The sequence below is a fragment of the Aliivibrio sifiae genome, from assembly GCF_002954705.1.
GTDB classification, from domain to species: domain Bacteria; phylum Pseudomonadota; class Gammaproteobacteria; order Enterobacterales; family Vibrionaceae; genus Aliivibrio; species Aliivibrio sifiae_A.
In genome coordinates this window covers 958,939-1,016,609 of the sequence record NZ_MSCO01000001.1, presented here as the reverse complement: position 1 = coordinate 1,016,609, position 57,671 = coordinate 958,939, and the positions used below count along the sequence as shown (strand labels likewise).

The following is a 57,671-nucleotide window of genomic DNA, read 5'->3' as shown; positions in this document are numbered from 1 at the left end:
CAAAAGGCGAAGGTATTATTCCTGCATTAGAATCGTCTCACGCTCTGGCTTATGCTCTTCAGCTAGCACACGCTGAGCCAGAAAAAGAGCAGCTATTGGTTGTTAACCTATCAGGCCGCGGTGATAAAGATATTTTCACCGTTCATGACATTCTAAAAGAAAAGGGAGAAATCTAATGGATCGCTATCAAGACCTATTTGCTAAATTAGCAAACAAAAACCAAGGTGCCTTTGTTCCTTTTGTAACCATTGGCGATCCAAACCCAGAGCTTTCTTATCAGATCATGGACACGTTAGTTGAATCAGGAGCAGATGCACTTGAATTAGGCATTCCATTTTCAGATCCTCTAGCGGATGGCCCGACAATTCAAGGCGCAAACATTCGTGCATTAGACAGTAAAACAACACCAACAGTTTGTTTTGAATTAATCGCTAAAATCCGTGCTAAATACCCTGAAACACCAATTGGTCTATTAGTTTACGCTAACCTAGTGTTCGCTAATGGCATCGACACTTTTTATACTAAATGCCAACAGGCCGGTGTAGATTCAGTGTTAATTGCTGATGTACCAACCAATGAATCAGCAGAATTCAGAGCAAGTGCAATTAAGCATAATGTTCACCCTATCTTCATTGCTCCACCATCGGCATCAGATGAAACATTAGAAACGGTGGCGAAACTAGGTGGCGGCTACACTTACCTTCTTTCTCGTGCTGGTGTTACTGGCGCAGAAACTAAAGCAGGTATGCCTGTTGCTCAACTATTAGAACGCTTAAACCAATTTGATGCACCACCTGCTATCTTAGGTTTTGGAATTTCAGAGCCAGCACAAGTTGAAGAAGCGATTAAAGCCGGCGCAGCAGGGGCTATTTCTGGCTCTGCGACCGTAAAGCTCATTGAACAACATCAAAATAATCCAGCCGCTTTACTTAAGGCTCTTTCATCGTTTACTTCTCAGATGAAATCTGCAACACAAAAATAACATTTAACATATTACCCCACTCCAAAAGAGCTCATCACGAGCTCTTTTTTTATCCCTCCCTTTCTCTGTTCGCTTTATTACGTTAAATGTTAATTAGAGTTTATTTATCGCATAAGTAATAACAAAGCATTATGACGCACAAAAAAGAAACAAACTTCCTACACAAAACCACATAAGTTGAGATCTATTTAATAAAAACGTTGATAGATGTAAATATTACGTGTAAAAAGACCACCAATATATTTAACTAATAAATGCATACTTAACAAGATATAAAAACTACAACTTATTATAAAAACAATGCAGAGGTAATTAAATTGTTACAAGCAAAAGGACTTCTCAACAATATCGGTATTCAAGTCGTTATTGCTATGATCGTAGGTACGATGGTTGGTGCAACAATGGGGCAATCTGCCGCGATGTTCGCACCTTTGGGCACCATATTTATTAACCTAATCAAAATGCTAGTAATCCCACTGGTTGCTGTTGCTCTAATCTCTGGTGCTGCAGGGCTAGGTAATAGCAGTAACGCAGGTAAAGTTGGGTTAACTACTTTAGGTTACTTTGGTATCACTTCAGCACTTGCTGTTGCACTTGCACTATTTATGGGGGAGGTTTTTGAGCCGGGTAAAGGCATTGACCTCTCTGGTGTTGAAGGAATGTTTTCATCTGCTTATGCCGCAAAAGGCGAACTTCCAACCTTTTGGGCTACCATTACAGGAATGATCCCAACCAACGTTTTCCAATCACTAAATGAAGCAAACATCCTTCAAATTCTCGTTTTCTGCTTATTTTTTGGTATTGGTCTTTCTAAGCTAGAGAAGAAGCGTCGTGAACCAATGCTCAATGCGGTTAATAGCATTGTTGATATTATGGTTTGGATGATCAATAAAGTAATGATCATCGCTCCTATCGGTGTATTTGGCCTAATGGCTGAAGCGGTAGGCACGTTTGGTTTTGGCGCACTGATGGTTGTATTCAAACTGTTCGTTGTTTACGTTGCTGCTATTCTTGTATTTGGTTTTATCGCTTACCCGTTAATGGTAGGCCTATTAACTAAAACCTCAGCCAAAAAATTCCTTATTGCAATGAAGAAACCACAAGCCGTTGCTCTATCTACTGCCTCTTCAATGGCAACGCTACCAGTTACAATGGAAACCATTGAAAAAGAGTTAGGTGTTCGTAACTCTACAGCTTCGTTTGTATTGCCTCTGGGTGCAACAATCAACATGTCTGGTAATGCAATTTACTATGGTTTAGTTGCTATCTTCTTTGCTCAACTGTTCAACATCGATCTATCTATTGGTGCTTATGTTGCAATTATCGTAACCTCTACCCTAGGTGCCGTTGGCCAAGCAGGTGTTCCTGGTCCATCTTTCTTAGTTGTTGCAGTTCTACTTGCTGCAGGTATTCCGATTGAAGGTCTACCACTGCTATTCGCATTAGACCGAATCTTTGACATGACCCGTACCGCTCTTAACATCACAGGCGATGCTGCGTGTGCTGTGATTGTCGATGCTATAGTTGAAGAAAGCTCTATTAAAGAAAAACCAGATTCAGAACAAAAACACGCTTAAAATTAAGCTTATCTAAAACTAAAAAGCCTGCTTTCTTATCTATTAAGAACAGGCTTTTTTATTTAATAACCTCCAACCAATTATCTCTTACAAAAAGAAATGAATAGGTAAAATGTAACAAGCAATTTTTAGCGATTCCCTCCCCTACAAATATTAGTTACACTCGCTGCATAATTAATTATTTGGCTCAATATATAAACATGAAACAGATTTTAGATTTTATCCCACTGATTATCTTTTTTACATTGTACAAAATGTACGATATCTATACAGCAACGGGCGCTCTTATCGTAGCGACAGCCATTCAACTTGTTGTGACTTATTTACTTTATAAAAAAGTAGAAAAAATGCAGCTAATCACCTTCCTTATGGTTACTGTATTTGGTGGGATGACCATATTTTTACACGATGATAATTTCATTAAATGGAAAGTAACCATTGTTTACTGTGTCTTTGCTGCTGGTTTAATGGTTTCTCAGATCATTGGAAAGCCTGTAATCAAAGGTATGCTAGGCAAAGAAGTGACGCTTACTGACTCCCAGTGGAACAAGATCAACTACGCTTGGATCTTATTTTTCACCGTATGTGCAATTGCCAACTTATACGTAGCATTTGAAATGCCTCTTGATGTATGGGTTAACTTTAAAGTATTTGGCTTACTTGGTTTAACTTTCTTATACACTCTATTTACTGGTATGTACGTTTATAAACACATGCCAAAAGAGAAAAAAGAAGAGCAGGAATAGTCAAAAGCTCAGACAAAAAGACATAAGCCGTGCTGTTTTATCGCACGGCTTTTTTATATCTGTTTTTTTGTGATAAACTCGGCATAATTTCATTTTTAGTTGTATTGGAAATCAATTTGACAACTCCATCACCTCTTGGACAAGCGCCTAAAGGCCAACTCCTCTTACGTACTCTTTCTATGCCAGCAGACACCAACGCCAATGGTGATATCTTTGGCGGATGGATCATGTCACAACTGGATTTAGCTGGTGGTATTCTAGCCAAAGAAATTTCTGGTGGTCGTATTGTGACCATTTCAGTATCTAGTATTACCTTTAAAAAACCGGTTAAGGTTGGCGACGTCGTATGTTGTTATGGCGAATGTGTCAAAATTGGTCGCACTTCAATGACAATAAACCTTGAGGTATGGATCAAGCCTGTAAAAGAACACGGTATCGGCGATCGCTTCATGGTATGTGATGCCACTTTTAATTATGTTGCGATTGATGCGAAAGGAAAACCTCGACCAATACCTAAAACTGCGTAGTTATTACAATTTTTCTTATTAATTATTAAAAAGCTCTGGTTTATCGCTAGGGCTTTTTTTATGATGGCTATATCAATGATGATAAAGAATAAAAGGATTCAACTATGTGGTACGTAATTTTTTCTCAAGATGTTGAAAATAGCTTAGAACGTCGTTTAAGTGTTCGAGAAAAGCATCTAGAGCGCCTTACTCAACTACAAAATGAAGGTCGTTTATTGGTAGCAGGACCAATGCCTGCAATTGACTCTGAAAACCCAGGAGATGCTGGATTTACAGGCTCAACAGTTATTGCAGAATTTGATTCTTTGGATGCTGCAAAAAAATGGGCTAACAATGACCCATATATTGATGCAGGGGTTTACGCTAATGTAATCGTAAAACCATTCAAAAAAGTACTTCCTGCTTAATATTAATGATATGAATTTATAGTAAATATAAGCTCAAAAACCATAAAGAACTATAATGAAAAAACTTATTATTACTGCGTTAAGCGTACTTGCTCTTTCAGGGTGTGCTTCTAACGAACAACAACAAGAAATAGAGATGCTTGCCGATTATCGTGCGAGTATCCTTGCAAGTTCACTCCCTCTTGAAATGGGACAACTTACCTTAATCCAAGTGAAAGAAAAACAAGGTGTGGTTGAGATGGTATTTTTAGATAGTGGTAACGGTGAAGTTAGCACAAACCAACTCATTGAAAAAAGCATCACTACTTATTGTGGAAGCAAAGAAATCCGCCCAGTGTTAAAGAAAGGTGTCGCTTATCGCTACCTTATTCGTAACGCTCGAGGGCAAAAGCAGAATGATATTTTTGTTAATGAGCAGTCTTGCATAGATCGTGAACCAGCCGAAGAAGAGTAATACAAATACAAAATGGCCTAACATTTATTCAAATGTTGGCCATTTAAGTTGCGACTTTAATTTCTTTACTACCACCGCTCCCTTTGTACATATCAATAACATTACCTATATATTTTCCATAAATAACAAGATCTAACACCTATTGTTAAAATATTTAATGACAAGCTTAACAATAAAAGTTACCGTTAATGAAAATGATTATCACTAACAAGACTTCATGACTATAACACACAAAGATTACTCTAAAATTGCCTTTCCATTCATTATATCAACCGTCACTCAACCTTTATTAGGTGCTGTTGATACGGCTGTTATTGGGCAAATGGGCATTGCTGAGTTAATTGGAGGTGTAGCCATAGGTACGGTTATCATGAACACCATCTATTGGCTATTCGGATTTTTTCGTGTCAGTACGACAGGACAAAGCGCAATAGCTTTAGGAAAAGGATGCCAGTCGAGTTTAATCAATAGCTTAATGAGACCGTTCATTCTTTCGGCATCTATCGGCCTTATCTTTATGATTTTCCAATCATTCATTTGGCAAGGGGCTCTTTGGGTAATATCACCAGACCCTATTGTTGCAGAACAAGCTCATTTGTACTTTAGTATTCTGATTTATGGCGCCCCTTTTGTGTTAATGAACTATTCAATTATCGGATGGTTAATGGGGCAGGCAAAAGCAAAAGAGACTCTTTATACGCAGGTTTTCGGCAACATATTAAATATCGTTCTTGATGTGATCTTTGTTTTCTACTTTGACCTTGGGGTCGCTGGCGTCGCTTACGCTAGTTTAATTGCTCAAATCACAACCTTTATTATTGGAATAACCATCGTACTAAAAACAAGCAAAATCCCGGTATCTGCATTTTTACAATCCACAAAGATCAGTAAACAAGATTTATCCGTCATTATTTCATCTAATTCTGATTTATTAATACGTACTATATGCATATTAGTCTTCTTTAATATGATCGCTCGTATAGGCTCACAACTTGGTACTGACGTACTCGCAGCCAACGCAATTTTAATGCAGGTTACTTTTATTATTAGCTATATGTTTGACGGTATCGCTAATGCCTCAAGTGTATTCGCTGGTAAATCCATCGGACAAAAAGATAAAACAATGTTCAACCAAGTAGTAAAACTCAACGCACAATGGACTACTGGGCTTATAATTACTCTTACACTGGTGGTCATCTTATTCAAAAATAGCCTTATTTTACTCTTTACCGATCAAGTTGAACTCATCACTATTTATGACAATATGACACCGTGGTTAATCGTTTTTCCACTCGTTGCAGGATTTGGCTTAACTATCTATGGCATTTTTACTGGAACAGGAACAACCCGCCCAGTGAGAGACTCTAGTCTAGCCACGCTATTATTATTTTTGATTACACAAACATTCACCGTCAACTGGTGGGGAAATCATGGTCTATGGCTAGCATTTACCATTTTCTACCTTGGCCGAATCATGTTTTTATACCCATTTATTTATCAAATAAAACAAAAAATGCTTTAATTTAAAAATACGATACAGAGTCTAATCACTAAATTCCGCCAGATTGAACTGTCTGGCCTACTTTTGGTTGATTTAATGTTAAATCAATCAATTGTTACTCTTCGACACTTTTCATTATTATTTCAAAATGATACCATTGTTATGTTATAACATATCATTAAATGAGTTAGTGTGAATTTACCTATAGTTTCAGTTAATCAATTAAGTGTATCAACCTCTTCAAGAGTATTATTTAACGATATTACTTTCGACGTCTCTCGTGGTGAATTATTAGCAATCATGGGGCCTTCTGGTATAGGTAAATCGATGTTATCCCGCGCTATTGCCGGTTTTACTTCAGATACTGTTCAAGTTAGAGGTCATATTTCTCTTTCTGGTTATGACGTTTCTAATATTCCTTTACTAAACAGGCCTGCAGCCCAACGCCCTGCTTTTATCTTTCAAGACGCTCTTCAAGCCCTTAATCCTTTAGTCTCTGTTGAAGGGCAGCTATGTCTTGCATTAACAAGTTCTCAAACGAAGTTAAATAAAGTCACACAAAAAACGATTATAGAACTTCTTAATAGACTTGAATTTTCAGATCCTGAATCAATTCTCCCTCTCTACCCAGGTCAATTATCCGGAGGTCAACGTCAACGAATATGTATCGCAATTGGCCTTCTAAGCAATGCTGAAGTTTTAATCGCAGATGAGCCAACGAGCGCCCTAGATCCCATAACAGAACAAGAGATCCTAACGTTAATTCGAGAGAATATTAAAGAAAAACAGCTTGCAGGGATATTAATTACTCATAATCTTCAAAGTGCTCTTGCTTGTGACAAATTACTTGTCATCGATGAAGGAAAAATGGTTGCGTATGGTCCACCTAAAGAGGCTTTAAACGCCAGTTCTCATTCTTTTTGTTGCTCATTAAAAGCGCTCATCACATGAATAAAATAATCACATCGATTCAATTCGACAGCGTCTCTGTTCATCACTACTCTTTGCCTCGTTGGTTAGGAGGTAAGCCCTTTAAAGCTCTTAATAATATAAACTTATGTATTAAAGATAAAAACCTAGCCATTGTTGGTCCTTCAGGAGCAGGGAAATCAACCTTAATTGAATTATTATTTGGACTGCGTAAAACAACGAGCGGCCATATCACACTCTTTGGGAATTCTTTGCCAATAAGCTCACGTAAAGCTCAAATCAGTGTATCTAAGCGAATGCAATTGATACCACAAGAACCACATACAAGCTTAAATCCTTACTACACTATTTATCAAATCTTGCATGAGCCTCTTTTAAACCTTAAGGATGAAAGTGATCATACAGCAAGGATTAAAGAAACCCTCAAAGAAGTCGGCTTATCAAAGAAACTGCTGTCATTAACCGCACAACAGCTTTCTACAGGTCAAGCACAACGAGTTGCTATTGCTCGGGCATTAGTCGTTAAGCCATCAATTCTTATTGCTGATGAGCCAACTAGCAGCCTCGATCCTGTTAGTCGTCAAAAGATACTTGATTTATTAATGTCATTAAAATCACGCTTAAATATGCGCCTTATTTTAATTACACATGACCTGCAAGCAGCACAAACGTTATGTGATGACATTTTAGTCCTAGATCATGGAGAAGTAGCTGAATTTGGTCCATCTAACCAAATAATGACGGCGCCTAACCACCCCACCACTCAAGCCTTGATTAATGCTCAATCTCTAATCATACCGAATCAACCAACACAACTACTGGAATAAAACATCATTATGCGTCTCTATACAATAAAGCTAGCTTGCATGCTTGCATGCTTGCATTGACTCTACCTTTGACTGGCTGTTTTGATGCTAAAGTCGATGCTGATAAAGAAAATACAACATCAGAAATTAACATTGCCATGATGCAACCACAAAGGACTGGTCTATCCCCTTTATCTGATGATGCGTTCAAGTTATCTCGATGGAGTACAGCAGAAACTCTAGTAAACTTAAATGCGCAATCTAACGCCGAACCAATGCTAGCAACAGCATGGGAACAAGTTGATCCTCTTACTTGGCGTTTTACTGTTCGACAAGGTGTTACTTTTCATGATGGTTCAACATTAGATGCATTTGCAGTCACTAACTCTTTACAAAAAGCATTAGAAGCTGCGCCTAAACCTCGTATTCTTGATGGTATTGATTTAAAAATAAAAGCACTAAACGATTCTACTGTCGAGATTGGTACTACTTTTAACGACCCACTTTTACCAAACCGTCTATCTAGTCCTCAATTAGCGATTCTAGCTTCAGGTGCTTATAAAGAAAATGGACAAGTCATTCCTACTGGGATGGGAACTGGCCCATTTGAACTAGTAAACATTAATGGCAGTACAAGTGCTAAACTCCATCGATTTGATGGTTATTGGGGTGAGAAAGCGCAAATAGATACTGTTAATGTTGAATATGTTCCAAACGGCTTCTCTCGTGCTGCCGCTCTGCGAACAGGTACCGCAGATATTGTTGAAGCCGTTCCTGTATCACAAATAGCCACAATTGATTCTGAATTACTTTATGAAGTAGCGATGCCAAGAACAAATACACTCTACTTAAATAACAAATCAAAAGTTTTCAGCCAAATCGCACTACGTAAAACCGCAGCAGCAGCTATCAATAAACAACAAATAGTTGAAATGGTTTATGAAAACCATGCAGATATCGCTCAAGGCTTATTTGGACCAGCACTGACTTGGGCCGCACCACTTCGACCAGAAGCACCGTTTTTAGATAAAAACCTAAAAGCTAACGGAGAAACCATTGTCATTGGTACTTTCACTGACCGTGCCGAGCTTCCAGAAGTCGCAGCACTTTTAAAGCAGCAATTTGAAGCGGTCGGTTTTAACGTTAAGCTTGATATCCGTGAGTATGCTCAGATTGAAAATGATGCTTTAGCGGGTAAATTTGATGCCTTTATTCTTTCTCGAGCAACAGTACTTGATTCGGGTGACCCTGTGGCTTACATGATGAGTGATTTTGGGTGTAAAGGTTCATATAACTTAGGTCATTACTGCTCAAAAGACGTTGATAGCGCGCTTTATCATGCCGATTTACAATCTTTAGGGGCGAAACGACAGCAAGCCATTATTGATGCTGAACAAAAAATACTAAACGACTTTGCTGCTATTCCTTTATTACATGAACGTGTAATCCAAGGCGAAAGCAAGAGAGTGATGAATGTAATCCGAGATCCTAGTGAACGTCGTTTAATTAACCAACAAACGCAGGTTAATTAAAGTAAATGTTTTCTGTTTCAACAATACGTCCAGCATTATCTATATTAACCCCATGGTTATCCCGACTAATCTCACTTACTGCGGTAGTGATTTTAGTTGGTTTAATACCTGAAATTGCGGGTATAGATCCAAGTCAATCTATCTTAAGAGCACGCTCTGGACAACAGCAGCTGTTAACGGCTGAATCTTTACAAGCTGTACGAACGGATCTCCAACTTCATCGGAGTGCATTTGAACGGTTAATTGATTGGTTTTCCGGATTAATAAAAGGGGATTTAGGGGTCTCTTGGATAGACGGTTCTTCCGTAACTTCTGCTATTCATCAGGCACTATCTACCTCTCTATTTTTAATGTCTACTGCATTAGTGTTGACGTTTATACTTTGCAGTATGGCTTTAATGAGGCTGTTAAGCCATTGGAAAAAAGGAACACTAAAAAGCAACCACCACTCTTTAAGCATTGTTTTTATATCATTGCCTGAATATGTTATTGCTTCTTTACTGATTCTATTTTTTTCTATTTGGCTTGGTTGGTTCCCGCCTTATGGTTGGCAAAGTTGGCAAAACATTTGGTTACCAAGTTTAGCTCTTGCTTTACCTGCAAGTGGGTTATTCAGCCGCTTATTACACGACAGCCTACTCCGTGTGTTTAATGAACCCTGGATAACAACTTGGTTAAGTGCGAATGTACACACAAACCAAATAACCCGTTTTGCTCTTAAAAAAGCACTCAGTAGTCTAATCCCTCAAATTTCAATGATTATCATAGGGATCACCGGCGGAGCGGTTGCAGTAGAACAAATTTTTTCGATTCCGGGAATTGGACGGCTAATTCTTAGTGCAGCAAAGGCACAAGATCTACCCATTCTTCAGGGCGGCTTATTAGTACTACTGTTTTTATCTATTATGATCAGTAGTTTTGGGCTTCTATTACAGCAGTTAATATTAGGCCATAGCGTTAAAAGTGGGAAATTAATTAGTAGTCATTCATCATTCCAATTGACTAAAAGTGCACCAAAGCGAATGATCGCATTTAGTATTTTATCATTTTTATTACTGATTGCGGTTTGGGCACTATTTAGAGACTCTTACTCAAGTCAATTTTCTCGTTTAGCCTCCCCTAACATACACATCCCATTGGGAGCAGATGGTATAGGTCGCGATTTATTAGCTCGAATAGGCGCGGGCATGATATCAACGTTTCAAGCTGGAATTTTAGCTACATTTCTCAGCTTATTAACTGGCATTTTAATGGGGTTTAATACGCGATGGACTCAAGGACTTATTGAAGTCACTAAAGGGGTGCCGTATATCGTGGCTGGTTTATTAGTCGCAGGTATTTCAGGTATGAATGCGAACAGTGCACTCATCGCTATTGTTTTAGTGTCATGGGCACCACTGGCTGCACATTGCTCAAGCTTAATTTCTGAAGCTAAAGCCCAACCATATACTCATTTAGCGCCTACTTGGGGCACAAATAAGTTCAAGATTTTCCGCTTCTACTTATTACCTTATGTCCTGCCTCCGTTATTAAGGCATACTCTATTAAAGTTGCCCGTAATTACATTGAGCCTAACCTCTTTGAGCTTTATTGGATTAGGTGCAAAACCACCAGAATCAGAATGGGGATTAATGATAGCAGAAAACCTCCCTTATATAGAGAGAGCTCCTTTGGGTGTTTTAGGACCCATTTTTGGACTTATTCTTATGGGAATTGCCATTACTTTACTGTTTGATGATTAATAAAAACCCCCTTATCGCAAGGGGGCTTTTTTATATAAAACTTCAGCTTAGCGAGTAAAGCGCATCACTTTTAAGCCGCTTTCTGGATTAATATCAGCAAACTCTGGCGGGTTATCTAAACGCTCTACAAACTTCAGCTCTGGCGCTTCTTCAGCCATACCATCAATTAAGAAATCAGTAGATACTGCAGGTGAATTCACACAAGCTAACACTTCGCCGGTCTCACTTAATAAATCAGGTAAACGACGCAAGATCTTTTGGTAATCTTTCGTCAATGCAAAACTGCCTTTTTGAAAACTTGGCGGATCAATAATGATCAAATCGTATAAGCCTAATTTCTTAATCTTACCCCACGACTTAAATATATCATGTCCCAAGAATTTAACTTTAGACAGATCATGCTCATTTAAACGGTGATTATCACGACCACGGCTCAGCGGCCCTTTCGCCATATCTAAATTAACAACTTGAGTCGCACCACCGGCAATAGCGGCAACTGAAAAACCACACGTATACGCAAATAGGTTTAATACCGATTTACCTTCACTGTGTGCTTGAACCCATTTTCGACCATAGCGCATATCTAAAAATAGCCCCATGTTCTGATTCTTTTTCAGTTCTAGTTGATATTTTAATCCGTTCTCTACAGCAACAGGGAAGGTTTCTTCACTGCCCCACACCACTTGAGTTGGTGCTAGCTCTTGATAACGATGTTGCAATAAAATCGCTTCGCCTTTAGCGTTTTTCCATGTATCTGAACCGGTAAACGCGTTCAACTTTGATTCTAGAGCTTCAACAAAAGCAGGATCTTGCTCTTTAAATAGCGCTACAACCAATTGACCTTGAGAGCCCTGTTCTTGAGAATCTTGACCTTGAAGCCAATCAACAGTGAGTTGTTCTAATCCTTCAAAACACTGACCTCGACCATGGAATAAACGGCGTAGCTCATTCTGTGAGGTAGTTAATTGCGTTTCTAAATGAGTAAATAAGGTATCTAATGCTTCTATCTTCATGATTTCTTCTTAATCTCTGGCCAAGTTAATGTCCACGGTGTTTGCCACTGCGATAATCCTGCTTGAATGGTCTCATCTTGCCACTCTTCACCATGCTTTGGTGCTTCAACAAATTCAAATGCTTGGTCTTGATAGGTAAAACGTAAAGCATAAGCGTGGAGGTAACCGCGATCTGCTTTAGATGAGCTGTAAATTGAATCGCCTAAAATGCCCGAGCCGACACTTTTTAATGCAACTCGAATTTGATGAGTTTTCCCAGTATGTGGTTTACATAAAAATAAACGATTACCATTATAGGCCGCCGTTGAGAAAAACTGAGTAATCGCAGGGTTTTCTTTGCTGTTAATGAGCTTCCATGACGCTCTACGTGAACGTTCCATATCGCCAATAACCAGACCTTGTTTTTTCTTAGGCTTTTTATCCCCAATAGCGAGGTAGTATTTCTCAACTAAACGCTTAGCAAACAACTGTGATAATTCACTGGCAGCAGACTGGTTTCGGCCAATCAACAATAAGCCTGATGTCATTTTGTCTAAACGATGGATTAAATAAAGCTGCTTATCACCAGTAACTTTAGCGAGTTCAATCAATAATGAGGTTTCACCATCGTCTTTATGAACACTGATGTTTGGGTGCTTATTTATAACAAGAAAATCTGAATTCTTATAAAGGATATCGAACATTGGCGCTCCTAAAATTGAGCGCAGAGTATAGCGAGGATGGTATCTCAATTCCAATAAAAACGCCGATCAGATGATCGGCGTTGAGTTCTTATTTGTAATTAAAGAGGCTTATTTATGACGTTCTTTCAGTTTATTAATCACATCATCGAACGATAGGCCTTGATCTTGAAGCAGAACAAATAGGTGATACATCAAATCGGCTGATTCACACACTAGCTCCGCCTTGTCACCCGACGTCGCTGCAAGCGCGACTTCAACGCCTTCTTCGCCAACTTTTTGCGAAATACGCTTGGTGCCACGGGCATAGAGACTTGCTGTGTAAGATGAGTCAGGATCAGCATTCTTACGCTCGGCAAGTAGCTGTTCCAACTGATGAAGCCACACCAATTGTGTTTCTTCAGTTTTATCACCGTCCCAACAGGTGGTTGTTCCAGTGTGACAAGTTGGTCCAACAGGATTGACTTTAATAAGCAAAGTATCGTTATCGCAATCTAAAGAAACATTCACCAGATTTAAACTGTTGCCTGATTCCTCACCCTTAGTCCATAAACGATTTTTAGTGCGAGAAAAAAAAGTAACTTTCTCTGTTTCTAATGTTTTCGCAAGAGCTTCTTGGTTCATGTAACCCATCATCAATACTTGGCTCGAACCAAAATCTTGAATAATAGCAGGAACTAAACCGTCCACTTTCTCCCAATCAATACGTGTTGCTAATTCTTGTTGGCTCATCGGCGTACCTCTACATCCTGTTCGGCTAAATAGTCTTTTAATTCACCAATATTGATGATTTGTTTGTGAAATACCGATGCCGCTAATGCACCGTCTACGTTTGTTTTTTTATAAGCATCCGCAAAGTGAACCATTTCACCGGCACCACCTGACGCAATCAATGGAACATGACACACTTCACGTACCATTTTTAATTGTTCTAAATCGTAACCGCTACGAACACCGTCTTGGTTCATCATGTTTAATACGATTTCACCCGCCCCACGCTTTTGAACTTCTTGCACCCAATCTTTGGTTTCCCATTTGGTTGCTTTGGTGTGTTCTTCATCACCAGTAAATTGGTAAACTTGATATTTACCCGTTTCTTTATCGAAGTATGAATCAATACCAACCACGATGCACTGAACACCAAATTTATCGGCAAGTTCTGTGATGAGTTCTGGATTAGCTAATGCAGGTGAATTAATTGATACTTTGTCTGCACCAAATTCTAAAATCTTCGCAGCATCTTCTGCCGTTTTAATTCCACCGGCCACACAAAATGGAATATCAATCACCTCAGCGACGCGTGCGACCCAGCTTTTGTCTACTACGCGTCCATCACTTGATGCGGTAATGTCATAAAATACCAATTCATCGGCCCCCTCTTCAGCGTAACGCTGTGCTAACGGAACGATATCACCAATGATTTCATGATTACGAAATTGAACGCCCTTGACCACTTGTCCATCTTTAACATCAAGACAAGGAACTATTCGCTTTGCCAACATTGGAATGCCTCCTCTGCGGTGAACTTGCCATCAAGCAATGCTCGGCCCACAATCACACCTGCAACACCAGAGCCTTTCAGCGCGGCGATATCATCTAATGAACCAATGCCACCTGATGATTGGAATTGCACTTGTGGGTATTGTTTGCATAGATCTACGTAGAGTTCTACATTCGATCCTTGCAGCGTGCCATCGCGTGAGATATCAGTGCACAAAACATGCTTCAAACCAACCGTTAGGTAATCTTCAAGCAGCGCTTCAATCGTTACGCCTGAGTCTTCTTGCCAGCCTGAAATCGCTACGTTACGTGTGCCGTTTTCATCAATGTTAATATCTAGCGCTAATACGATTTTTTCTGCGCCGTATTTTTCCATCCACCCTTTCACAAGCTCTGGCTGTTTTACCGCAGTAGAACCAACAACTACACGTTGTGCGCCTGCATTCAATAAATCTTGTACGTCTGCTTCATTACGTACGCCACCACCAATTTGAATATTGGCAGGGGTACTTGCTAATAAACGAGCAATTAAGTCTAGTTGACGCGCAGTTGTGTCTTTTGCGCCCGTTAAATCCACAAGGTGTAGCCAATTTGCACCTGCTTGGTGATACAGATTAAACTGCTCTGCTGGATCAACTTTGTATTCTGTTACTTGCCCGTAGTCGCCTTGAAAAAGACGAACCACTTGACCTTCAATTAAATCTAATGCTGGAATGATCATAAATATCCTTATTAGCAGAATCGAGAACATTCGCTTCGCTCATTGCTAGATCCGAGGGACGAGTAAGAGCCCTAAAACCTCGAAGCGAAGCGACCTCGCACCTCGTCCCTGCCCTTATAGCTCCAAAAAGTTCTGAATAAGCTTTGAACCCACTTTACTTGAGCGCTCTGGATGAAACTGAACACCGTAATAATTACCCGCTTGTAACGCTGCGGTAAACGGTTGTCCATAGTCACACGATGCAATGGTGTAATCACCTACTTGCATGCCAAAGCTGTGTACAAAGTAAAAGTAACTGTTCTCTGGAATGTCTTTAAACAGCGGGTTGCCATCGACAGGCTTAATCGTATTCCAGCCCATGTGAGGCAGTGGTAAATCACCGGTTTGAAGCTTACAAACTTCGCCGTTGCACAAACCTAAGCAATCCACAATTTGATCCGCTTTTTGGCCTTTCTCTTCAGAAAGTTTCCCAAGTAGCTGCATTCCTAGACAGATACCTAGTAGTGGTTTTTCAACTTGTTTAACCAGTTCGATAAGATCACGTTCAGCCAAGTTTTTCATCGCTTCACTTGCTGTACCAACGCCTGGTAAAAACAGCTTATCTGCCGCTAATACCACTTGAGGATCTTTACTTATCGTAACGGTATAACCTAAACGCTCAATCGCAAACCTCACAGATGATACGTTGGAGCAACCAGTATCAATAATAACGACGTTTTGATTTGTCATAGTCACTCCTACAATACGCCTTTTGAGCTTGGCAGTTCATTACCTTCCACTTTAATCGCTTGACGTAAAGTACGACCAAACGCTTTAAATAGGCTCTCAATAATGTGGTGATCATTCTGCCCAGCAGAAGAAAGGTGTAAGGTACAAGCAAGCGTATCTGTTAGCGAGCGGAAGAAGTGAACCACCATCTCTGTTGATAAGTCACCCACTTGATCACGGCTAAATTCAGCATCAAATTTCAGATATGGACGGCCAGATAAATCCAGAGCACATTGCGCTAAACACTCATCCATTGGTAGGGTAAACCCAAAACGACCAATACCACGCTTATCACCCAAGGCTTCTTTTAACGCTTCACCTAGTGCTAGAGCGGTATCTTCAATAGTGTGGTGATCATCAATGTGTAAGTCGCCCTCTACATTGATCTTCATTTGGAAGCCGCCGTGCGTAGCAATTTGATCAAGCATGTGATCAAAGAAACCAAGACCCGTAGTGATCTCATTTCCGCCCTGCTCATCCAAATTCACAAACACTTTAATATCTGTTTCTTTGGTTGTACGGATCACTTCTGCCGTACGGGCATTTACGGTCAGATCTTTTAAGATCGCAGGCCAATTCATTGTTTCTGGATGGTATTGAATACCGCGGATTGCCATGTTCTCAGCTAGTTGAAGATCCGTTTGACGATCACCAATCACTACTGAGTGTTGAAAATCGACTTTTCCGCCTTGAAGATACTCTTTTACCATACCCAATTTAGGTTTGCGGCATGAGCAGTTGTCTTCTTCAAAGTGAGGACAGATAAGAACATCATCAAACTTCACGCCTTGAGATTCAAAAAACTCCATCATCATATTGTGTGGTGCATCAAACTCAGCTTGTGGGTAACTATCTGTACCTAAACCGTCTTGGTTTGTCACCATCACTAAACGGTAACCCGCATCTTGAAGAGAAAGCAGAGATGGAATAACCAGAGGTTCAAATTTTAGTTTATCTAAACGGTCTACTTGAAAATCAACAGGCGGCTCAATAATTAAGGTGCCATCACGGTCAATAAATAAAATCTTTTGTTGTTTGCTCACAGGAACTTCCTTTTAATTTTTCTAATTCTATTATTGATATCTCCAAGCCCTTATTCCTAAGCTTGGGGATAAAATATACCAATCACAGTAAGTAAATGAGCAGTAATAGCGAAGGAAAAATGCTTGAGAACAAGGCAAAATTTTTCGATAAGTAGTTATTCTACAATCAAAAATTTTAACGCAGTTATCGAGTATTTTAACTAGCTAGGATGATCAGTTATTTACTACGATTGGTATTAAGTTAATTGATTACGAATAAAGCCTAATGTTTTTTCACACTCTTCGCGGTTACCTACACTGATACGTACACAATTTTCAATCGGCGAGTTACGTAAAATAATGCCGTGATCCCATGCTGCTTTAAATACGGCATCGCCATTAGGAAATTCAACTAATAAATAGTTACCCCATCCCTCATGCACAGTGACACCATTCAATACCATTAATCCAGCGTGTAAATAAGCACGGTTGGCACTTAAATCAAGCATTTGATATTTCATGCGAGCTAAACCGGCTTCAGACAAAGCTTGAGTTGCAATGTCAGCCACAGGAACTGGCACAGGATATGGTGCAATTACTTTAAGCAATACGTTAATTAACTCTTCATTCGCAAGGGTAAAACCACAACGTAACCCTGCCAATGCAAATGCTTTTGACAATGTACGTAGAATTGCAAGGTGTGAATAATTCGCTAATAAATCGACCGTGGACTTCTCCATACAAAAATCGATATAAGCTTCATCCATCACGACAATGGCACGATCTTTTGTCATCTCAAGTAATGAAAGGATATCTTTACGATTAACAATGTTACCTGTTGGGTTATTTGGGCTACAAACAAACACCACTTTGACATTATCTAAACTTGCTTCTATTGCAGGGAGATTTAATTGCCAATCAGACGTTAATGGTACGGTTTTAGTCTCTACACCAATTGTTTCTGCACTGATTGAGTACATGCCATAGGTTGGTGGGCAATATAAAATAGCGTCTTCATTTGGTTCACAAAATGCACGAACCAATAACTCAATGCCTTCATCAGCACCACGTGAAGTTAGCACTTGCTCTGGAGCTACTTTTGCATAAGCTGCATAGGCATTAATTAGCTCAGGAGGCTGACATTCACTATAACGATTTAGACGTGAAAAATTGACGTTATACTCATTATCAAATGGAGATTCATTGGCGTTTAACCATACATCCCCTGTGCCGCCAATACGGCGGGCTGAGAGATAAGGCGTTAATGCTTGCACTTGTTTTCTGGCTAACTTTTCCATCATGAATTCCTATTGATTCGTATCTAGCTGATTAGCTTCTAACTTAGCTAACTTTTCAATTCTGATTGTAACCGCTCGTTTGTGAGCATCAAGCCCTTCTGCATCTGCCATTGTCACCACTGTCGGAGCTAAACCTTTCAAACCATCTGCTGTTAATTCTTGCACTGTCATGCGCTTCGAAAAATCAGCCAAACCTAAACTTGAGTAGGTTTTTGTATATCCATAGGTTGGTAATACGTGATTGGTGCCTGAAGCGTAATCCCCAGCAGACTCTGGCGAGTAATTACCTAAGAAAATAGAGCCTGCATTGTCTAATAACGGCAGCAACTCTCGTGGATTTTTCGTTTGAACAATTAAGTGCTCAGGACCATAGAAGTTTGAAATTGATACGCACTGAGTAAGAGATTCTGCAATGATCAACAAGCTGGAGCCTAGCGCTTTACGTGCAATATCAGAACGAGATAACTCTTTTAATTGTTTATCGATTGCATCGGCTACTTGATCTGCAATGATCGGCGATGGCGTAACAAGAACCACTTGAGAATCTGGACCGTGTTCTGCTTGGCTTAGAAGATCCGCAGCAATGAAATCAGGCTCTGCTGTCTCATCCGCAATAACCAAAACCTCAGATGGACCAGCTGGCATATCTATCGCAGCACCACGAAAATCATTGGATACCTGACGTTTGGCTTCAGTTACGTATGCATTACCAGGACCAAAGATCTTATCGACTTTAGACACCGATTTTGTACCATACGCCATAGCGGCAACCGCTTGAGCGCCGCCAATATTGTATACTTCGTCAATCTTACACAATTTAGCGACATACAAAATTTCATCAGCAATAGGTGGAGGCGAACATAACACTACTTTTTGACAACCTGCAATTTGTGCCGGAATACCTAACATTAATACCGTTGAGGGTAATGGCGCACTGCCCCCTGGAATATACAAACCGACTTTGTTGATCGGCATGGTGATTTGTTCACACACCACGCCCGGTTGAGTTTCTACTTTTATTGGTTGTGGCTTTTGTGCTTTGTGAAACTTAGAGATATTACTGTACGCTTGTTGTAGCGCCGCTTTCATCTCTTCAGATAAACGTTCACTTGCGGCATCAATCTCTGATTTAGATACACGAATTGATTCTGGTTTCACACCATCAAACTTTTCAGTCAACGCTAATACACCAGCATCACCGTCTTGTTTAACGGTATTAATCACACTAGTTACCGCTGCGGTAATATTTGCGCCTTCGCTAATAGCAGGACGTTGTAATACGGTATCTTGTTGTGAGTCACTGAGTGATTGCCAAACTAGAGTTTTCATAATGGTTACTCCATCATCTTCTCAATTGGCAATACAAGAATAGAACTCGCACCCAGTGCTTTTAGCTGCTCCATTGTTTCCCAGAATAGATTTTCGGTACTTACTAGGTGAACCGCTACTTTTGCACCATCACTTGATAGAGGAAGTACTGTTGGATCTTCTGCTCCTGGAAGTAGTGATTTAATCGCTTCTAATTTATCTGTTGGTGCGTGTAGCATGATGTATTTAGATTCTTTAGCCTGAATGCAGCCTTGCATGCGTGTCAGTAGCTTTTCAATTAACGCAGCTTTATCTGCATCGAACTCACCTTGACGTTGAATTAGCGTTGCTTTAGAGCGGAAAATAACTTCTGCTTCTTTTAAGCCATTGGCTTCTAGCGTTGCGCCAGTTGAAACTAAATCAGCAATCGCATCAGAAAGACCTGCGCGAGGAGCAACTTCAACAGAGCCGTTCAGAATACAGGTAGAGAATGGAATGCCTTGTTCGTCCATATAGCTTTTAAGCAGTCGAGGGTAAGTCGTTGCAATACGCTTACCAGCGAGATCTTGTGGGCCGTTGTACGTTTCATCTTTATCGATAGCGATAGATAGACGACAACCACCAAAATCTAAACGACGTAGCGTAGTGAATGCTGAAGGCTCACCTAATGCTTTACGCTCTAAACGCACTTCTTCTAATTCATTTTCACCAATCACACCTAAATCAACCACACCATCCATGATTAAACTTGGAATATCGTCATCACGAACTAATAATAAATCAATTGGCATGTTTTCAGAATGAACCACTAATCGCTCACCTGAAATATTAAATTTCATGCCGCAGCGCTTAAATAGTTCTTGGCACTCTTTAGATAAACGGCCTTTCTTTTGAATCGCGATGCGTAAACGTTGTGCTGACATAATCTCTTCCTTGTAAAAATGTAATTCTAATTTTGTGGTAACTATTTATTACTTAATTTTGGTCATAAAACGAAAAAACCCTCAGAAGTTTTACCTTCCGAGGGTTTGAAATTGTATTCATCGGAAGGAAATTCTAATTGCCTTCCCGGATATGCATATCCTCCCGAAAGACTACTCAGGATGATGGTGATGATGAATGTTCAGACCTTGAATACGCATAATTATAAACCTTTAGTAACAAATTGATTTTGTTTTTAACCTTGTAAACACATTATCAAACTGTGGTTTTATTTCAACAAAAAAGATCATTTTTTTAAAGAAAATTTTTGGAGCACTAAAAGTTTAAGAACTTGCTCTGATAACTGTCTTTTATTCAGACGAAAAAAAACCAGTCATAATGACTGGCTTAATAATTTGGTTTACTTTAAATCAAGAGATTAGAAGTAGTAGTAACCAGCTGCGAATACGTGAGTTTCTTCGTCTACATTATTGTAGCCAGAATCAAGCTCTTGCTTAATATCAATACCCATATCCATATTTTTAGCAATAGTATACATAGCTGCAACGTTCATGAAAGATTGATCTAGATCTTTCATACCTGTTACTTCATCAGTATTTGCTGCATAACCAGCTGCTAGAGTTAGGTCTTCAGTTACTGCGTAGCCTGCTGATAGGTAGTAACCAGTGTTTGTTTTATCTAGGTTCTTAGCGCTTGTATCTTCAATCCAGAAGTTTGCGCCTAGTTTTACTTCACCTAATTTAACATTACCTGTTACAGTCATAACTTGGTAATCAGCATCAGCAACTTTAACATCACCTCTTACTTTACGAGTAGCTTCATCACGTAATTCGTAACCAGCATATACATTGAACGCTTCTTGTTCGATACCAACGTAACCATTCACGCCTTTTTCAGCAGCTACATGAACATCATCAGTTTCGAAGTAAGAAACACCGTAAGCGAAGCCATTTGTTGCGCCTTGGAATTTAACTACGTTGAATGCATCAGACGCATCGCCAGCAGAAGCACCGAACTCGTATGTAAAGTCACCAGCACCATCTACAGCATCTAATGCCGTGTCATTTTCCCAACCGTAAGAAGCGATACCAAAACCAGTATCAAAACCTAACCAAGCTTTATCTACGTCAGTAGCAGGACTTGAATTCTTCTCAGTAGAAGATGCTGATTTCTCTTTGCTGTCTGTTGTGTAGTTCAACATAAAGTCAGTTTCAAAATAACCAACAATACGGTTGTTACGGTAGTTAACAGCAAGAGTTAAACCAGTAGCCCAATCATCATAAAATGCTTTAGAACCAGTATCGTAGTAACCACCAACGCCAACAGAACCAGATACTGAAAATTGGTCTTTGTGCATTGAGTCAAATGCAAACATGTCTTCGTTTTTACTGTTTTGGCTGCTTGTATCAACAGCAAATGCTGATGCTGAGATACTTGCGATTGCAAGCGCTAAAAGAGTCTTTTTCATAATAAGTCCACTGCCTTTTCTTAGAAAGATTTGGAAATCCGTTTTCCGGTTCCCTTTTTTATATATCTGGATTGCTACAGAAGCATCTTAATGTGCAACTTGTTAGCATCTCGATTTCTGGAGAGTACTTTGCTAAATATTTCTCATGGTGTCAACGCGTAAAGTCAAGAAAAGTAAAAATTAATAAAGCGATGCAATACAGCGAGTTACAAGGGGCGGGGTTATTTGTGACGAAGATCAACACTAAAAACATAAAAAACCATAAAAACAAAAAGAGAAAACCAAGAATCAAACATCACAACCACTTGATAAACAAACACATTAAATAAAAATAAACATAAACCACAAAAAAACAAAGCCATACTAAAGCTTATTATTTACAAATAAAAACTGAGAACAAAAAAGGTTAAAAATAATTGATGTTTTACTTATATTTTTTCTATTTTTAAGGATAACAATACAAAATTCATAAGAAAGACTAAAAATCAATTGTGACCTACTTCCCAATTTTCACTTCATAAAAAGAACCAATAAATGTCGAGCCTAAATAAAGAACAAAAAAAAGCTAGCGATTAAGCCAGCTTTGATTGTTATATATTCACATTAGAAGTAGTAGTAACCTGCTGCGAATACATAAGTCTCTTCATCTGCCGCACCGGCTTCAAGGTCTTGACGAATATCAATACCCATATCCATGTTTTGAGCAAGCGTATACATTGCAGCAACGTTCATGTAAGAATAATCAGTCTCGATTTTCGCAATTTCTTTGGTATTAGCGGCATAACCAGCTGCTAATGTTAGATCTTCACTTAGTGCATAACCAGCAGATAGGTAATAACCAGTATTTTCTTTATTACCTAGGTTCTTACCAGTTAGATCACTATCATCGCCATCTTCAATCCAAAAGTTTGCACCAAGTTTAACAGCGCCAAGCTTCACATTACCAGTAACAGTCATTACATCGTATTCAGCTTCATCGCGAGTTTCATAACCAGCGTATACATTAAAGATTTCTTGTTCAATACCAACGTAACCATTCACACCTTTATCAGCTGCAGCATGATTGTCACCAGTTTCAAAGTAAGAAACACCGTAAGCAAAACCACTTGTTGAACCTTGGAATTTAACTACATTAAAGGCATCAGATGCATCACCAGCAGAAGCACCAAACTCATAAGTATTATCACCAGCGCCATCTACAGCATCAAGTGCAGTATCATTTTCCCAACCGAAAGATGCAATACCAAAACCTGTATCAAAACCTAACCATGCTTTATCAATATCTGTAGCAGGACCTGAATACTTATCCGACGAAGAAGCAGCTTTAGCGCTTGGGTCAGTTGAATAGTTAAGCATAAAATCAGTTTCGAAATAACCAACAATACGGTTATTACGATAGTTAACAGCAAGTGTTAGACCAGTCGCCCAATCATCATAAAGTGCTTTAGATTTTGTATCGTAATAACCACCAACACCTACAGAACCAGAAACAGAAAACTGATCTTTATGCATTGAATCAAATGCAAGCATTTCATCATTTTTACTGTTTTGGCTGCTTGTATCAACAGCAAAAGCTGAAGTCGAGATACTTGCGATTGCAAGTGCTAAAAGAGTCTTTTTCATAATAATCCACTGCCTTTTCTTAGAAAGATTGGAAATCCGCTTTCCGGTTCCCTGTTTTTATATAATTTTATCCTGCATAGACCAACACATCTAACCGTATGATTAATCAATGCTTTTGAATTCGAGAGCTACTTTGCAAAATCTTTCTTCTTATGTCAAATTAAAACCTAAAGACTAATAAAAAAACACAAATCAATACATAACAACAACTTAAAACCCAAAAAGGAGCGCAATCAAGGTTTTATCTATTTCAAAAAACACAATTTATAAATATTTATTTCCAACCATAAAAGAATATAACACTATAAATAGTTACAGATTAACCACACCAAAAAATAAAACACTTCAAAAGAGCAAAATAAATTTATTTACCTCGTCCCAAACCTTAACATTTATATTTTTTTTGTTCTCATATCTTGGTTTCGTGACGAAAGTCTCTAATTTATTACACAAGAATCTATTTTTTGCAGGAGATCACATTTAGGCTGGCATGCTACAATGTTTTTTTCTATTCGATTGAGTCGATTCATGTTGAACAAAGCTGTTACTGATTGCATTCGCGAAAGCTATAAAACACTGCAAGACCAACTTCCCGGCTTTATACCTCGCCGCGCACAAAACTATTTAGTAGCAGAAATCGCTAAATCACTTGCTGGTGAATATAGTGAGACGCATCGCATGATTGTGGCAGAAGCAGGAACAGGAATTGGTAAATCCTTAGCTTATCTGCTAAGTGCAATCCCTTTCGCTAAGTTGAATAATAAAAAAGTAGTAATTTCAACCGCGACAGTTGCACTCCAAGAACAATTGGCACATAAAGACTTACCTTTTTATCGCAGAATCTCACCGCTACCCTTCTCTTTTATTATTGCTAAAGGACGTCAGCGTTATTGCTGTAGCCATAAACTGGCTTTATTAGTTGAAACGAACCACGAAGAAGATAAACAAGCAGCCTTATTCACAGAAAAACCTAAAAAGAAAGATTTAGAACTTTTGAGAAGGATGAATAAGGCGCTTTCTGAAGGGAAATGGGATGGCGATAGCGACGGTTGGCCAACAACCATCCCCTCTTCTATATGGCAATCGATTGTTTCAGATAAATATAGCTGTCATAACGGCTTGCCAATGCATCGTGACTGTCCCTTTCAAAAAGCACGAGAACATCTAGATAAAGCAGATGTAGTAATCGCTAATCATAGCTTAGTTATGGCAGATATTGACTTAGGTGGCGGGGTCGTGCTCTCTGAACCTGAACAAACGATTTATATTTTTGATGAAGCACACCATTTACCTCATGTAGCCCGAGAACACTCATCAGCCGCAGCAAATTTAAAAGGAACCGCATCTTGGTTAGAATCGCTAAACAAATCCGTAAGTAAGTTTTGTAATCTTGCCGATCAAAAGCGCGTTAATCGTTTTCAAAATACGCTCCATGAAAACTTACAAGAATTAATTCCCTCTTTGAATCAGCTAAGCAAGCAATTTGATCCCACCTTATTTAACGATGATGGTATTTATCGCTTTGAACATGGTGAAATCCCAACATGGCTTGCGGAACAAGCTAAAGATTTAAAAGAGCTCTCAACTAAAGCAAATCAAGCCTTAGCTAAAATTAGTGATTTAATTTCTGAACGAATGAAAGATGGAGAGCTTGCACCAAGAATGGCTGAGCCGGCATTAGCAGAAATGGGGTTCTATCTTCAACGATTGGAAAATTTGGCTCAAGTTTGGTTCTTAATGGCAAAACCTAATAACGACAAAGGAGCTCCCCTTGCTCGTTGGTTAGAAAAAAGTAAAGACAGAGAAAGTGACGTTGTAATTAATGTATCTCCTCTTGAAGTCGGTTGGCAATTAGATCAAAACCTATGGAGTCGAGCAGCGGGCGCCGTTATTGTATCTGCAACCATGCGAGCTTTAAATAGCTACTCCTTCTTCTGTCGACAAGCAGGTATTTCAGAGAAACCTGAAGATGGTGTTCGTTTTCTTTCTTTAGCCTCACCATTTAATTACCAAGAAAATGCACAACTAGTGATCCCCAAATTACCTATGGAACCTTCTGCTCCTGGTTTCACTGATCTACTAATCGAAGAATTGCCTTTATATCTAGCAGATAAAACATCAAGTTTGGTTTTGTTTTCTTCTTATTGGCAAATGAATAAAGTTGCTGAAAGTATAGAAAAAATAGCAAAAAAACAAGGATGGAGTCTATTGGTTCAAGGTCAAGAATCTCGCCAAGAAATAATTAAAAAACATAAGAAATTATGTGAAGCTAACAAAGTCAGTATTTTATTTGGTACTGGCAGTTTTTCTGAAGGCTTAGATTTACCAGGAAATCTATTAACCAATTTAATTATTACAAAAATACCCTTCGGTGTTCCAACCTCTCCTGTTGAGGAAGCGCATTCTGAATATATTGAAAGCCGAGGGGGCAACCCATTTATGCAGATCAGCGTTCCAGAAGCGAGTAAAAAATTGATTCAATCCGTTGGACGATTACTGCGTAAAGAGGAAGATTCTGGTAGAGTTGTGCTGTTTGATCGCCGCGTTATAACCAAACGTTATGGCAAAGCGCTTTTAGATGCATTACCTCCTTTTAAGAGAGTGATAGAGTAAGCTTTATTACGAAATAATCGCACATTGCGATTCTACTACTAATGCCAATAATTAGATTATTTTAATAATGCTCAATTATTGGCATTAATACCATTATACATATCATTATATTAAGAGCCTGTATGGAATTTCTTGAGCCTAGTACCCTGATTGTTTTGGGATTAGTTGCCTTTATCGCTGGATTTATTGATGCTGTTGCTGGTGGAGGGGGAATGCTAACTGTACCTGCTTTACTTTCAATTGGTTTACCGCCACATATCGCTTTAGGTACAAATAAACTTGCAGCTACTTTCGCGTCATCAACAGCAGCATTGACTTATTTTAAAAAGAAACTGTTCGACCCTAATTTTTGGAAAGCCTCTTTTATTGCTACACTTTTTGGCGCAACCTTTGGCACATTACTTGTAAATTACATTTCAACTGAATGGCTAGAGAAAGGCCTGCCTTTAGTTATTTTAGCTGCCGCCCTTTATACCATTTGGCCAACTCGTGTTATATCAGACCAAAATGTACTCCCAGAGAAAACACCTAAGTTAAAAAAACAGCAGATCATACAAGGCTCAATATTAGGGTTTTATGATGGTGTTGCTGGCCCAGGTACAGGTGCATTTTGGACAGTAAGTAGCATGGCAATTTATCACCTTAATATTTTACTTGCTTCTGGTTTAGCAAAAGCGATGAATTTCACTAGTAATTTTACCTCATTAATTACGTTTGCTATTCTTGGCCATATCAACTGGGCCTTAGGCCTTACTATGGGCGTATGTTTAATGGCAGGAGCATTTATTGGCGCTCACTCTGCTATTCGTTTTGGTTCTAAGTTTATTCGTCCTGTATTTGTAACAGTTGTTTGTATTCTAGCCGTCAAATTAGCTTTAGATGCTTGGTTTTAAAGCCACTCTGTTTATGCCGAGGTTCATATGACAAATTTTAGTTCTATTGAAATCATGCTTGAGCAACTGGGTAAAACGGCTGCTGAAATAGATCGTCGTCGCGGTGAGCAACGTTTACCTTTATTTGATGAACGATTGTTTGGCTGCCGAAGTCGTTACCTTGTTCCATGTATCAATGAAACAAAAGAAACACTCAAATCAATACAGCGTGAAGAACAATCAAACATTCTCACAGCACAACGCGCTGAATACTTAACTCAAATGCTTGTCTCACAGATCCAAGCCGTTCAGCGCGAAGTAGCAACTCAACGTATTCGCTCTAATGAGCCTCGTCCAAAAGGCAGTTATAAAAAACCAATTAGTGATATGTACCAAGACTTAGCCCAACATCAAGAATGGGAGCGTCGATTAACTCAAATGGTACGCGAGCAAGAACATACTGTGAATCAATGTAATTCATTTGCTCAACAACAAGGATTACAAAAAACACTCTTAACCACAGAAAAGCGATTACAACGCTGTAAAGAAGCAATGAAGCGCCTAGAGCAACAAATAACTTATCGAGAGCAGAATGACTAATAAACCTAAACTAACAGAAAACACAGAGACTATTGTGGGTGCAGAAAAAACAAATAGTCCTCTTGATAACGCTCCTGATGACATAAAACTCGCCGTAGATTTAATTTATTTATTAGAAAATAATAATGTTGAAATCAAAACAGCAATTAGCGCGTTAAAAATAGTGCTTAATGATTTCGAAAATAAATAGACATCCAACTCACTTTTGAGACAAGTGCAACCTAATCAAACCTTTATGAAATAGTTCTATTTGATTTGTTTTCATAAAAATTAGATCTATTTCCCAATTAATTTTCATCGAAAATTATTCCTCTTTATTATTTTATTTTAGCCATTTAATATTTATATATAAATAAATAGATTTGTAATAAAAATCAAATCAATAATAAATAATTAAAACGTCATCATATCAGTATTGATAAAAAGCAATCTAATGCTTACATCGACCGGTATTAGCTAGGGTAAATATGTTTTCTTATAATGAAATCCTCACTGACATATCAGAAGAGGATCGCTTAGGCATAGATTTTACTTATGAGCCTGAGTTTGAATCTATTGAAAATGAAATAAACAAAGCCACAGATCTTTTTGCTACAAGCAACACAGACTGGCAGGTGGTTCACGTTAATTCATTGAATTTAATATCAAAAAACAGTAAAGACTATCGTGTACTTTATTGGATGTTACTTTCATTTCAGCATATTTCATCATCTATTGATTATATTTCTCTTTTAACATTAATTAATGAATTCATCATTAAATATAGAGATAACATTTACCCAAAAAGAGCAAAACAACAATATTCCTCTATTAACAAAATAGTTAATGTTATTAATGAAGAAACTAAATCAATAACTAGCAATATGCTAGACATTGAAATTATTGATAATCTAATAGATATTTTATTAAAGTTAGATGAATCAATAATTTCTATTTTCGAGTCAAAAACAGACACTCTTTCTTTATTAATCAGCCACGTTAATAAACATAAAAAACGAGTAACATCAGAGGCTACACCATCAACAATTGAACCAATAAAAACACCTTCAACTCAATCCATTAATACTATATCTCACTCAACAAGCATTTCATTATCACATGCAGATATCGCTAATGAACGTGATGCAAATAAAGCATTACGTCATCTGCAAGAGGTCACTCGTAATCTTTCAAAATATTGGCTTAATCAGAACATTGGTGACGAAAAAGCTTATCAATTAAGTCGTACATTAACCTGGGTCACTATAACTCAAACGCCGTCAAGTAACGACGATAACATCACGACGCTCAAACCTGTTCCACAAGCAAGACAACAGCATTTAATTCAACTAAAAAATCAAGCAAATCATGCAGCCTTGCTTATAGACCTTGAAGAGAGTCTATCTAAGTCTCCTTTCTGGCTTGATGGCCATTTCATGGCATGGGAAACCTTAACTGAATTAAACTATCACGATGCCGCTCAATCTGTAACAGATCAGCTTTCCTTACTTATCAAGAAAGCCCCTAAAATTACAGATCTTAAATTTGATGATGGTTCTGAATTTGCTAAACCAGAAACACAAATATGGATCGAACAACATTGCTCTCAAAATACAAGCCAAACCCAACTAAAACCACAGTTTACCGAAAGAAACACATCAAGTGAGTGGGACTTAGTACTCAAAGAAGCATTACCTTTATTAAAACAAGAACCTTTAAGTGATGTATTACAGCCTCTTATTATTGGGCATCACCAATCTCGCTCTGCACGAGAAGCTTTCTTTTGGCAGTTTTCACAAGCAACACTGTTGTTACATGCAAACAAATACGAACTCGCAGCCCCTCTTCTTCGTTGGTTAGATAATCAATACTCACATTCTGTATTAACATTGTGGGATCCCTTACTTGAAGAACGTTTATTAGATCTTTGGCTTACCTGTCAAAGCAAACTTCCTGTGAAAAAACAAGATACCCAATTAATAATAACCTTACGTGAACGACTCTGTTGCTTAAATCCAATACGAGTACTTAATTACTAAACAGTTTATATATTTGAGCTGTTCTTAAATTACAAATCTAGGAGCCCCCATGTCAAAAGATGGATCTGTCGCGCCAAAAGAGCGTGTAAATGTGACATTCAAACCAGCAACCTCTGATTCAGCCGAAGAGCTTGAATTGCCACTAAAAATGATGGTACTGGGTGATTTCACTCTTCAAGACGATGAACGACAACTCGAAGACAGAAAACCATTCAGTGTCGATAAAAGCAATTTTAATGATGTCATTGAAAAGCAAAATCTGAATATTTCATTTGGTGTAAAAAACCAACTTCAAGATGGCGAAGGCCCTGAAAAAATAGCGGTCGATCTTTCATTTAAAAAAATCAATGATTTTGATCCTGCCAGCATTGTAGAACAAGTGCCTGAATTAAAAGGCTTAATGGATCTACGTGAAGCTCTTGTTTCTCTAAAAGGTCCATTAGGAAATGCACCTTCATTTAGAAAAGCGATCGAAGATGCTCTAGTTGATGAAAGTGCACGTGAAAAATTACTAAACGAGTTAGGTTTAGCAAAGGAAAAGGAATAATCCATGACAGACGTAAGTACAGTTCAAGAAGCACAAAATGACATTACCGTCGGCCTTCTTGATCAAATCGTAGCTCAAACCAATTTAACACCAGAAGATGAAACCTATGGTATTGCTAAACGCGGTGTTAGTGCTTTCATTGAAGAGCTACTAAAACCACAAAACCAAGAAGAACCAGTCAAAAAAGCACTTATAGACAAAATGATTACAGAAATCGATCAAAAGTTAAGTCAGCAAGTCGATGAAATCCTACATCATGAATCATTTCAACAATTAGAATCTTCATGGCGTGGATTAAAATTACTTGTTGATCGTACCGACTTCCGTGAAAACATTAAAATTGAAGTCATTAGCATATCAAAAAATGATTTATTAGAGGATTTCGAAGATGCCTCAGATATTACCCAATCAGGTCTCTATAAGCATGTCTACACTAACGAGTTTGGCACGTTTGGTGGCCAACCTGTCGGCGCTATTATTGGTAACTATCACTTTGGTCCTTCTGCGCCCGATATTAAAAATCTACAAAACTTGGCTTCTGTAGCTGCGATGGCTCATGCCCCATTCATTTCAGCTGCAGGGCCTAAATTCTTTGGTTTGGAATCTTTTGAAGGGTTACCTGATTTAAAAGATCTAAGTGATCATTTTGAAAGCCCACAATACTCAAAGTGGCAAAAATTCCGTGAACAAGAAGATTCCCGATTTGTCGGATTAACCCTGCCTCGATTCTTGCTACGTCAGCCTTATGACCCTGAAGACAATCCAGTTAAAACATTTAATTACCATGAAAATGTCTCTGCTACTCATGAAGATTATTTGTGGGGCAATACTGCTTTTACAATGGCGACTCGTATAACTGAAAGTTTTGCTAACTTCCGTTGGTGCCCAAACATTATCGGGCCACAATCTGGTGGCGCAGTTGAAGATCTTCCCCTTCATCACTTTGAAAGTATGGGCGATATTGAAACAAAGATCCCAACCGAAGTATTAGTCTCAGATCGCCGAGAATATGAGCTGGCTGAAGAAGGCTTTATTGCGTTAACTATGCGCAAAGGATCTGATAATGCAGCTTTCTTCTCTGCAAACTCAGTTCAAAAAGCTAAATTTTTTGGTAATAGTGAAGAAGGTAAAAATAAAGAGCTTAACTATCGCCTAGGAACTCAACTTCCATATCTGTTCATTATTAGTCGTCTAGCTCATTACATTAAAGTATTACAGCGCGAACAAATTGGCAGCTGGAAAGAGAGAACCGATTTAGAACAAGAGCTAAACTCTTGGATCCGTCAATACATAGCAGATCAAGAAAACCCACCAGCAGAGGTTCGCAGTCGCCGCCCTCTACGAGCTGCAAATATTGAAGTCTGCGATGTTGAAGGAAGCCCAGGCTGGTATCGCGTAAATCTATCTGTTCGCCCTCATTTTAAATACATGGGATCTGATTTCACACTCTCATTGGTTGGTAAGTTAGACCAAGAATAATAAGTCCCCTCAGTGCTTAATAAACACTGAGGGATTACAAGCACATAAATTGTCGGATACTTTACCACTTTAAGGATTAATTACACATGGCATCACAACGACTATTTGAGCGATTATTAACAGGGACAACACAACATAATCTTGTCTCTACATCGTTAGAGATTACAGAGTCTATTCGCTTGCATGTCGCTCAACTATTATCAACCCGACAAGGCGATGCTCTTATATGTCCAGACTTAGGTTTACCCGACCTTAATATGTCTCATATGACACCTCATGACGCCATAATTCATGTAAAAAGAGAGGTTGAAAGGGTAATCCACCATTATGAAAAACGCATAACTAACATTAAAGTACATTATCTAGGCGATATTTATAGCCCACTTCACCTGTATTTTGATGTTCAGGGTGACATTATATTCAATGGTAAATGCACCCCTATTTCATTTACAACTCATGCTCAAACAAGCGGTCAAAAAACTAACCACCTTAATATGCAAGGTGCAGCATGAGTTTTAATAACTATTATCAATCTGAACTGGTTGCCTTACGAGAACTTGGGAAATCATTCTCTGAAGAAAATCCAGCTTTGGCACCCTTTCTTGGTCAAGAAGGACTCGATCCTGATATTGAACGCTTGTTTGAGGGCTTTGCTTTTTTAGTTGGCCGTTTACACCAACGTTTAGATAATCAACTACCAGAATTAACTCATTCACTAATGCGATTATTGTGGCCAAACTACGTTCAAGCTATACCAGCAATGAGTACATTAAGATTCACTCCTGTTAGTGAATTAACACAAAAAACACGAATACCTCGCGGTACAGAAGTATTAAGTCAACCTATTGATGGTATTCAGTGCCAATTCAAAACGTGTTACGACATTGATATTTACCCTATCTCTATCCATTCTTCATCATTTATGGCAAATGGGAATGGAGGAATATATCAACTTCGTCTAAAACTAGATTCTGGTATCAACCTTCATTCATTAGGAATGTCAAAACTTAAAATTCATTTTAATGGCGATAAAGCAAGCTGTCTTTCTTTAATCATGGCCTTACGTTCTGCCACAACCCAAGCTGAATTCTGTGCATTAAATGATAACCAAGAACTGATTAATCGAAGTACCTTCCCAACAGAAAGCATTCAATCTGTTGGTTTTTCTACTGATCAAAATCTCTTTGATTACCCACTAAACACATTTGAAGGTTATCGCCACATCCAAGAGTTTTTTTGTTATCCTGAAAAATATTACTACATTGACTTAACCGAGTTGCCAGTTTGGCCAGCTTCGTTTAGTGAAGGCTGTAAATACGTCGATATCAAATTCACTTTAGCCAATATTACTCACCAACCTTTTTATGCTAATCGCGTACAACCAGAACTGTTTTGTACTCCGATTGTGAATTCATTTAAAACAGATACGCAGCCACTTTTATTAACACATCGTAAAGATCAATATAAGATCAAGCCCTCATCATTAAATGACAACCAAAGCACTATTTTATCGATTGAAGAAGTCCATGGCTGGAACCCTGGTCAAAAAGGACGTATAGATTTTTATCATTTCGAATCTTTTGAACATAACGATTCTGATAAATATTCAAACTATTACAGTATTCGACAAGAAAAGAACATTGTAACTGGGCATTTTGATACCTATTTATCATTCCGTTCTCAGTATACCTTTACCAAAAATATAACCGTTTCCCTTGGTGTTACTGCATGTAATGGTCCTTTAGCACAGCGTTTGGCAATTGATTCGATAACCCAAACCACATCGCAAACGACAGGCTCTGTCGAGTTTACCAACATTCGTGCCGTTACTCCTTGTTATACTCCCCCCATTGAAAAAGATGGGCTCTGGTCTTTGATCTCAAATATGTCTCTCAACTATTTATCACTAACAAAGCCAGAAGCATTCAAGCGTATCTTATTGGCTTATGATTTTGCAGGGCAGCAAGATGATGCTAAAGGGAAAAAACACCAACGATTGATTGATGGCATCGAAAACATAACCACAAAACCAAGCGATATGCTTTATGAAGGTGCTCCTGTTCGAGCAATGAATACGCATTTACAGCTCAATAGTAAACACTTTCTATGTGAGGGTGAGCTGTATTTGTTTGCCAGTGTTATCAATGAATTCCTTTCTCTTTACACCAGTATAAATTCATTTAACCAACTTAACGTAACAAGTACTGATGGAGGAGACTATTCATGGCAACCACGAATGGGACAGCAACCTCTAATCTAATGCTTAAACAAATAACAACTCTTGTGGAAGACCTTGATCTTTCGATCAAACACATCGGCCATTTATCACTAATGAAAGCGTTGGATCATATTTGCCACCAGTTGAGTCTGCATTATGATTTACCTCATGATCTAGCGTATGAGCGCATTCAATTTATTGCGAATGCTTCACAGGGTTTTGCACCACGAGAAATCCAATCGGTGTCTATCGCAATACATAGCGATAAATTACCAAAAGTGACTCTAACGCTAAACATGCTTTCTCTGATCGGGGCATCATCTCCATTACCCCATTACTATAATGATTATTTATCACAAGATGAGAATAATGTTCTTAAGCCATTCTTAGATATTTTCCATCACCGCCTCCATCGCCTCATTCGAACCGTATGGCAAAAATACCGATATAACGCGGCATTTAGAGAAGGAGCTAATGACCCTTTTTCTCAACATATTTTTGCGTTATTAGGACTAAAAAGTGAGGAACTCAGAGAAGATAAATCGATTAACTGGCCACGACTTTTCCCTTATTTGGGCTTACTTAGTCAACGAGTTCGTTCTGCAAATACGATTGAAGCGCTGCTGCGTTATTACTTTCAGCATCCCGATATTTACATTGAAGAATGTATTTTACGTCACTGCCAAATCCCTACCACACAACTTTGTGCTTTAGGCCAAAGTAACGCATCACTATCAAATAGCTCAGTATTGGGAGACAATGCTCCCGATCGTGCTAATAAATTTCGTATCCATATTACGCAATTAACATGGGAGCACTTCCATTCATTTTTAATAAATAAACCAAACTGGTTCACTTTAAACAGACTGGTTCAATTTACTGTCAAAGATCCACTCGATTTTGATATTCAACTTCATTTAAAAAACGGAGAACCCCGTCCATTAACGCTATCAGACAGCAACGAATGCTGCTTAGGTTGGACGAGCTGGCTAGGTTCAAGTGCTAATGAAGGCCGTATTACACTTTCAGGAAAGACATTATGATTAACGTAGAACTACCTCAACTAATTAAAACATTAGATAAAGAATCTCACTTAGCATTAGAACAAGCGGCTCAACTCTGCGTTACTCGTGGAGGGAATGAAGTGCTTTGTGAAGACTTTATTCTCGCGGCACTTAATGACCCCCAGAGTTTTTGGAATAAAGCCTGTCAGCAATATCATGTTTCTACCGAACATTTAATTGAAGCATTACAACACGGTAGAAAAAATACATCTTCTGAAAGCAACCACCCTGTACTTTCGACTGCTTTAATTGAATGGCTACAAGAGAGCTACTTGTATTCCATGCTTGAAATGCAACTCTCAGAAATACTTGCAGCTAATTTATTATTAACCTTGCTTACTCACCCTAATAAATATGGACACACACCCTATTATCGAGAACTAAGTGTTATTCCAGCTACATCATTAAAACAGCAAGTCGAAGGTTTAATTAATTCCACAGAACAAAAAAAATCAACAAATCATGAGCATCAAAATGCGCTTGAATCCTATACAACCAATTACACTCAATTAGCAAAAGAAAAAAAGATAGACCCTGTTCTATGTCGAGACAGTGAGATCAGACAAATGATCGACATTTTAGCTCGTCGCCGTAAAAACAATCCGATGATTGTTGGTGAGGCTGGTGTAGGGAAAACCGCACTGGTTGAAGGCTTAGCAATAAAAATAGTACAAGGTGAAGTTCCTGAATTATTAGAACATGTCTCTCTTCTTTCGCTCGATCTAGGATTATTACAAGCAGGAGCAAGCATTAAGGGGGAATTTGAACGTCGTCTTAACTCTGTCATTACCGCAGTTCAAGAAAACCCAATGCCTATCATTCTTTTTATTGATGAAGCACATACGCTTATTGGTGCTGGTGGTCAAGGTGGCAGTAACGACGCAGCAAACCTATTAAAACCAGCTCTTGCTCGTGGAGAGCTTCGGACTATTGGTGCAACTACATGGTCAGAATATAAAAAATACATTGAAAAGGATCCCGCATTAGCACGACGCTTCCAACCCGTCAAAGTGAACGAGCCAACGGTAGAACAAGCCGTGACTATATTACGCGGTTTAGCTGGATGCTATGAAGAAAGCCATGGTGTCTATGTACGAGACGATGCCATTATTGCCGCTGCTGAACTATCAGCTCGATACATTAGTGGCCGACAACTACCAGACAAAGCCATCGATCTTCTTGATACAGCCTGTGCTCGTGTCAAGATCAATCTAAAAGCCAAGCCTGAACCATTAGAAGCACTTTTACACACGATTACCATTACTCAACGTGAACTCAATTATGTAGTAAGAGACCAGCAAGCTGGACTTTCTATTGACACAAATATTATTCTGAATCTTAAATCCACACTTATACACACCCAAGAACAAGCCAATGAATTAGAACTGAAATGGTCAATACAAAAAGAATTAGCGGAAGCACTTTTAACATCAAGAATTGATATATCACAATGCGCTAATGATGAAGATCGTGAACGTTTAATCTGTAATCAACAAGAGATTTATCAACAACTCCTTGAAGCTCAATCATCGGGTTCTTTAGTTAATTATGAAACTTGCCCATCACTGATTGCTGAAGTAGTGTCTCACTGGACAGGGATTCCAATGAGTACCTTACAACGAGGTCAAGCAACCCAAGTATTGAATATAAAAGCACAACTTAAAGAGCAAATTAAGGGTCAAGACCAAGCCGTCATCGCTTTAGAAAAAGCGATCCAAGCAACCGCTGCCGGACTTAATAATCCCAATGCGCCTACTGGTGTATTCCTGTTTGTTGGTCCAAGTGGCGTAGGAAAAACACAAACGGCACAAGCCATTGCTGATTTAATGTATGGCGGAGAACAATTCCTTACCACGATCAATATGTCAGAATTTCAAGAAAAACATACCGTCTCTCGTTTAATTGGATCTCCTCCGGGCTACGTTGGCTATGGTGAAGGCGGCGTATTAACTGAAGCGGTACGTCAAAGACCATACTCAGTGATTCTATTAGATGAAGTAGAAAAAGCAGATCCTGAAGTAATGAATATCTTTTACCAAATCTTTGATAAAGGCACCGCTAATGATGGTGAAGGTCGTGAAATAAACTTTAAACAAACATTAATTATCATGACATCTAATCTCGCTTCAGATCAGATTGAAGCTCTTTGTAATCAAGACGATAAACCAACAACAGAAGCACTTACAAAAGCCATTCGTCCAACCTTAAATCAATATTTTAAACCTGCATTAGTCGGCCGAATGAATGTCGTTCCTTTCTTCTCGCTTGATTTAGAAAGCATGGAAGCCTTAGTCTCAATTCGTTTAGAACAGCTAAAAACACAACTGACCAAACAGAACATAGAACTTACTTATAATGAAAACATCATTCAACACATTGCTAAAAGTTGCACATTAACTGAAACAGGAGCAAGAAATATAGATGCCATTATCAACACTCAATTAAAGCCTGCATTTTCTTCCCAAATATTACTAGCGCTCGCTCGACAAGAACCTCTAAGCCAAATATCTATCGATATTGACAGCGACGGGCACGTCTTTTGTGAATTTGGGGAATAATCATGCAAAAGCAAGGACAAAGTATCGTCAATAACCAACACGACGAGCTGGGTGAGTTTACCCAATGTTGGTTATCTGGTGTTCTTAAACATAGTGGCGCTCAAAAAGTCATTTGTTTCTTATCTCAAGTATCAGGAACACAACTTTTTAAAATGGCTGAAGGTGATACTCAACGTAATGATCAACGTACAATTAAATTAACCTATTTAGAGCATAATCACGTTAAAAATAAACGTCTTAATACTGATTATCGAGAATTCAATACCTTAACTCTTTGCATGGCAGAAGGACGTAATTTTAATCTTCATTTTAGCCAATGCAGCGAAGAAATTAAGGATTTGCTTTTTGAACAATCAGAACATTACTCATTAACTGATGGTGAAGTCGAATTCATGCCATTAAAGAATTCCCAACAAAGAGTATCTGGAGTTCTGATGTTCTATTACCCAAGTTTTTCTTCTTATAAACAAAGCGACCGACAAACTATCCATACTCTGAATTCTTTAGCGGTCGATCGTTTAGCTTCTGCGCTAAAAAAACAACAAAAGTCACTAGAAGCGAAACTAACATCGTATGCTAACAATACAGATATTCCTTCTGATCTCAATATCATTGGTAATAGCCAAGCAATAAAAACAGTCCGCTTAACCATTTCTAAAGCCCTGCATATTAATCGTAATGTCTTAGTTACAGGAGAAACCGGCAGTGGTAAAGAGCTGATAGCAAAAGCCATTCATCAATTTGGTAATCGTAGAAACGAACCTTATGTCGTTCAAAATTGCGCCTCGATTCCAGAACATTTATTAGAAAGTGAATTATTTGGATATCAAAAAGGCGCATTTACAGGAGCAGACAGAGATTACATAGGACTAATACGCTCGGCAGATAAAGGCATTCTTTTCTTGGATGAAATTGGTGATATGCCGAGTTCATTACAAGCTAAATTACTTCGTGTATTAGAAGAAAAAAAAGTGAGGCCTCTTGGTTCAACCACCCTTTATGATGTTGATGTAAAAGTCATTTCAGCAACACATCAAGCTTTAATAAAGAAAATAGAACAAGGGGAATTTCGCCAAGATCTCTATTTTCGATTAGCTCAATTCCCTATTGCCCTTCCTGCTCTAAGAGAAAGAGAAGGTGACGTGGCATTACTCAGCCATTTCTTTGCCAACAATTACGCGCAAGAACAACATCAAGCAACTCCCGAATTAACCAAAGAGTTTATTGAATATCTAACAACCTATTCTTTTCCCGGTAACGTCCGTGAACTCAAAAATATCATTGAACGTTGTTGTATGGAGGCTCCTGAAAGTAAGAAACTAGACAAAATCGTTATTATTCAAGTCTTGAACGAACTCATGATGATGACCCCTCAGAGACAGAATGAAAACCAACAAACTGGCAGTCTTTCTTCTCAAATCGAACAATTTGAAAAAACAGTTCTAATGGCATATTTAGAAAAACACCAAGGACACCTTCAAACGGTTGCAAATAGATTGGAGCTTTCAAAGGGCTCACTTGATTATCGATTAAGAAAATTTAACTTATCCGCCAAGGAATGGAGATATTAAGCATGTTGTTACGCTTTTCACTACTCATAACTATCTCGCTGCTTTCTGCATGCAGTAATTACGATGATTATCGTCCCGTTGGCGATCCCGAACCACAAGAACAAACAACCCTAGTTTCAGAGGAGGAATAACATGGAACTGGCCTTTGATATAATTCAATCACACGATCTTCCTATCGACACCCTGCCAACATTCACCTTCAAAAAAACGGGAGGCACCATAGGTCGTAGTCCTAATGCCGATTGGTATATTGCTGATTCAAAACGTCAGCTCTCAAATGTTCACGCCTCTATAAGTTATGACGACGAACAATACTTCATTACAGATAACAGTACTAATGGGACTTACTTTAATGGACAAGAAGCGTCTTTAAACAGCGGAGAATTACACCCAGTGTCTCACGGTGATGTGTATGAACTAGGTTTTATTAAAATTAGAGCTCGCATCCTTCAAGACCCTACTAATTATTCATCTCCAGAAACAAACAGCAACAAGAGTTTAGATCCATTAGCTAATCACGGAACTGATCAAAATCCATCGGTTTTTGACATGATCCCTGATGACAGTTTTTTAAGTAATACTCCAATCGAGGAACTACTAAATAGCGATGAAGAAATCCTTCTCAAACAGGTTAAAGATACGGTTCCCTCTCAAGCAACCGTTGATGACTCGTTACTCAAAGAACAGTTTATTTCACCAGTATTAAAAGACGACATCATTAATGAAGACATTGAACTTGAAGCACAACCCATCGAATCATATGACTCAGAAAAAGTAGAGACTAAGAAGTCACCACAAAAAACTGAGCAAACTAAGATAACGCCAACAGAAAACCATAATGATGCTTATTTAGCAGCCTTATCAAAAGGGCTTGGTATCGAATTAGCAAATTTAGAAAATCCAGAACAAACTCTATTTGATATTGGATCGGCATTACGAAGTTCTGTTAATGGTATTCAGCAATTACTTCGCACCCGAACTGAAATTAAAAACAAACTGACTGCTAATGCAACCACAATTCAAGCACAAGGAAATAATCCTATTAAATTTAGTCATGATGTCAATGATGCCTTAAATGTCATCATTAATCATAAACCTGGCTATTTACAAGGTATCGAAGCCATCAACCAAAGCTGTAAAGACATCCAAGCCAATCAACTCGCCATCCATGACGCTTGCCTGCACACCTTAGATGCTTTGATTGAAAAGTTATCACCGCAAACCTTGATATATCGTTTTGTTCAGGATGGTGTACAAAACCGATTCGGCAAAGCAGATGCTCAATACTGGCAATCCTATACAAAATTACATGAAAAAATAAGCAAAGATAAAGATTGGCGAAATGCCTTATTAGAGCAAGATTTTGCTAAACAATATGAGTCTCAATTACAGATGCTGTCCGCAGCGCTTCGCGTTTAGTAACCAAATTATGAGTGATAAAAAGGACGTAACTATCATGAAAAAACTGTTTTCTCTCATCACCCTACTTTTTATAAGTGCGTGCAGCAATACTCCTGATCCAACCTATGTTGCATTAACACTTAATGCATCTGCAAATCTAAACCCAGATCATGTCGAACGCCCGTCTCCACTAGTCGTCAAAATCATTGAAATTTCATCAATAACCAGTTTTGAAAATGCCGAATTCTTTGATTTATATAATAATGCTAAATCAACACTTGGCTCTGATTTTATCGCCCAAGAAGAGCTAATTCTAAGACCAGGAGATAAAAAAACCATCAAGCTAAAATTAGACATCAAAGGTCAATATCTTGCAGTGATCGGAGCTTATCAAAATATCGAAAGTGCAGATTGGTATTACATTTATAGCGTAGAGCCTGAAGAAGCACAAAAAATAGAATTAATTGCAACAGACAGCGCCATTGTAAAACTAGAACGAGTAAAAAAGAAACCAACACCATCCAACAATAGCACGCGTATATAGAGGGCTGATAAATGCAAAAAGTAATCTGGAAAGAAGGCATGCTATTGCGCCCTCAACACTTTCAGCAAAATGATCGCTATTACCAACATCAACTGCAAGTCAGAACACAGCAGCAGCATAGATTCAATTGGGGATTTCACTCATTAAGCTTTGATAATCATCATTTATCAGTGGGGAAAATTGTCATCAATCAAGCCTCCGGTATTCTACCGGATGGCTCTTTATTTGATATTCAACATCAAACAAACCCTATTGTTTGGGAGTCCGACGCACCAGCAACCAATCTAAATCTGTATTTGGTTATTTCACTGTCTACAATAAATAGCCCTGAAGCTCGTACTGAAAAAGAAACCGAAATAAACACACGCTACGTCTCTTATGACCTGACCGTTTCTGATAACAATGCACAAGTCCAAAACCTACAAACAATCAGCTGCGGCGAATTAGATTTCCATATTATTACCGAAAAGGAAATAGATAATCATTGGGTAAAACTAAAACTGTGTGAAATCAAACAAGTTACACCTGAAGGAGCGATTCAACTAAACCCTAATTTTGAAGCTAGCTTTATCAATGGTTTACACTCTTCATTAGTGCACAGATCATTACGAGAAGTGCTTACTTTAGTAACCCATAAAGCAGACATATTGGCAGAACGTATAACTCAATCAGGGCACGCGACATCAGAAATAGGTGATTTTTTATTATTACAATTACTAAATAAATACGAGCCTCACCTTAATTATTTAAACAAAAGCTCTTACTATCATCCCGAAGAACTTTTCTTACTTCTTGCGTCATTACAAGGTGAACTCTCAACTTATGACTCAACTCATCGCCGAGCGAACCTTGAACTCGCTTACAATCACAAAGAGCAAGGTGACGCTTTTGAGAAAATATTATTCCAACTTCGTAAACAACTAAACCAATCGTTAAAACAAAACGCGTTTGAAATCCCACTTCAAAAACGTAACCACGGTGTACTGATCGCGCCAATATCAGATGATACTTTATTACAAGAAGCGACCTTTATTCTGGCTGCACGCTCTCACACCGATGAAGAAACCCTACGTAAGCAATTACCACCACAACTAAAAGTAGGGCCAGTTGAAAAAATTCGCAACTTAGTAAACCTACAACTGCCAGGAATAACATGTCGCTCTCTCTCTGTCGCACCAAGACAAGTTCCATTCCATGGTGACTATTGTTATTTCACCTTAGATTTAAACACGAATGATCGCTCACAACTCACTCAATCTGGTGGGTTTGCCTTTCACATTGCAGGCGACTTCCCTGAACTTTCACTCTTCTTCTGGGCAATAAGGAATCGTTAATATGAACAGCAGTAACATGGATGACCGCACTGTTCTTATCACGCAAGAACCGCATCAAATTAATCCTGTATTAACTCAGAACACGAGTGCACCCAAGTTTGACCAGTTACAAGACCGTATGGTTTATGCAGCCCGCATAAAACCAGAAGAATATAATTTTGCAGGGAATAATCCACTGATCAGTGCCGCTTCTTCCCTGCTTTGCATCACCTGTGATTTAAAGAAGGAAAGCTATCAAGACATTGAACTTCTAAAACCAAAACTAGTTGAAGAACTGAAGTCATTTGAATTTCAGGCTTTAAATTCAGGAGTAGAAAACAACTACGTTGCACTGTCTCGTTATTTATTATGTTCATTTGTTGATGAAATAATTGTTACTACTCCTTGGGGTTCTGAAAGTCACTGGGCTTCTCAAAGTATGTTGAGTAGCTTTCATAATGAAACTTATGGTGGTGAAAAATTCTTTCTTTTATTAGAAAAGCTTAGTCGTAACCCGGCAAAGTACTTAGACCTCTTAGAATTAATGTACTTATGTTTAAGTCTAGGATTTGAAGGAAAATACCGAGTTTTATCAAGAGGGTTGGTTGAACTTGACGCGATTAGAGATTCCTTATATCGACAAATCCGTTCACTCCGAGGTGATGAAAAGTCAAGCTTATCTCCAAACTGGGAACCGAAACAAGTCCAGCGCCATAAGCTCACAAGACAAACTTCATGGGTTGGTATTGTCTGCGTCGTAACTATTTCGTTATGCGCTATTTATGGTGGCTTTTACTACGTTTTAAATCAGCAATCAGAACTCGTTATTCATGCTTTTCAGCAAATTGAATTATAGGATTTTCACGGATGAAATCATTTTTTAACTCATTAATAACCATTTTAAAAAAGACATGGTGTTGGAGCTTACTTTGCTCGTTACTTATCGCCTTGGTTCTTTGCCTATTTGGTAAGCATATTGCTATCGCCAATACCCCGCTAATCGAAACTACTACAGGTAAAGTACTTACGGTTTTTATCTGCTTATTATTATGGGCCTCATTCAACCTTACCCTTTGGTGGTTAGCTAAACGCGAAGCACAAAAAGAAGAAAATAAAGAAGCGTACGAAGCAGCTCAATCAGAGCTCGCCTATATACAAGAGCATACATCTACATTAAAAGAAAAATTAGATGCTGCTATTGCCACCATAAAGCGAGCTGGATTGTATGGAAAACTAAGCAATAACGTCAAATATCAACTTCCTTGGTACATGGTCATTGGTCCTCAAAACAGCGGAAAAACAACGCTACTAGAATGCTCTGGTCTAGATTTTCCTCTAAACCAAACAGATGGCCATTACACTAGAGATATTCAAAACAGCCAACATTGCGAATGGTATTTTGCCAATCATGCAGTATTACTTGATGCAGCAGGTCGTTTTTTTGATCTACATGAAAATGAATTAAATAAACCTATTTGGAACCGTTTTTTAAAAGCATTACACAGCAAGCGCCGTCGTCGTCCACTTAATGGGGTAATTTTAACAATTGATATCACCACCTTACAATCCCCCGATGAAAGCAGCATTGAAGTACAAGCTCGTTATGTAAGAGAGCGATTACAAGAAATAAGGCATGAACTTAATTCAGATATGCCAATTTATTTCTTATTGACCAAAATGGATAAAGTCGAAGGGTTTGAACCCTTCTTCTCCTCGCTTTCTCGTGAAGAAATGGACCAAGTATTTGGAATTACATTTAATGAAGGTGAAGGACAGCAAGCCGATAAAATCAAACAAGAATTTGAAAAGTTAATTCTGCGTATTGATTCACAAGTTATGTCTAGGTTACATGACGAACGTGACGTAATGAAACGTGCAGAATTATTGCAATTCCCAAGACAGCTCAGCTTTCTTGCTGAACGTCTGGCATTATTCGCTGAACTTGCCTTTACCAAAACGCGCTACCATCAAGCTTCTCACTTACGTGGCTTATATTTAACTTCTGTGCCTGCACCGACCAATATACATACCGACTCTAGCACTTCAAATATAGGAAAAAATCTAGGTATAAGTTCACGAGTATTGCCAACTTACCAACACCAACGTGGGTTCTTCATTCGTAAGTTATTAGATGATGTTATCTTCCCAAACAGTGAATTATCAACACTCAACGAGAGTTATGAGAAAAAAGTTAAACTTAAAAATATTGCAATCTACGCAAGTTCATTTGCTATGGTTATTGGGCTTGGATCATTATGGGCAACTAGCTTTTTAAATAACCATAATAAACAACAGCAACTACTTGAATTAGCCGGTGACTATAATCAAAACATTGTCCACCTTTCTCCGTTAGCGCCTTCAATTGAGCTATTACCAACACTTGACGCTTTACTAAAAGCTACCCAAATATACTCAGAAGAAGAGGATAAGTTTCCAGAAAATATAGCAGGGTTACAGCAAGGTAATACACTAAGAACAGCCGCAAATAGTGCTTATCATCTGCAGTTAATTGAACTACTGCTACCTAAAATCACTAGCGAACTGGAGTATCAGGTAACTAATAATCAAGATAACCGTGAGTTTCTTACTCCTTCCTTACGCGCTTATTTAATGTTAAATCTGCACGAGCACTTAGATGCTAGTTATTTAAAACAGTGGATGGGGCTCCATTGGTCTTATGTATACAGTGGATCTGCAACAGAACAAAATTCACTACAAACTCATTTTGCAAATTTACTCGATATTGGTTTCGCTCCAGTCTCTTTAAACGACAATTTAGTCGCTAAATCACGCAAGTACCTCAGAGAAGCAGATACATCTGCATTGGTTTATCAGCAATTAAAACAAGATGCAAAGGAGATGGATTTACGAGACATTAAACTAAGCGATCACCTTGGTCCAAATCAAAATATATTTAATCATACCAATACATTAATCCCTGGTTTATATACACAAGAGGGGTATCAACGTGTATTTCTAAATAAAGGCCTCGATCAGGTCAAACAATTAATTGATGAAAATTGGGTCATCGGATTATCTAGCGATTTAAGTACCAACGAGATCCGCGCATTATATGCCGAAGTAGAAGACCTTTATTTTCATGATTACATTCGCTATTGGAAAGAAGCCGTTGATCAATTACAAATAAAACCCGTTAAAAATATAGACGAAGCAATCCTTCAAATCGCTAATATGACAGGATCAAGCCAACCGGTTTTAAAATTGTTAAATTTGGTACGTGAAAACACTACTTTTATTGACCAAGCTCAACTGGCATCTAATGCCGCAAAAACGACAAAGAAACTACCGATTAATACTAAACTCAAAAAAGTAGCATCTCTTGGGTTGCATAGTGTTGAAGAGCGCTCACAAAGTGCTAGAAAAGCGGTAAGTAACCAATTTGAGCCACTAAACCTACTATTAACAGATAAAGCACAAGCAACCATACCTCTTGAAGATGCCTTAGTGGTTATCAATGAACTCAGTGGTCGTTTATCTATGGTGAAGTTCTCTCCCAATCCTGATCAAACAGCGTTTAAGATTGCAAGAGATCGTATGCAAGGGATACCAAACGAATTAAACGATATTCGAGTCATGGCAGAGACACTTCCTCAACCATTACAGCAATGGTGGAAACAAATCTCAAATAACGCTTGGGGAATCACCTTACATCACTCGCGAGACTATATTCAAATGGTCTATCACGATAAAGTAGTTACTCATTATGATGTAGCATTATCCGGCCGCTATCCATTTAAAAACAGTAATCAAGACGTAAACATTGCTGATTTTGACGAATTTTTCCAAAATGGGGGAATTCTCGATTCTTTCTTTGATGCCTATTTAGCTTCATTCGTAAATAAGCAAAAAGGAAAGTTTGAGCAGAAAACATTACATGGTCATTCCCTTGGTTTATCTCGTTCATTTTTAAATCAATATAACTACGGCCTAACCATCCAAAGAATGTTTTATGGGTCTAAAGGCAAAGAAGCCAATGTCTCTTTCCGTATCGCTCCATTTGAATTAGATGCTAGCGCACTTCAATCAACTTTCTATTATGGAAAGAAAAAATTTGCTTATCGTCATGGTCCAATTCAGAAAAAGCGCTTTACTTGGCCTATCACAAATCAACGTCAGTACGTAAGTTTTGTCCTTCAAGACTTAAGCGGAACAAAAGTCGTTAACCAACAGAACTCTGGGCCTTGGGCTTTTTTCAGAGTACTTGATAAATTTAGTGTCAATAGATACCGAGGAAATGATGTAATTAAACTCGATTTAGAAAATAAAGGAATGAAAGCAAAATACTTAATTTACAGTGATCGCACTCCTAATCCATTTAATCGAAAAATATTAACTAATTTTTACCTTCCAAAAAGGATTAATGGATGAGCCAGCAATTTCAAACGGCTCACTTCTCAGAAGAGGGAAAGGTAAGGGACAAAAATGAAGACGCTATTTTGTCCTTTACCGAGCAAGGGATCTGGATTGTAGCTGATGGTATGGGTGGATATGAGTATGGCGAGATAGCCAGCAATATGATCACTGATGCTTTTCAATCTGAGCTATTGTACGGAACGATAGAACAAAAAATTGAAAAAGCAAAACGAATGTTGAGTAAAGTGAACCATCATTTGAGCCAAGAAAAAACCCTTTCTCACAGTGCTGTCATTGGCAGCACTGTTTGCATGCTTATTGCCCATAATGGGCACATTGCTTGCCTTTGGGCCGGAGATTCTCGCTGCTACCTCTTTCGTCATAATAAGCTTTATCAAATTTCACAAGATCATACTCGTGAGCAAAATGGCAAAGAAGCATTGACCCAAGCAATCGGAATGGGAAGTAATTTAACCATTGATCATTGCATTGTTCCCTTGCAGCATCAAGATACCTTCTTACTCTCTAGCGATGGTGTCCATAAATATCTTGCGAGTTCTATGATAGAAGCCTGTATGGCACTCCCTAGCGCATTAAAAGGTTGCTACCACTTAAAAGAACAAGTGTTACTTACCGAAGCAAACGACAATCTATCCGCAATTATGATTAAGGCGAATCGATGACTGAAATGAATATTAACCAGTTTCTTTCTGATGAGTCTGACTTTGACGATGATAACTCACTCTCTAAAAAAAGACCTTTAAAGCCGATTCCAAAAGTCATCAATGGCCGCTATAAAATAAAGCGCGTTTTAGGCGTGGGAGGAATGGGAATTGTTTATCAAGTAGATGATTTATTGTTGAAAAGTATTGGACTAGAACAATATGAATTCGCTATTAAAGTATTAAATAGTGAATCCGCTGAATTTAATGATGCGGATTTACTTTTAGTTAATGAGTACTTACAAGCGAATCAATTACAACACCCGAACATTGTCCCAATACAACACTTAGCATTGTGTGAAGAATCACTACGAGGGTTTCTAGTAATGCCTATGGTAAAAGGAGAATTACTGTCTTTACTGCTTGATTCCCCTTTTGAGAATATCCCTGATGATGCTCGTTTAAAGTACGCATTTATATTAATAAATTGTTTACTTCACTGCCACAAACGAGGCGTTATCCATGGCGATTTAAAGCCCAGCAATATTCTTATCTCTAACAATAATGAGCTGCATCTTTTTGATTTTAGTATCAGTCGAAATATGGACCCCAATAAAAATAATTTTGCGATCAACTTTAATCAAGTTCATGCATGGAGTGGGGATTATGCTGCACCTGAAGTACTTCAAGGCAATGCGCCCACGATAAAAAGTGACCTCTACTCTCTCTCAATTCTACTTTATAAACTCTTACTTCGAACTCACCCCTATCAACAAAAAGAAAGTACCGTCGGGACAAAAACCAAAGAGCAACAAAAGATACATAAATTACTTCTTCAGGCAATGGGGCCAGTACCTGCAGAAAGAATTTTAAACTTTAAAGCCTTAATCTCTGTATTTAAAGAGATTAAAAATAAACAAACTATAGAAAAGAAAAAACCATTATTACAAAAGGTAACTTCCGTATTTTCACGGCATTAAAGTGGATAAAAAATGATATAAATTTAACGCTATGCAATTTGCTCCATTTCTGCAGAACTAAAACTAGAGATCTGATTACGGCCTGATGTTTTTGATTCATAAAGAGCAAGATCAGCACGCTTATAGCTTGACTCACTGCTGATACAGATGTCCGTAAGACCACCACTGATCGTAATTTTTACACCTTCATATAAATTTATAGCTACTCGTAAACGGTTTAAAATAATATCCGCCTCTTTCAGTGTGGTATTAGGGAGAATAATGGCAAACTCTTCTCCCCCAATACGAGCAACGAAATCAGATTTTCTACCTTCAGAATCTAAAATGCTTCCTACCTGGGTAATCACTTTATCCCCAACATCATGCCCATATTGGTCATTAATTCTTTTAAAGTGGTCAATATCAATAATCGCTAAACAAGACTTGCCAATCTCATTGTTCGTCTGCTCTTCATCAACAATAGATAAAAATTCACTCTCGAATTTACGACGATTCCAGCATTGAGTTAATACGTCTTTCTCACTTAAATCTCTAAGTCGATTTTCTAGTTCTTTTCGAGCTGTAATATCAACGAATGACGCAATAAAATACTCCATTTTACCGTCATAATTACAAATAGCTTGAATACGTAAAATCTCGGTTAATAAAGTGCCATCCTTTCTTTTATTTGTTATCTCACCTTCCCATAAACCATTAGACTGAATCGCTGCCCACATTGAAGAATAAAAACTTTTCTTGTGTTCTCCTGACTTAAATATCGATGGAGATAACCCTAATACTTCATCTTCTTCCCAGCCACTTAAACGAGTGAACTCCTCATTAACCTTAATAATACGGTTATTTTTATCGGTAATAACAAGTGCTGACATCCCATTTAGTGCAGCTAAAGCTAATTGACTTTCCAAACTAGTGGTTCTATGTTTTGCAATATAACGAGCAATCAATACCGATATAAAAATGATAACGATCATTGCCATTATTGATTCATAAATAATAAACGTGAGTTTATGATCTAAATTTGTCACTTGTAATGTATTAGGACTACTCAATATTAAATAAAATGAACGACTCGCAAAATCACCATCAAATATTAATTTTGTATACGAGTAAGCATTTTCCTTAGTTGAAAAAATACCAGAATTTTGAGATTTTATCTTTTCCCATAGTTCAGGGCTTTCAATAGATAAATTATAGCTTCTTCGTTCAGGTATAAGATGGCCCAATGTTTTAGAACCATCTTTTGATGCAAGGTAATAGCCCTTCTCATTAACAAATTCAACAAGATCTTTTCCCTCTAAAGAATCCTCTAACTTTGAGATAATCTCATAAAGATCTAAATTGAAAAATAAGTATCCTTTTCGCTCTTCACCGATTTCAACGGGAGTAAAAATTCGTAATGAAGGCCTCGGTGGCATAATAACTTGCCCATGCTCGACTTCTAGATCAATACCGAAAAAACCTAACTCATCAGCTTTGAGAGTTTGTGCGTAGAGAAAATAGTCTCGTTGAGATTTATCTTGAAGTTGATGTATCGAAGTTATATTAATTTGAGAATTTTTCTCATCAAGACGGGAGATCTCTTTTCCATCAATACCAATAAAACGGATCTGAGAAATGTACGCATAATTTGTCGCAGTTAATGACCAAAGAGACTCTAACAGTGCTCTATTTTTTGTAGAGGGATCCTGTATAAATTGCAATAGCATTCTGTTATCGGACAGTAATTTTAAAGAAGTCCCTAACTCAGAAGCAATTGAATAAATCTCTTTTTGGCTAACATTTAATTGATGCTTAGCTGTATTTTGTCTCTGATATTGGATGGCATTTAATTCCGTATGGTACAAGCCCCAAAAATAGAAAACCGGTGTGATGCCAATCAATAAGATAGTAACAAGAAAATATTTTATTTGTTTATAAATCATACAACCATTCAAAATGCCAATTTTTACCCGTCGCATTCTATCAAATTAATATAATTAATTAGTGATCTCGCTCTAATTGTTTATCTGAATATGTTGTTTAATTACGGTGTAATATTTACAGCAACTATACAAAGATAAAGCATCAATGGTAATGTATATATATTTAATACTAAATATCACTAATTCTATAAATAAATTCGGTTTTTCTCTGAAATTTAAAAATCGTAATTTAAGCTAATAGTACTGTAAATTTCATCATGAGATTTACCAGTAGCAACAACGCTATTATAAATATATTCAGCATCAAGCATTAAAGATAAGCTTTCCATTAATTTGTTTTTTAAATACCCATGCGTTGTCGTTGTACTATTTGAATCACCATAATCCATACGTATTCCGCCACCTATTTCTAAGCCATCTGCAATTTTACTCTCTCCTTCAATAAAAAGGTTTGCGATCACCTCATCTTCTGAATGATTTGGGAGATCACTATCAAATCGTTGACGTTTCGAATAGCGATAACCAGGACCAGCTCCAATATCTAATGATGTCTTTTCTGAATCAACAAGATTGGCACCAAAGCCACTTACAAGCAAAACTTGCTCTCGATAAGTAGCAAACTGGTCATGTTCATATTTTACATTACCAAAGATAAAGAAGGTTTCTGACATATCATGTTTCAGATCATAAGTGGTTTTATTTTTATTTGTACCGTCATCACTGTCATTTCCTTTTGTATAATACGTAGAGAATGCTGCGGTATGGTGCCATAATTCTTCTTCGTATTTTAAAATCATACCCGAGTTAACCGACATGGAAGTTTCGTCTGTTTTTGTATAAATAAAACCGACCTTCGCATCACCGCTAAACTCACCTGAAGCTGTAATATCTTCAGTTTTAGCAATGGTTGAAAAACTCAATAAAATCAATGTAAACAATAAAGACGCTACGGCGGGTAATTTGAACATATGCTTCCTTAACAGAGTAAGTAAAATAAGCGGTATTATAACGGAGTATCATAAACAGAATGATAAACCCACTCTAACGTATTACATTTAAGACACGTGAAAATTACGTAATTTTACCTAAATTGAACGTAGCCGTTTGTTTATTAATCACTTAGCATGTTTTTTATTATTTTCCCTTGCAATCTAAATGAGCATGTTCAATAATCCCTCTCGTTCTACGGAACTACAGAATCTATGGAGGCCCTGGTCCTCCCGCAACACTAACTCGTGAACTCGGTCAGGCCTGGAAGGGAGCAGCCGCAGCGGGCGACGTGTGTGCCGGGATGTGGCTGGGGCTTCCACCCTTTTAAAAAACCGCTTTTATTAGCGGTTTTTTATTGCCTGAAATTCCGCTTTGAACTTAACGCTTCCTCTTGTCACATATAGTAATACCAATCGTAGTAAATAACTGATCATCCTAGCTGGTTAAAAGGAGAGATGGTTGGATCTACAAATCAACTTCGCCCTAAAACAATTCTAGCCGGAATTGATACTCAAGCCAGTGGCGCTATTGAAGGCGATAGTATCAATACTGTGTGTGACTACCCAAAAGCGGACGCCGCCAAAGCATGGAATCACTTAATGAACCAAACTTTTGTTGATTTTCAGTTCCATCCAGAAACCCCATCAGATTGGTATTTTCATAATAACAATAATAGTACGGACTTATCTTATATTCGTTTCATGCACAAAATAAAAAGAAGAGCTCAGATAATTGCTATGTAAAATATATCGAAGCTAAAGACGAAAATACTCTTCCTATTTTTGAATTTGTTAATACAGGGTGTTAATCGCATAGCTACATAATAAACAGACAACCTTGATACAAAAATAAATGTAATTGCGTATATTTAAATTATATTTATTGGGATCTGCCCTGTAATTTATAAATACTTCCTAGCACATATTTATTTCTATTCTAATCTTAATTCACATCAATTAAAAAGTTAGTTGATGTTTTTGAATTACCTTTAAGGATATGAAATGGAACATTCAAAGTTAAAAAGAAAACATAATTATAAATTTGCCCTCTCTACACTCACTCTTTCTTGTTTAATGGCATTTAATGCTCAAGCGGCTGTAGATTGTATCCCTCTTGAAACATGGGATGCTGGCAAAGTTTATAACGGTGGAGAAGAAGTAAAACAAGGCAGTAATGCCTATAAAGCAAAGTATTGGACTCAGAATAATGATCCCGCGACCGCTGGTGAATGGGGCGCATGGCAGGACTTAGGTGTTTGTTCTGGTGAAGCAGTTAATATCGCACCAACCGTTGATTTAACCTCTCCTAGTGCTACGGATAAAATAACAACAGGTGAGGTTGTTACATTAACCGCATCCGCATCTGACAGTGATGGCTCAGTATCTCGCGTTGATTTTTCTGTTGATGGTTCAGTAATAGCATCATCAACGACCTCCCCTTATAGTGCCGCTTGGACTGCAGTTGAAGGCTCTCATACCTTCAGTGCTCAATCTTATGATGATAAAGGCGCTGTCAGCACGACAAGTTCTGTTGTCATTGCGGTAACAAGCACTCCAACTGATAATATTGCACCAACAGCAAGTTTAAGTTTATCTGCATCAAGTGTAGAACTTGGGGCAACAGTCACATTAACCGCTAACGCGACAGACTCTGATGGCACTATAGATAAAGTTGATTTCTATATTAACAACGCTCTTGTCGGAACAGCCGCTACCGCGCCTTACACTCTACAATATAAAACAACTGCCGCAGGTTCACTGTCTGTTTATGCAAAAGCAACGGATAACCTAGGTGCATCAACAAATTCAACAGCATCGACATTGACTGTCACTAGCTCACTTCCTGTTGCTGATAACTGTCGTCCTGATGGTTTATATCAAACCGAAGGTGTTACTGTTCCCTACTGTACTACTTACGATAAAGAGGGCCGTGAGTTAATGGGAGCTGATCACCCTCGTCGTGTTATTGGTTACTTTACAAGCTGGAGAGATGGTGGCGATGAACAAAATAGCTATCTAGTAAAAGATATCCCTTGGGAGCAATTAACACACATTAATTACGCTTTTGTGAGCATTGGCTCTGATGGTAAAGTCAATGTTGGTGATGTTACCGACCCAAATAATGCGGCAACAGGTAAAGAATGGGCAGGGGTTGAAATTGACCCAACGCTAGGCTTTAAAGGTCATTTTGGTGCTCTAGCTACTGCAAAAGAAAAACATGGAGTTAAAACCTTAATCTCTATTGGCGGTTGGGCTGAAACTGGCGGTCACTTTGGTGCAGATGGTAATCGTGTTGCTGATGGTGGTTTCTATACTATGACAACCAATGCCGATGGCAGCATCAACCATGCAGGTATTGAAAAGTTTGCCGCATCTGCTGTTGAAATGATGCGTAAATACAAATTTGATGGTTTAGATATTGATTACGAATACCCTACTTCTATGGCCGGTGCTGGTAACCCTGACGATAAAGCATTCATGGAACCTCGTCGTCAATATTTATGGGCATCATATCAAGTATTAATGAAAACACTTCGTGAAAAACTGGATGTTATCTCTGCACAAGATGGCCAGCATTATATGCTAACTATCGCAGCGCCATCTTCAGGTTATTTACTACGTGGTATGGAAACGTTTGATGTTACTCAATACTTAGATTATGTAAACATCATGTCTTATGACTTACACGGTGCATGGAATGATCACGTAGGTCACAATGCGGCATTATATGATACAGGTAAAGATTCTGAATTAGCTCAGTGGAACGTTTATGATACTGAAGCTTATGGTGGTATTGGTTATCTAAATACTGACTGGGCTTATCACTACTTCCGCGGCTCAATGCCTGCTGGTCGTATCAATATCGGTGTTCCTTATTATACTCGTGGTTGGCAAGGTGTTACTGGTGGTGAGAATGGTCTATGGGGTCGCGCTCCATTACCAGATCAAGCTCAATGTGATGCAGGAACAGGCGAAGGTGAGAAAAACAATTGTGGTTACGGTGCATTAGGTATCGATAACATGTGGCACGATAAGAACTCATACGGCCAAGAAATGGGGGCAGGTTCTAACCCTATGTGGCATGCTAAAAACCTTCAAGAAGGCATCTTTGGTTCTTACGCAAATATCTACGGTTTAGATCCTGCGAATGATCCTGCCGATCAGTTAGTCGGTACTTATACTCGTCATTACGATAGCGTCGCTGTAGCACCATGGTTATGGAATGCTGAGAAAAAAGTCTTCTTATCTACCGAAGATAAAGATTCTATTAATGTCAAAGCTGACTATGTTATTGACCAAGAAATTGGTGGCATCATGTTCTGGGAACTGGCAGGTGATTACAACTGTTATGTTCTAGATGCGAATGGTAACCGAACGTCTGTAGATGCGACGGAAGCCGCTTGTCAGACGGGCAATGGTGAGTACCACATGGGTAATACCATGACTAAAGCAATTTATGAAAAATTTAAATCTGCAACGCCATATGGTAATACCGTCGCGACTGGAGCAATTCCATCTGAAACTGTTGATATTGCGGTAAGCGTAGGTGGATTTAAAGTGGGTGACCAAAACTACCCAATTAATCCAAAAATCAACTTTACCAATAATACAGGACAAGATATTCCAGGAGGAACAGAGTTCCAATTCGATATCCCAGTATCCGCACCTGATAATGCAAAAGATCAATCAGGTGGTGGTTTACAAGTAGTCGCATCTGGCCATACTCGTGCTAATAACATCGGCGGTTTTGATGGAACTATGCACCGAGTCGCCTTTACCCTTCCTGTATGGAAAGCACTTCCTGCTGGCGGTGTATATGAATTAGATATGGTTTATTATCTACCTATTTCAGGCCCTGCAAACTACACAGTGACAATCAATAATGTTGATTATGCCTTTAAGTTTGAACAACCTGATTTACCTTTAGCTGACCTATCTTCTGGTGGAGATACCGGAGGTGGTGATAATGGCGGAACACCTGACGCTGGTTGTGATGCTACGGGTCTAGTCACTTACCCAGATCTTCCACAAAAAGATTGGGCTGGTAATCCAAGTCATGCAAACACAGGTGATAAAGTGATCAGCAACAATGTAATCTACCAAGCGAATTGGTGGACAGCTGCTGCACCAGGAAGTGATGGAAGTTGGACAAAGGTATGTAACCTTTAACTTTGTTTAATCATTGAAATCAAAAGAGCAGCATAATCGCTGCTCTTTTTTATGCTCACTTATAAATCACGAAGCATTAGCTTTTAAAATATTTAATACAAAGTTCATCAATAGAAAGCGGCTTATCAAAGAAATACCCTTGCGCTAAATCACACTTATATTCTACCAGTGTATCTAGCTGTTCTTTTGTTTCGATACCCTCAGCAACGACCTTCATTTGGCACGAAGCACCTATTGCTATAATCGCTTTAACTAAAGTTTCACTCTGTTCGTTTATAAATAAGCTATTAATGAAGCTACGATCTATCTTAATCTCTGTGATCGGCAAAATATTTAAATAGCTTAATGATGAATATCCTGTACCAAAATCATCCAAAGAAATACCAAAACCTAATTCTTGTAATTGCTTAAGAATAGGAGAAACATCTTCTAAATCACTAATAAGAATATTTTCTGTAATCTCTAGTGTAACCCTAGATACATCAATGCCAGTCACATTAACAATGGCTTTTATCCTTTGAATAAAATCGTCTTTAATAAGTTGTCTAGGAGAAAGGTTGACAGAGATTGTCGCAGCATTAATACCATTAGGCATAAATTTCAGCATATCTTCACAAGCCCGTTGTAATACAAAATCCCCTATTTCATCAATAGCCCCAATCTCTTCTGCAACAGCAATAAAATCTACAGGAGATACAAAACCTAACGTTTTATTGTTCCAACGAGATAATGCTTCTACACCATATAACTCACCAGTTTTAATATCAATTTGTGGTTGATAGATGACTGAAATTTCATTATTAATAAGTGCTGTTCGAAGTTCTTCTTCTAAACTAAATTCATAATTCACTTGTGCATCAATTGTATGATCGAAAAATAAAGCTGCCCCCTTTTGCTTCGCTTTAGACTTATATAAAACGATGTCAGCTTTAGAAATCAAGTCAACTGAATTATCAGCATCATTTGGATACATAGTCACACCAATGCTACAACTGGTTATGATCGCTTTCCCATTAATAGCAAAGCTGTTTTTGAATATAGATTGAATCGCCTGAACTTTCTTTTCTGCCTCTTCTTTTGAACTCAATAATGGAAAACAAAATACAAATTCATCTCCACCAAAGCGAGATACCATATCGTCATCATGAAGTAAGGTACCGAATTTCTGACTAATTTGCTTTAGTAATATATCTCCAACTTCATGACCAAAATGATCATTTATCTTTTTGAAGTCATCCAAATCTACAAACATTACCGCCAAACACTGACCTAATTCTTTAGCGCGTTGGATGCCATTCTCTATTTTTGATTCTAATAACACTCGATTAGGTAACTGTGTTAAAGCATCATGCAAGGCCATATGCTGCATTTTATTTTTAGTTTTTTCTAGTAATCTAAAATCACTATGAATACGTTTTTTAAATCGATTAAAACGCATACCAATATACTTACTGACACTTAAAGATAAGATAGTTAGTATCAACGCCAGAATTAATGTAAGCAGCAAAATCTTAGTTACACCAATTTTGTTTTGTTGCAATAACAATGTCTCTTTATCTTTTAAAAGTCGTTTATTTTCATCCATATAAACGCTGGCCCCAATAACCCAGCCCCATTCATTGTATTCTTTAATAAAACTCAATTTTTCTGCTTGTTTTTCCGTTCTAGGTTTAAATGCACTTATGTATTGCATAAAACCTCCGCCATTATGCGCTAAGGCAAGCATTTTTTGAGTAACTGGACCTTTGTTTGGTGAGTCTTTACTGTATTTATTTGGTTCAATCTTGGATTTATTATAATGTGCTAATGTATTCCCATATTGATCGAGCAAAAATATATAGCCACTCTCACCAAATCGAACTTCAGAGATCCATATCAGTAATTTTTCTTTTATATCTTCTTCTACATTTACAATATATTCGCCTGTACCGATATAAAAGTTTAGTGGTTCAAACCACTTAGCATAACCAATTTTTTCAAATTCTTGATCTTTAACACCTGGCTTTGGGTACCACCAACGACTAAAACCTTCTCCTTTTTCTTTCATAAGATTGATATGATTTTTTACTGGATATGCCCCACGAACGTCTTGCATATGTAATAAATTCTTCCCTTCTAAATCAGGGGAAATAGGATGCATTAAATTACGTCCATCCATTCCATAAATGAAAAAGTAACCACGACCATCATTAAAACGTGATTGCCTTAACGCATCTGAAATGATCTTCA

Annotated in this window: 48 protein-coding genes, 1 other RNA gene and 1 other annotated feature (1 of these 50 running past the window's edge); of the genes, 34 read left to right on the top strand and 15 right to left on the bottom strand. The window is 38.1% G+C overall.

The features are described 5' to 3' along the window. The 12 genes from trpB to BTO22_RS04570 all read left to right on the top strand — a co-directional run. A protein-coding gene (gene trpB / locus BTO22_RS04625) for a tryptophan synthase subunit beta (RefSeq protein ID WP_105054479.1) crosses the window boundary here: on the top strand, positions 1-176 show its end. 1,015 nt of this gene lie to the left of the window's left edge; 176 of the gene's 1,191 nt are visible here — the last part of the coding sequence; the start codon falls outside the window, past its left edge; it ends in the stop codon at positions 174-176. Then, positions 176-982, top strand: coding sequence for a tryptophan synthase subunit alpha (trpA, locus tag BTO22_RS04620; RefSeq protein WP_105054478.1), 807 nt, complete (start codon positions 176-178; stop codon positions 980-982). The genes trpB and trpA overlap by 1 nt, the downstream gene beginning before the upstream one ends. A gap of 317 nt (positions 983-1,299) precedes the next feature. Further along, complete coding sequence (locus BTO22_RS04615; RefSeq protein WP_105054477.1) at positions 1,300-2,559, top strand: dicarboxylate/amino acid:cation symporter; 1,260 nt, start codon at positions 1,300-1,302, stop codon at positions 2,557-2,559. Positions 2,560-2,759: 200 nt separating this feature from the next. Beyond that, a complete protein-coding gene (locus BTO22_RS04610) occupies positions 2,760-3,305 on the top strand; it encodes a septation protein A (RefSeq protein WP_105054476.1) in 546 nt (181 codons plus the stop codon). Between the two features lie 116 nt (positions 3,306-3,421). Continuing rightward, positions 3,422-3,832: an acyl-CoA thioester hydrolase YciA gene (gene yciA, locus BTO22_RS04605; RefSeq protein WP_105054475.1), complete on the top strand. Its 411-nt coding sequence runs from the start codon at positions 3,422-3,424 to the stop codon at positions 3,830-3,832. A 104-nt stretch (positions 3,833-3,936) separates the two neighbouring features. Further along, positions 3,937-4,239 carry a YciI family protein gene (locus tag BTO22_RS04600; protein WP_060990656.1) on the top strand — a complete coding sequence of 101 codons (303 nt, stop codon included), beginning with the start codon at positions 3,937-3,939 and terminating at the stop codon, positions 4,237-4,239. A gap of 55 nt (positions 4,240-4,294) precedes the next feature. Further along, on the top strand, positions 4,295-4,693 hold the full coding sequence (locus BTO22_RS04595) for a GspS/AspS pilotin family protein (protein WP_105054474.1): 399 nt from the start codon (positions 4,295-4,297) through the stop codon (positions 4,691-4,693). A 217-nt stretch (positions 4,694-4,910) separates the two neighbouring features. Further along, complete coding sequence (locus BTO22_RS04590) at positions 4,911-6,215, top strand: MATE family efflux transporter (RefSeq protein WP_105054473.1); 1,305 nt, start codon at positions 4,911-4,913, stop codon at positions 6,213-6,215. A 171-nt stretch (positions 6,216-6,386) separates the two neighbouring features. Then, a complete protein-coding gene (locus tag BTO22_RS04585) occupies positions 6,387-7,145 on the top strand; it encodes an ATP-binding cassette domain-containing protein (RefSeq protein WP_105054472.1) in 759 nt (252 codons plus the stop codon). Beyond that, positions 7,142-7,951, top strand: a complete 810-nt coding sequence (locus BTO22_RS04580; RefSeq protein WP_105054471.1) for an ABC transporter ATP-binding protein — start codon at positions 7,142-7,144, stop codon at positions 7,949-7,951. Before BTO22_RS04585 ends, BTO22_RS04580 begins: the two co-directional genes overlap by 4 nt. A 47-nt stretch (positions 7,952-7,998) precedes the next feature. Next, positions 7,999-9,462, top strand: a complete 1,464-nt coding sequence (locus tag BTO22_RS04575) for an ABC transporter substrate-binding protein (protein WP_105054470.1) — start codon at positions 7,999-8,001, stop codon at positions 9,460-9,462. A gap of 5 nt (positions 9,463-9,467) precedes the next feature. After that, positions 9,468-11,204 (top strand): ABC transporter permease subunit, encoded by a 1,737-nt coding sequence (locus BTO22_RS04570; RefSeq protein ID WP_105054469.1) that lies wholly within the window; start codon positions 9,468-9,470, stop codon positions 11,202-11,204. Between the two features lie 47 nt (positions 11,205-11,251). Here the strand turns inward: BTO22_RS04570 and BTO22_RS04565 are convergent, their stop codons facing one another. The 12 genes from BTO22_RS04565 to BTO22_RS04510 form a co-directional block, all read right to left on the bottom strand. Beyond that, a complete protein-coding gene (locus BTO22_RS04565) occupies positions 11,252-12,217 on the bottom strand; it encodes a class I SAM-dependent methyltransferase (RefSeq protein ID WP_105054468.1) in 966 nt (321 codons plus the stop codon). Beyond that, entirely contained in the window at positions 12,214-12,900 is a 687-nt protein-coding gene (locus tag BTO22_RS04560) for a TIGR01621 family pseudouridine synthase (protein ID WP_105054467.1), read from the bottom strand. Before BTO22_RS04560 ends, BTO22_RS04565 begins: the two co-directional genes overlap by 4 nt. Before the next feature lie 108 nt (positions 12,901-13,008). Beyond that, the gene (hisIE, locus tag BTO22_RS04555; protein ID WP_105054466.1) at positions 13,009-13,629 is read right to left on the bottom strand and encodes a bifunctional phosphoribosyl-AMP cyclohydrolase/phosphoribosyl-ATP diphosphatase HisIE; all 621 of its coding nucleotides are present in this window, start codon (positions 13,627-13,629) and stop codon (positions 13,009-13,011) included. Then, positions 13,626-14,399, bottom strand: a complete 774-nt coding sequence (gene hisF / locus BTO22_RS04550; protein ID WP_105054465.1) for an imidazole glycerol phosphate synthase subunit HisF — start codon at positions 14,397-14,399, stop codon at positions 13,626-13,628. The genes hisIE and hisF overlap by 4 nt, the downstream gene beginning before the upstream one ends. Next, complete coding sequence (gene hisA / locus BTO22_RS04545; RefSeq protein WP_005418747.1) at positions 14,381-15,118, bottom strand: 1-(5-phosphoribosyl)-5-[(5-phosphoribosylamino)methylideneamino]imidazole-4-carboxamide isomerase; 738 nt, start codon at positions 15,116-15,118, stop codon at positions 14,381-14,383. Before hisA ends, hisF begins: the two co-directional genes overlap by 19 nt. 114 nt (positions 15,119-15,232) lie before the next feature. Beyond that, positions 15,233-15,847 carry an imidazole glycerol phosphate synthase subunit HisH gene (gene hisH / locus BTO22_RS04540; protein WP_105054464.1) on the bottom strand — a complete coding sequence of 205 codons (615 nt, stop codon included), beginning with the start codon at positions 15,845-15,847 and terminating at the stop codon, positions 15,233-15,235. 8 nt (positions 15,848-15,855) lie between these two features. Next, positions 15,856-16,929, bottom strand: a complete 1,074-nt coding sequence (hisB, locus tag BTO22_RS04535; RefSeq protein ID WP_105054463.1) for a bifunctional histidinol-phosphatase/imidazoleglycerol-phosphate dehydratase HisB — start codon at positions 16,927-16,929, stop codon at positions 15,856-15,858. Positions 16,930-17,165: 236 nt separating this feature from the next. Next, a complete protein-coding gene (gene hisC / locus BTO22_RS04530) occupies positions 17,166-18,206 on the bottom strand; it encodes a histidinol-phosphate transaminase (protein ID WP_105054462.1) in 1,041 nt (346 codons plus the stop codon). A 9-nt stretch (positions 18,207-18,215) separates the two neighbouring features. Next, the gene (hisD, locus tag BTO22_RS04525; protein ID WP_105054461.1) at positions 18,216-19,535 is read right to left on the bottom strand and encodes a histidinol dehydrogenase; all 1,320 of its coding nucleotides are present in this window, start codon (positions 19,533-19,535) and stop codon (positions 18,216-18,218) included. Positions 19,536-19,540: 5 nt separating this feature from the next. Further along, positions 19,541-20,437: an ATP phosphoribosyltransferase gene (hisG, locus tag BTO22_RS04520; protein WP_105054460.1), complete on the bottom strand. Its 897-nt coding sequence runs from the start codon at positions 20,435-20,437 to the stop codon at positions 19,541-19,543. Positions 20,438-20,506: 69 nt separating this feature from the next. Next, positions 20,507-20,633, bottom strand: a sequence feature (His leader region). Between the two features lie 241 nt (positions 20,634-20,874). Then, positions 20,875-21,924 (bottom strand): porin, encoded by a 1,050-nt coding sequence (locus tag BTO22_RS04515; protein ID WP_105054459.1) that lies wholly within the window; start codon positions 21,922-21,924, stop codon positions 20,875-20,877. A gap of 603 nt (positions 21,925-22,527) precedes the next feature. Next, a complete protein-coding gene (locus BTO22_RS04510; protein WP_105054458.1) occupies positions 22,528-23,547 on the bottom strand; it encodes a porin in 1,020 nt (339 codons plus the stop codon). 528 nt (positions 23,548-24,075) lie between these two features. Here BTO22_RS04510 and dinG point away from each other — a divergent pair. From dinG to BTO22_RS04410, 19 genes are all read left to right on the top strand, one after another. Further along, positions 24,076-26,160: an ATP-dependent DNA helicase DinG gene (gene dinG, locus BTO22_RS04505; protein WP_105054457.1), complete on the top strand. Its 2,085-nt coding sequence runs from the start codon at positions 24,076-24,078 to the stop codon at positions 26,158-26,160. Positions 26,161-26,282: 122 nt separating this feature from the next. Further along, a complete protein-coding gene (locus BTO22_RS04500; protein WP_105054456.1) occupies positions 26,283-27,053 on the top strand; it encodes a TSUP family transporter in 771 nt (256 codons plus the stop codon). A gap of 27 nt (positions 27,054-27,080) precedes the next feature. Then, a complete protein-coding gene (locus BTO22_RS04495) occupies positions 27,081-27,632 on the top strand; it encodes a primosomal replication protein (protein WP_105054455.1) in 552 nt (183 codons plus the stop codon). After that, the gene (gene rsmS, locus BTO22_RS04490; RefSeq protein WP_105054454.1) at positions 27,625-27,822 is read left to right on the top strand and encodes a pleiotropic regulatory protein RsmS; all 198 of its coding nucleotides are present in this window, start codon (positions 27,625-27,627) and stop codon (positions 27,820-27,822) included. The genes BTO22_RS04495 and rsmS overlap by 8 nt, the downstream gene beginning before the upstream one ends. A 277-nt stretch (positions 27,823-28,099) precedes the next feature. Further along, positions 28,100-29,650: a type VI secretion system protein TssA gene (tssA, locus tag BTO22_RS04485; protein ID WP_105054453.1), complete on the top strand. Its 1,551-nt coding sequence runs from the start codon at positions 28,100-28,102 to the stop codon at positions 29,648-29,650. Positions 29,651-29,699: 49 nt separating this feature from the next. Then, positions 29,700-30,197 carry a type VI secretion system contractile sheath small subunit gene (gene tssB, locus BTO22_RS04480; protein WP_105054452.1) on the top strand — a complete coding sequence of 166 codons (498 nt, stop codon included), beginning with the start codon at positions 29,700-29,702 and terminating at the stop codon, positions 30,195-30,197. A 3-nt stretch (positions 30,198-30,200) separates the two neighbouring features. Then, positions 30,201-31,676 carry a type VI secretion system contractile sheath large subunit gene (gene tssC, locus BTO22_RS04475; protein ID WP_061002079.1) on the top strand — a complete coding sequence of 492 codons (1,476 nt, stop codon included), beginning with the start codon at positions 30,201-30,203 and terminating at the stop codon, positions 31,674-31,676. Between the two features lie 86 nt (positions 31,677-31,762). Further along, positions 31,763-32,188: a type VI secretion system baseplate subunit TssE gene (gene tssE / locus BTO22_RS04470; RefSeq protein ID WP_060990630.1), complete on the top strand. Its 426-nt coding sequence runs from the start codon at positions 31,763-31,765 to the stop codon at positions 32,186-32,188. Beyond that, positions 32,185-33,936 carry a type VI secretion system baseplate subunit TssF gene (gene tssF, locus BTO22_RS04465; RefSeq protein ID WP_061028422.1) on the top strand — a complete coding sequence of 584 codons (1,752 nt, stop codon included), beginning with the start codon at positions 32,185-32,187 and terminating at the stop codon, positions 33,934-33,936. The genes tssE and tssF overlap by 4 nt, the downstream gene beginning before the upstream one ends. Further along, a complete protein-coding gene (gene tssG / locus BTO22_RS04460; protein WP_105054451.1) occupies positions 33,900-34,937 on the top strand; it encodes a type VI secretion system baseplate subunit TssG in 1,038 nt (345 codons plus the stop codon). The genes tssF and tssG overlap by 37 nt, the downstream gene beginning before the upstream one ends. Continuing rightward, complete coding sequence (gene tssH / locus BTO22_RS04455; RefSeq protein ID WP_105054450.1) at positions 34,934-37,516, top strand: type VI secretion system ATPase TssH; 2,583 nt, start codon at positions 34,934-34,936, stop codon at positions 37,514-37,516. Before tssG ends, tssH begins: the two co-directional genes overlap by 4 nt. Positions 37,517-37,518: 2 nt before the next feature. After that, complete coding sequence (locus BTO22_RS04450) at positions 37,519-39,087, top strand: sigma-54 interaction domain-containing protein (RefSeq protein ID WP_061002071.1); 1,569 nt, start codon at positions 37,519-37,521, stop codon at positions 39,085-39,087. A gap of 132 nt (positions 39,088-39,219) precedes the next feature. Then, a complete protein-coding gene (tagH, locus tag BTO22_RS04440) occupies positions 39,220-40,506 on the top strand; it encodes a type VI secretion system-associated FHA domain protein TagH (protein ID WP_105054448.1) in 1,287 nt (428 codons plus the stop codon). 10 nt (positions 40,507-40,516) lie between these two features. Then, on the top strand, positions 40,517-41,032 hold the full coding sequence (tssJ, locus tag BTO22_RS04435; RefSeq protein WP_258132443.1) for a type VI secretion system lipoprotein TssJ: 516 nt from the start codon (positions 40,517-40,519) through the stop codon (positions 41,030-41,032). 11 nt (positions 41,033-41,043) lie between these two features. Beyond that, the gene (gene tssK, locus BTO22_RS04430; RefSeq protein WP_105054446.1) at positions 41,044-42,366 is read left to right on the top strand and encodes a type VI secretion system baseplate subunit TssK; all 1,323 of its coding nucleotides are present in this window, start codon (positions 41,044-41,046) and stop codon (positions 42,364-42,366) included. Position 42,367: 1 nt separating this feature from the next. Next, positions 42,368-43,201, top strand: coding sequence for a type IVB secretion system protein IcmH/DotU (icmH, locus tag BTO22_RS04425; protein WP_105054445.1), 834 nt, complete (start codon positions 42,368-42,370; stop codon positions 43,199-43,201). An 11-nt stretch (positions 43,202-43,212) separates the two neighbouring features. Further along, complete coding sequence (tssM, locus tag BTO22_RS04420) at positions 43,213-46,734, top strand: type VI secretion system membrane subunit TssM (RefSeq protein WP_105054444.1); 3,522 nt, start codon at positions 43,213-43,215, stop codon at positions 46,732-46,734. Beyond that, the gene (locus BTO22_RS04415) at positions 46,731-47,402 is read left to right on the top strand and encodes a PP2C family protein-serine/threonine phosphatase (protein WP_105054443.1); all 672 of its coding nucleotides are present in this window, start codon (positions 46,731-46,733) and stop codon (positions 47,400-47,402) included. Before tssM ends, BTO22_RS04415 begins: the two co-directional genes overlap by 4 nt. Beyond that, the gene (locus BTO22_RS04410; RefSeq protein WP_105054442.1) at positions 47,399-48,361 is read left to right on the top strand and encodes a serine/threonine-protein kinase; all 963 of its coding nucleotides are present in this window, start codon (positions 47,399-47,401) and stop codon (positions 48,359-48,361) included. The genes BTO22_RS04415 and BTO22_RS04410 overlap by 4 nt, the downstream gene beginning before the upstream one ends. 29 nt (positions 48,362-48,390) lie before the next feature. Here the strand turns inward: BTO22_RS04410 and BTO22_RS04405 are convergent, their stop codons facing one another. Continuing rightward, the gene (locus BTO22_RS04405) at positions 48,391-50,283 is read right to left on the bottom strand and encodes a sensor domain-containing diguanylate cyclase (RefSeq protein WP_105054441.1); all 1,893 of its coding nucleotides are present in this window, start codon (positions 50,281-50,283) and stop codon (positions 48,391-48,393) included. Between the two features lie 215 nt (positions 50,284-50,498). Further along, entirely contained in the window at positions 50,499-51,251 is a 753-nt protein-coding gene (locus BTO22_RS04400; RefSeq protein ID WP_105054440.1) for a DUF481 domain-containing protein, read from the bottom strand. 241 nt (positions 51,252-51,492) lie between these two features. Between BTO22_RS04400 and ffs the strand changes: the two genes are divergently transcribed. The 3 genes from ffs (at position 51,493) to BTO22_RS04385 (ending at position 55,442) form a co-directional block, all read left to right on the top strand. Next, positions 51,493-51,589, top strand: an RNA gene (ffs, locus tag BTO22_RS04395) — signal recognition particle sRNA small type. A gap of 139 nt (positions 51,590-51,728) precedes the next feature. After that, a complete protein-coding gene (locus BTO22_RS04390) occupies positions 51,729-52,016 on the top strand; it encodes a hypothetical protein (RefSeq protein ID WP_105054439.1) in 288 nt (95 codons plus the stop codon). Positions 52,017-52,274: 258 nt separating this feature from the next. Next, positions 52,275-55,442 (top strand): chitinase C-terminal domain-containing protein, encoded by a 3,168-nt coding sequence (locus BTO22_RS04385; protein WP_105054438.1) that lies wholly within the window; start codon positions 52,275-52,277, stop codon positions 55,440-55,442. A gap of 76 nt (positions 55,443-55,518) precedes the next feature. Here BTO22_RS04385 and BTO22_RS04380 read toward each other — a convergent pair. Continuing rightward, positions 55,519-57,671: bifunctional diguanylate cyclase/phosphodiesterase (locus tag BTO22_RS04380; RefSeq protein WP_105054437.1), on the bottom strand; the 2,153-nt coding region annotated here is incomplete at its 5' end.

Coding starts and splice junctions, on each gene's coding strand:
- trpA (WP_105054478.1), top strand. CDS start 176: ATGGATCGCTATCAAGACCTATTTGCTAAATTAGCAAACAAAAACCAA.
- BTO22_RS04610 (WP_105054476.1), top strand. CDS start 2,760: ATGAAACAGATTTTAGATTTTATCCCACTGATTATCTTTTTTACATTG.
- BTO22_RS04600 (WP_060990656.1), top strand. CDS start 3,937: ATGTGGTACGTAATTTTTTCTCAAGATGTTGAAAATAGCTTAGAACGT.
- BTO22_RS04595 (WP_105054474.1), top strand. CDS start 4,295: ATGAAAAAACTTATTATTACTGCGTTAAGCGTACTTGCTCTTTCAGGG.
- BTO22_RS04590 (WP_105054473.1), top strand. CDS start 4,911: ATGACTATAACACACAAAGATTACTCTAAAATTGCCTTTCCATTCATT.
- BTO22_RS04580 (WP_105054471.1), top strand. CDS start 7,142: ATGAATAAAATAATCACATCGATTCAATTCGACAGCGTCTCTGTTCAT.
- BTO22_RS04575 (WP_105054470.1), top strand. CDS start 7,999: ATGCTTGCATTGACTCTACCTTTGACTGGCTGTTTTGATGCTAAAGTC.
- BTO22_RS04570 (WP_105054469.1), top strand. CDS start 9,468: ATGTTTTCTGTTTCAACAATACGTCCAGCATTATCTATATTAACCCCA.
- BTO22_RS04565 (WP_105054468.1), bottom strand. CDS start 12,217: ATGAAGATAGAAGCATTAGATACCTTATTTACTCATTTAGAAACGCAA.
- BTO22_RS04560 (WP_105054467.1), bottom strand. CDS start 12,900: ATGTTCGATATCCTTTATAAGAATTCAGATTTTCTTGTTATAAATAAG.
- hisIE (WP_105054466.1), bottom strand. CDS start 13,629: ATGAGCCAACAAGAATTAGCAACACGTATTGATTGGGAGAAAGTGGAC.
- hisF (WP_105054465.1), bottom strand. CDS start 14,399: ATGTTGGCAAAGCGAATAGTTCCTTGTCTTGATGTTAAAGATGGACAA.
- hisA (WP_005418747.1), bottom strand. CDS start 15,118: ATGATCATTCCAGCATTAGATTTAATTGAAGGTCAAGTGGTTCGTCTT.
- hisH (WP_105054464.1), bottom strand. CDS start 15,847: ATGACAAATCAAAACGTCGTTATTATTGATACTGGTTGCTCCAACGTA.
- hisC (WP_105054462.1), bottom strand. CDS start 18,206: ATGGAAAAGTTAGCCAGAAAACAAGTGCAAGCATTAACGCCTTATCTC.
- hisD (WP_105054461.1), bottom strand. CDS start 19,535: ATGAAAACTCTAGTTTGGCAATCACTCAGTGACTCACAACAAGATACC.
- hisG (WP_105054460.1), bottom strand. CDS start 20,437: ATGTCAGCACAACGTTTACGCATCGCGATTCAAAAGAAAGGCCGTTTA.
- BTO22_RS04515 (WP_105054459.1), bottom strand. CDS start 21,924: ATGAAAAAGACTCTTTTAGCGCTTGCAATCGCAAGTATCTCAGCATCA.
- BTO22_RS04510 (WP_105054458.1), bottom strand. CDS start 23,547: ATGAAAAAGACTCTTTTAGCACTTGCAATCGCAAGTATCTCGACTTCA.
- dinG (WP_105054457.1), top strand. CDS start 24,076: ATGTTGAACAAAGCTGTTACTGATTGCATTCGCGAAAGCTATAAAACA.
- BTO22_RS04500 (WP_105054456.1), top strand. CDS start 26,283: ATGGAATTTCTTGAGCCTAGTACCCTGATTGTTTTGGGATTAGTTGCC.
- BTO22_RS04495 (WP_105054455.1), top strand. CDS start 27,081: ATGACAAATTTTAGTTCTATTGAAATCATGCTTGAGCAACTGGGTAAA.
- rsmS (WP_105054454.1), top strand. CDS start 27,625: ATGACTAATAAACCTAAACTAACAGAAAACACAGAGACTATTGTGGGT.
- tssA (WP_105054453.1), top strand. CDS start 28,100: ATGTTTTCTTATAATGAAATCCTCACTGACATATCAGAAGAGGATCGC.
- tssB (WP_105054452.1), top strand. CDS start 29,700: ATGTCAAAAGATGGATCTGTCGCGCCAAAAGAGCGTGTAAATGTGACA.
- tssC (WP_061002079.1), top strand. CDS start 30,201: ATGACAGACGTAAGTACAGTTCAAGAAGCACAAAATGACATTACCGTC.
- tssE (WP_060990630.1), top strand. CDS start 31,763: ATGGCATCACAACGACTATTTGAGCGATTATTAACAGGGACAACACAA.
- tssF (WP_061028422.1), top strand. CDS start 32,185: ATGAGTTTTAATAACTATTATCAATCTGAACTGGTTGCCTTACGAGAA.
- tssG (WP_105054451.1), top strand. CDS start 33,900: ATGGCAACCACGAATGGGACAGCAACCTCTAATCTAATGCTTAAACAA.
- tssH (WP_105054450.1), top strand. CDS start 34,934: ATGATTAACGTAGAACTACCTCAACTAATTAAAACATTAGATAAAGAA.
- BTO22_RS04450 (WP_061002071.1), top strand. CDS start 37,519: ATGCAAAAGCAAGGACAAAGTATCGTCAATAACCAACACGACGAGCTG.
- tagH (WP_105054448.1), top strand. CDS start 39,220: ATGGAACTGGCCTTTGATATAATTCAATCACACGATCTTCCTATCGAC.
- tssJ (WP_258132443.1), top strand. CDS start 40,517: ATGAGTGATAAAAAGGACGTAACTATCATGAAAAAACTGTTTTCTCTC.
- tssK (WP_105054446.1), top strand. CDS start 41,044: ATGCAAAAAGTAATCTGGAAAGAAGGCATGCTATTGCGCCCTCAACAC.
- icmH (WP_105054445.1), top strand. CDS start 42,368: ATGAACAGCAGTAACATGGATGACCGCACTGTTCTTATCACGCAAGAA.
- tssM (WP_105054444.1), top strand. CDS start 43,213: ATGAAATCATTTTTTAACTCATTAATAACCATTTTAAAAAAGACATGG.
- BTO22_RS04415 (WP_105054443.1), top strand. CDS start 46,731: ATGAGCCAGCAATTTCAAACGGCTCACTTCTCAGAAGAGGGAAAGGTA.
- BTO22_RS04410 (WP_105054442.1), top strand. CDS start 47,399: ATGACTGAAATGAATATTAACCAGTTTCTTTCTGATGAGTCTGACTTT.
- BTO22_RS04405 (WP_105054441.1), bottom strand. CDS start 50,283: ATGATTTATAAACAAATAAAATATTTTCTTGTTACTATCTTATTGATT.
- BTO22_RS04400 (WP_105054440.1), bottom strand. CDS start 51,251: ATGTTCAAATTACCCGCCGTAGCGTCTTTATTGTTTACATTGATTTTA.
- BTO22_RS04390 (WP_105054439.1), top strand. CDS start 51,729: ATGGTTGGATCTACAAATCAACTTCGCCCTAAAACAATTCTAGCCGGA.
- BTO22_RS04385 (WP_105054438.1), top strand. CDS start 52,275: ATGGAACATTCAAAGTTAAAAAGAAAACATAATTATAAATTTGCCCTC.